The sequence below is a fragment of the Nocardia vinacea NBRC 16497 genome (genome assembly GCF_000308835.1).
Classification (GTDB): domain Bacteria; phylum Actinomycetota; class Actinomycetes; order Mycobacteriales; family Mycobacteriaceae; genus Nocardia; species Nocardia vinacea.
Genome location: NZ_BAGN01000006.1, coordinates 115,344 through 160,932 on the forward strand (window position 1 = coordinate 115,344; position 45,589 = coordinate 160,932).

General features: G+C 65.4%; 38 protein-coding genes (1 of these 38 running past the window's edge). 11 read left to right on the forward strand and 27 right to left on the reverse strand.

Going from position 1 to position 45,589, the window contains the following annotated elements; translation table 11 throughout:
* Positions 1-407: the final stretch of a polyketide synthase Pks13 gene (gene pks13 / locus ON44_RS01080; RefSeq protein WP_063721497.1), read on the forward strand. 4,957 nt of this gene lie to the left of the window's left edge; 407 of the gene's 5,364 nt are visible here — the last part of the coding sequence; the start codon falls outside the window, past its left edge; the stop codon is at positions 405-407.
* Between the two features lie 28 nt (positions 408-435).
* Positions 436-1,980 (forward strand): acyl-CoA carboxylase subunit beta, encoded by a 1,545-nt coding sequence (locus tag ON44_RS01085; RefSeq protein ID WP_040685833.1) that lies wholly within the window; start codon positions 436-438, stop codon positions 1,978-1,980.
* Between the two features lie 59 nt (positions 1,981-2,039).
* Here ON44_RS01085 and ON44_RS01090 read toward each other — a convergent pair whose 3' ends face one another.
* Complete coding sequence (locus ON44_RS01090; RefSeq protein ID WP_040685834.1) at positions 2,040-2,537, reverse strand: peptidylprolyl isomerase; 498 nt, start codon at positions 2,535-2,537, stop codon at positions 2,040-2,042.
* 339 nt (positions 2,538-2,876) lie between these two features.
* Between ON44_RS01090 and ON44_RS01095 the strand changes: the two genes are divergently transcribed.
* On the forward strand, positions 2,877-6,245 hold the full coding sequence (locus tag ON44_RS01095) for an arabinosyltransferase domain-containing protein (protein ID WP_040685835.1): 3,369 nt from the start codon (positions 2,877-2,879) through the stop codon (positions 6,243-6,245).
* Between the two features lie 276 nt (positions 6,246-6,521).
* On the opposite strand, the gene ON44_RS49825 is transcribed toward ON44_RS01095, so the two are convergent.
* On the reverse strand, positions 6,522-6,761 hold the full coding sequence (locus ON44_RS49825) for a hypothetical protein (protein ID WP_157187015.1): 240 nt from the start codon (positions 6,759-6,761) through the stop codon (positions 6,522-6,524).
* Positions 6,748-7,149 carry a winged helix-turn-helix transcriptional regulator gene (locus ON44_RS01100; RefSeq protein ID WP_040685836.1) on the reverse strand — a complete coding sequence of 134 codons (402 nt, stop codon included), beginning with the start codon at positions 7,147-7,149 and terminating at the stop codon, positions 6,748-6,750. The genes ON44_RS49825 and ON44_RS01100 overlap by 14 nt, the downstream gene beginning before the upstream one ends.
* Before the next feature lie 111 nt (positions 7,150-7,260).
* Here ON44_RS01100 and ON44_RS01105 point away from each other — a divergent pair, with 111 nt between their 5' ends.
* A complete protein-coding gene (locus ON44_RS01105; protein WP_040685837.1) occupies positions 7,261-8,196 on the forward strand; it encodes an NADP-dependent oxidoreductase in 936 nt (311 codons plus the stop codon).
* Between the two features lie 47 nt (positions 8,197-8,243).
* Here the strand turns inward: ON44_RS01105 and ON44_RS01110 are convergent, their stop codons facing one another.
* The 5 genes from ON44_RS01110 to dprE1 form a co-directional block, all read right to left on the reverse strand.
* The gene (locus tag ON44_RS01110) at positions 8,244-11,528 is read right to left on the reverse strand and encodes an arabinosyltransferase domain-containing protein (RefSeq protein ID WP_040685894.1); all 3,285 of its coding nucleotides are present in this window, start codon (positions 11,526-11,528) and stop codon (positions 8,244-8,246) included.
* Between the two features lie 59 nt (positions 11,529-11,587).
* Positions 11,588-13,429 (reverse strand): glycosyltransferase family protein, encoded by a 1,842-nt coding sequence (locus ON44_RS01115; protein ID WP_040685838.1) that lies wholly within the window; start codon positions 13,427-13,429, stop codon positions 11,588-11,590.
* 236 nt (positions 13,430-13,665) lie between these two features.
* Entirely contained in the window at positions 13,666-15,798 is a 2,133-nt protein-coding gene (locus tag ON44_RS01120; protein WP_063721498.1) for a galactan 5-O-arabinofuranosyltransferase, read from the reverse strand.
* Positions 15,799-16,257: 459 nt separating this feature from the next.
* Positions 16,258-17,019, reverse strand: a complete 762-nt coding sequence (gene dprE2, locus ON44_RS01135) for a decaprenylphospho-beta-D-erythro-pentofuranosid-2-ulose 2-reductase (protein WP_040685841.1) — start codon at positions 17,017-17,019, stop codon at positions 16,258-16,260.
* Complete coding sequence (gene dprE1 / locus ON44_RS01140) at positions 17,016-18,470, reverse strand: decaprenylphosphoryl-beta-D-ribose oxidase (RefSeq protein ID WP_040685896.1); 1,455 nt, start codon at positions 18,468-18,470, stop codon at positions 17,016-17,018. The genes dprE2 and dprE1 overlap by 4 nt, the downstream gene beginning before the upstream one ends.
* Before the next feature lie 286 nt (positions 18,471-18,756).
* Here dprE1 and ON44_RS01145 point away from each other — a divergent pair, with 286 nt between their 5' ends.
* Positions 18,757-19,203 carry a GtrA family protein gene (locus tag ON44_RS01145; protein WP_245566964.1) on the forward strand — a complete coding sequence of 149 codons (447 nt, stop codon included), beginning with the start codon at positions 18,757-18,759 and terminating at the stop codon, positions 19,201-19,203.
* 98 nt (positions 19,204-19,301) lie between these two features.
* On the opposite strand, the gene ON44_RS01150 is transcribed toward ON44_RS01145, so the two are convergent.
* The 3 genes from ON44_RS01150 to ON44_RS01160 form a co-directional block, all read right to left on the reverse strand.
* Positions 19,302-19,919 carry a pyridoxamine 5'-phosphate oxidase family protein gene (locus ON44_RS01150; protein ID WP_040685842.1) on the reverse strand — a complete coding sequence of 206 codons (618 nt, stop codon included), beginning with the start codon at positions 19,917-19,919 and terminating at the stop codon, positions 19,302-19,304.
* Between the two features lie 214 nt (positions 19,920-20,133).
* A complete protein-coding gene (locus tag ON44_RS01155; RefSeq protein WP_040685843.1) occupies positions 20,134-22,371 on the reverse strand; it encodes a molybdopterin-dependent oxidoreductase in 2,238 nt (745 codons plus the stop codon).
* 128 nt (positions 22,372-22,499) lie between these two features.
* Complete coding sequence (locus tag ON44_RS01160; protein ID WP_040685844.1) at positions 22,500-22,979, reverse strand: hypothetical protein; 480 nt, start codon at positions 22,977-22,979, stop codon at positions 22,500-22,502.
* A gap of 265 nt (positions 22,980-23,244) precedes the next feature.
* On the opposite strand from ON44_RS01160, the gene ON44_RS01165 reads away from it, so the two are divergent.
* Both ON44_RS01165 and ON44_RS01170 read left to right on the forward strand, forming a co-directional pair.
* Positions 23,245-23,874 (forward strand): DUF4282 domain-containing protein, encoded by a 630-nt coding sequence (locus ON44_RS01165; protein ID WP_040685845.1) that lies wholly within the window; start codon positions 23,245-23,247, stop codon positions 23,872-23,874.
* Between the two features lie 139 nt (positions 23,875-24,013).
* Positions 24,014-24,889, forward strand: a complete 876-nt coding sequence (locus tag ON44_RS01170; RefSeq protein ID WP_040685846.1) for a helix-turn-helix domain-containing protein — start codon at positions 24,014-24,016, stop codon at positions 24,887-24,889.
* A 317-nt stretch (positions 24,890-25,206) separates the two neighbouring features.
* Here the strand turns inward: ON44_RS01170 and ON44_RS01175 are convergent, their stop codons facing one another.
* From ON44_RS01175 to rfbA, 4 genes are all read right to left on the reverse strand, one after another.
* Positions 25,207-25,629: a MarR family winged helix-turn-helix transcriptional regulator gene (locus tag ON44_RS01175; RefSeq protein ID WP_040685847.1), complete on the reverse strand. Its 423-nt coding sequence runs from the start codon at positions 25,627-25,629 to the stop codon at positions 25,207-25,209.
* Between the two features lie 150 nt (positions 25,630-25,779).
* Positions 25,780-27,153 (reverse strand): IS607 family element RNA-guided endonuclease TnpB, encoded by a 1,374-nt coding sequence (gene tnpB, locus ON44_RS01180; RefSeq protein ID WP_157187016.1) that lies wholly within the window; start codon positions 27,151-27,153, stop codon positions 25,780-25,782.
* A gap of 108 nt (positions 27,154-27,261) precedes the next feature.
* Positions 27,262-27,810, reverse strand: coding sequence for a dTDP-4-dehydrorhamnose 3,5-epimerase family protein (locus ON44_RS01185; RefSeq protein WP_040685848.1), 549 nt, complete (start codon positions 27,808-27,810; stop codon positions 27,262-27,264).
* Between the two features lie 3 nt (positions 27,811-27,813).
* Positions 27,814-28,686: a glucose-1-phosphate thymidylyltransferase RfbA gene (gene rfbA / locus ON44_RS01190; protein ID WP_040685899.1), complete on the reverse strand. Its 873-nt coding sequence runs from the start codon at positions 28,684-28,686 to the stop codon at positions 27,814-27,816.
* A 221-nt stretch (positions 28,687-28,907) separates the two neighbouring features.
* Here rfbA and ON44_RS01195 point away from each other — a divergent pair, with 221 nt between their 5' ends.
* Positions 28,908-29,915 carry an alpha/beta hydrolase gene (locus ON44_RS01195; RefSeq protein WP_083897572.1) on the forward strand — a complete coding sequence of 336 codons (1,008 nt, stop codon included), beginning with the start codon at positions 28,908-28,910 and terminating at the stop codon, positions 29,913-29,915.
* Positions 29,916-30,266: 351 nt separating this feature from the next.
* Here ON44_RS01195 and ON44_RS01200 read toward each other — a convergent pair whose 3' ends face one another.
* Positions 30,267-30,983 carry a DUF8020 domain-containing protein gene (locus tag ON44_RS01200; protein WP_040685849.1) on the reverse strand — a complete coding sequence of 239 codons (717 nt, stop codon included), beginning with the start codon at positions 30,981-30,983 and terminating at the stop codon, positions 30,267-30,269.
* Positions 30,984-31,289: 306 nt separating this feature from the next.
* Here ON44_RS01200 and rfbB point away from each other — a divergent pair, with 306 nt between their 5' ends.
* Positions 31,290-32,297, forward strand: coding sequence for a dTDP-glucose 4,6-dehydratase (gene rfbB / locus ON44_RS01205; RefSeq protein WP_040685850.1), 1,008 nt, complete (start codon positions 31,290-31,292; stop codon positions 32,295-32,297).
* A gap of 19 nt (positions 32,298-32,316) precedes the next feature.
* Here the strand turns inward: rfbB and ON44_RS53360 are convergent, their stop codons facing one another.
* From ON44_RS53360 to ON44_RS01215, 3 genes are all read right to left on the reverse strand, one after another.
* Positions 32,317-33,030 carry a DUF2142 domain-containing protein gene (locus ON44_RS53360; RefSeq protein WP_281004997.1) on the reverse strand — a complete coding sequence of 238 codons (714 nt, stop codon included), beginning with the start codon at positions 33,028-33,030 and terminating at the stop codon, positions 32,317-32,319.
* Positions 32,972-33,760 (reverse strand): DUF2142 domain-containing protein, encoded by a 789-nt coding sequence (locus tag ON44_RS53365; protein ID WP_281004998.1) that lies wholly within the window; start codon positions 33,758-33,760, stop codon positions 32,972-32,974. The genes ON44_RS53360 and ON44_RS53365 overlap by 59 nt, the downstream gene beginning before the upstream one ends.
* 140 nt (positions 33,761-33,900) lie before the next feature.
* Complete coding sequence (locus ON44_RS01215; protein WP_040685851.1) at positions 33,901-34,881, reverse strand: glycosyltransferase; 981 nt, start codon at positions 34,879-34,881, stop codon at positions 33,901-33,903.
* A 95-nt stretch (positions 34,882-34,976) separates the two neighbouring features.
* Here ON44_RS01215 and ON44_RS01220 point away from each other — a divergent pair, with 95 nt between their 5' ends.
* Both ON44_RS01220 and ON44_RS01225 read left to right on the forward strand, forming a co-directional pair.
* Positions 34,977-35,513, forward strand: coding sequence for a GtrA family protein (locus tag ON44_RS01220; protein WP_245566958.1), 537 nt, complete (start codon positions 34,977-34,979; stop codon positions 35,511-35,513).
* Positions 35,514-35,636: 123 nt separating this feature from the next.
* The gene (locus ON44_RS01225) at positions 35,637-37,532 is read left to right on the forward strand and encodes a glycosyltransferase (protein WP_040685853.1); all 1,896 of its coding nucleotides are present in this window, start codon (positions 35,637-35,639) and stop codon (positions 37,530-37,532) included.
* Between the two features lie 73 nt (positions 37,533-37,605).
* Here the strand turns inward: ON44_RS01225 and ON44_RS01230 are convergent, their stop codons facing one another.
* The 8 genes from ON44_RS01230 to ON44_RS01265 form a co-directional block, all read right to left on the reverse strand.
* Entirely contained in the window at positions 37,606-38,166 is a 561-nt protein-coding gene (locus tag ON44_RS01230) for an O-acetyl-ADP-ribose deacetylase (RefSeq protein ID WP_051181287.1), read from the reverse strand.
* Positions 38,167-38,512: 346 nt separating this feature from the next.
* Positions 38,513-39,364, reverse strand: coding sequence for an SDR family oxidoreductase (locus ON44_RS01235; protein ID WP_040685854.1), 852 nt, complete (start codon positions 39,362-39,364; stop codon positions 38,513-38,515).
* A gap of 184 nt (positions 39,365-39,548) precedes the next feature.
* A complete protein-coding gene (locus ON44_RS53370; RefSeq protein ID WP_174414949.1) occupies positions 39,549-40,253 on the reverse strand; it encodes a hypothetical protein in 705 nt (234 codons plus the stop codon).
* A 65-nt stretch (positions 40,254-40,318) separates the two neighbouring features.
* Positions 40,319-41,437 (reverse strand): ribosome small subunit-dependent GTPase A, encoded by a 1,119-nt coding sequence (rsgA, locus tag ON44_RS01245; protein ID WP_040685855.1) that lies wholly within the window; start codon positions 41,435-41,437, stop codon positions 40,319-40,321.
* 202 nt (positions 41,438-41,639) lie between these two features.
* The gene (gene glfT1 / locus ON44_RS01250) at positions 41,640-42,701 is read right to left on the reverse strand and encodes a galactofuranosyltransferase GlfT1 (RefSeq protein WP_245566959.1); all 1,062 of its coding nucleotides are present in this window, start codon (positions 42,699-42,701) and stop codon (positions 41,640-41,642) included.
* Positions 42,698-43,537: a galactan export ABC transporter ATP-binding subunit Wzt/RfbE gene (gene wzt / locus ON44_RS01255; protein ID WP_040685856.1), complete on the reverse strand. Its 840-nt coding sequence runs from the start codon at positions 43,535-43,537 to the stop codon at positions 42,698-42,700. The genes glfT1 and wzt overlap by 4 nt, the downstream gene beginning before the upstream one ends.
* Before the next feature lie 13 nt (positions 43,538-43,550).
* Positions 43,551-44,435 (reverse strand): galactan export ABC transporter permease subunit Wzm/RfbD, encoded by an 885-nt coding sequence (gene wzm, locus ON44_RS01260; protein ID WP_040685904.1) that lies wholly within the window; start codon positions 44,433-44,435, stop codon positions 43,551-43,553.
* A gap of 320 nt (positions 44,436-44,755) precedes the next feature.
* Entirely contained in the window at positions 44,756-45,364 is a 609-nt protein-coding gene (locus ON44_RS01265) for a bacterial proteasome activator family protein (protein WP_040685905.1), read from the reverse strand.
* Positions 45,365-45,589 lie beyond the last annotated feature (225 nt).

Here is a 45,589-nt window from a genome sequence, read left to right on the forward strand (position 1 = left end):
TCGAGGGTGAACTCCCGCAGGAGCAGTTGGAAGAGCTCGCCGCGGCCTCCGATGAGGAGCAGTTCAAGATGGTGTCGGATCTGATCAAGATCAGCGGCACCAAGATTCCCGGCGGTGTGCTCGAGCATCAGCGCACCTCGTGGATCGAGGGACGCCACCTGGCCAAGACCACGCCGAGCCATTACGAGGGCGATGTGGTGCTCTATCTCGCGGATCGCTACCACGACGGCATGATCGAGCTCGAGCCGCGGTACGCGGATCGTCGACCCAATGGTGGTTGGGATGAATACATTCCGAACCTCGAGGTTATACATATCCCGGGTGACCACCTCCAGATCGTCGACGAGCCGCGGATCGGAAAGATCGGAGCCGACCTCACCGCGAAACTTGCTGTGATTGCCCCATAGGGGTGCACCACCTGATGAGAGGGTTTAAGTGAGCACTACTGCCGAGAAACTCGCCGACCTGCGCAAGAGACTGGAATTAGCGCAGGAACCGGCGGGCGAAGCGGGGGTGGCAAAGCGGGCGAAGAAGGGAATTCCAAGTGCCCGCGACCGGATCAATATGCTGTTGGATCCGGGAACCTTCGTGGAAATCGGTGCGCTGGTGCGGAAGCCGGGTGATCCGTCCGCGCTGTACGGCGACGGCGTGATCACCGGGCACGGCCTGGTCGAGGGGCGCCCGGTCGCGGTGTTCTCACACGACCAGACCGTTTACGGCGGTTCAGTCGGTGAGATGTTCGGCCGCAAGGTCGCCAAAATCATGGAGTACGCCGCGAAGGTCGGCTGCCCCGTGGTGGGCATCAACGATTCCGGCGGCGCGCGCGTGCAGGAGGCCGTGACCTCGTTGGCTTGGTACGCCGAGCTGGGCAATCGCGCCGAGCCGCTATCGGGGATGGTGCCGCAGGTATCGCTGATTCTCGGCAAGTGCGCGGGTGGCGCGGTCTACGCGCCCATCAATACCGATGTGGTGGTGGCGACCGAAGAGGCGTACATGTTCGTCACCGGGCCCGGCGTGATCCGTGAGGTTACCGGCGAGGACGTGAGCCTCGAGGAACTCGGCGGCGCGAACAGTCAAGCGCAGTACGGCAATATCCACCACGTCGCCAAGGATGAGCAGGCCGCGTTCGAATGGGTGCGCACGTATTTGGGCTTCCTGCCGACGAGCTGCCAGGAGCAGCCGCCGATCGTGAATCCGGGTCTGGAACCGGAGATCACCGAATCGGATCTGGCACTGAATTCGATTGTCCCGGACTCGGATAATTCCGGGTACGACATGCACGACATCCTGTTGCGCATATTCGACGACGGTGATTTCCACGAGATCGGCGCCGCGGCGGGGCGCAATGTCATCACCGGATTCGCGCGGGTGGACGGCCGCAGCGTCGGTGTGGTCGCGAATCAGCCGATGGTGTACGCGGGTGCGCTCGACGCCAGGGCCTCGGATAAGGCCGCGCACTTCGTGCGGATGTGCGACGCGTTCGAGATTCCGCTCGTATTCGTCGTGGACACACCGGGATTCCTACCCGGTGTGGAACAGGAGAAGATCGGCGTCATCAAGCGCGGCGGCCGCTTCCTGTTCTCCTATGTCGAGGCGACCGTGCCGAAGGTGACCGTGGTTATCCGCAAGTCCTATGGCGGCGGCTATGCGGTGATGGGTTCGAAACAGCTCGGTGCGGACGTGAATCTGGCCTGGCCGACCGCGCGGATCGCGGTCATGGGCGCGGAGAGCGCGGTCAGCCTGATCGGCCGCAGGCAGATCGACGCGGCGCCGGAGGATCAGCGTGCCGCGGTGCGTCAGCAGATGATCGACTTCTACAACGCGACCGTGGCGACCCCGTGGGTCGCCGCGGAGCGCGGCTATATCGACGCCGTCATCGAACCGTCGACCACCCGCCTGGAACTCCGTCGCGCTCTCCACCTCCTGCGCGATAAAGCCCTCACCCGCAACCCCCGCAAACACCACCTCCTGCCGCTCTGACGGCATCGGGCCGCATCCCCGGCGGGGATGCGGCCCGATGCTCTTCGCGGCAGCGGAAGTCAGGCGATGGTCGCCGACTCGATGACGACGTCGTCCTGCGGCACGTCCTGGTGCATGCCCGCCGAACCGGTGGATACCGCGGCGATCTTGTCGACCACCTCGGAGCCCTCGGCGACCTTGCCGAAGACCGCGTAGCCCCAGCCCTGCGGGGTCGGCGCGGAGTGGTTCAGGAAGCCGTTGTCGGAGATGTTGATGAAGAACTGCGCGGTGGCCGAATGCGGGTCGTTCGTGCGGGCCATCGCGACGGTGTACTTGTCGTTCTTCAGGCCGTTGTTCGCTTCGTTCTGAATCGGGGCCTGCGTGCCCTTCTGCTGCATCTCGGGGGTGAAGCCACCGCCCTGGATCATGAAACCCGGAATGACGCGGTGGAAGATTGTGCCGTTGTAGTGGCCGGCGTTCACGTAATTCACGAAGTTCGCGACGGTGTTCGGGGCCTTCGCGTCGTCGAGCTCCAGCACGATCTGTCCGTAGTTGGTTTCGAGATTCACCTTTGTCATACCCCACACCTTTCCATCGTGTCCGTTACCGGGCTCCCCCGCCTCCCCGGATATTTTGCCGGTCGTGAGTGCCGGGCGACCAGCGTCGCGGGCCGTCGGTATCGTGATCGGCCCGGTTATGGGCGTGCCCGGCGAGTTACCCATGTGCTAACGAAATCAGTGGTCACCTCCTGGAAGTTTGTCGGATACCCGACACCTGATTTCGTAAGAACATGGGTAACTCGCCGGGCACGCCCAGAACCTGCGCTGATGCTCAACCGCCGGACGCCGACGCAACGCGGGGCGCACCCGAGTCTGGCCTGAAGACGCGGGGAGGCGGGGGAGCTACCATTGCCAACCGTGCCCGACGTCGCTACCGCTGTCTTGACAAAACCGCCTGCCGCGCCCGAAATCGCACCGAGCGATTTCCGAACCGCGCGCCTCGTCGCGCTGGTCGCCGGCTTGCTCGGCGCACTGTTCGCGCTGGCAGCTCCGTTCTTACCGGTCAGCCAGACCACCGCGACGCTGAATTGGCCGCAGGACGGCGCGCTCAACAGTGTGCAGGCGCCGCTGATGTCGCAGGTGCCGATCGATCTCGACGCCCGCATTCCGTGTTCGGCAATTGATCAGCTGCCGAGTTACGGCGGGATGCTGCTGGCCACCGCGCCGCCGCAGGGCGACCGGGCCTCGCTCGAGGCGATGTTCGTGCGGGTCTCGGACACCACGGTGGATGTGGTCGACCGCAATGCCGTGGTCGCCTCGGCCGAGCGTGCGCAGCTGGGCGCGTGCACGTCGATCACCATCAGCTCCGACATCAATCGGACCAGGGCGTCGTTCGACGGTGTGACCACGACCATCGAGCGGCCGGTCGAGGGCGCGGCGCCCGGGACGACGCAGAAGGTCGAGGTGCCGGTCGAGGGGCAGCTGAACGGCGATCTGCGGCCGCAGGTGGTCGGCGTCTTCACCGATCTGAAGGGCGCGGTGCCCACCGGCCTTTCGTTCCACATGACGGTGGACACCCGCTTCTCCTCCAGCCCGACCCCGGTCAAGTTGGTCGCGATGATCGCGGCGGTGCTGTGCACGCTGATCGCGCTCGGCGCACTGGCTCGGCTCGACGGCAGTGACGGGCGCGGGCACCGCCGGTTCCTGCCCGCCAACTGGCTGAAGCCGAACTGGGCGGACGGCGCGGTCGTCGGCACGCTGCTGCTGTGGCATTTCGTCGGCGCCAATACTTCCGACGACGGCTACATCCTGAGCATGGTGCGGGTGGCGCCGCACGCGGGCTATATGGCCAACTACTTCCGCTGGTACGGCGTGCCGGAGGCGCCGTTCGGCTGGTATTACTACGTCATCCAGGCCTTCTCGGAGATCTCTACGGCGAGCCCGTGGGTCCGGCTGCCCGCGCTGTTCTGCGCAATTCTCTGTTGGATGGTGATCAGCCGCGAGGTGGTGCCCCGGCTCGGGCGTGGGGTGCGCAACAGCAAGGTGGCGTTGTGGACCGGTGGGCTGGTCTTCCTGGCGTTCTGGCTGCCGTTCGACAACGGTCTGCGCTCGGAGCCGATCGTCGCGCTCGGCGCGCTGCTGACCTGGGTGTCGATCGAGCGGGCCATTGCCACGGGTCGACTGCTTCCGGCCGCGGTGGCGATTCTGGTGGCCGCGTTCACCTTGGCGGCGGCACCGACCGGTCTGATGTGTGTGGCGGCGCTGCTCGCCGGTATCCGGCCGCTGGTGCGGATCGTGGTGCGGCGGCATCGGCAGTTCGCGGCGCAGGGCGTTGGCAAGTGGGGTTCGACGCTGCCGCTGCTCGCGCCGATCGCGGCGGCGGGTCTGCTGGTGCTGATCGTGGTCTACAGCGACCAGACCTTCGCCGGAATCCAGGAGGCCAACCGGGTGCGGCAGGTGACCGGCCCGAATCTGGCCTGGTACGAGGACTACCTGCGTTACTACTACCTGTTCGTGGAGACCGTCGACGGATCGCTGTCGCGCCGCTTCGCCTTCCTGATCATGCTGCTGTGCCTGTTCACCACCATGCTGGTGCTGTTGCGGCGCAGGCAGGTTCCCGGCATCGCCAGCGGTCCGACCTGGCGGCTGATGGGCGTGGTCTTCGGAACCATCTTCTTCATGATGTTCAACCCGACGAAGTGGACCCACCACTTCGGCGCGTACGCGGGCATCGCCGGATCACTGGCCGCGGTCACCGCGGTGGCGGTTTCGGCAAGTGCGTTGCGGGCCAGGAAGAATCGGGCGATCTTCCTCGCCGGATTGCTGTTCGTGCTGGCGATCGCGTTCTCGGGCATCAACGGCTACTGGTACGTGTCCAGCTTCGGCGTGCCTTGGTTCGACAAGCGGATCTCGCTGCACGGCTACCAATCGAACACGTTCATGCTGGTGCTGTTCGGGCTGGCGCTGGCGCTGGTCGCCTGGTCGGCGCTGCGCGAGGATTACACCAGGCCGCAGCCGTCGGCGAAGTCGGTGCGCGGCAAGCGGATTCGCAAGTTCGCCGCGATCCCGCTGACCGTCGTCGCCGCGCTGATGGTGCTGCTCGAGGTGTTCTCGCTGGTCAAGGGTGCGGTGGCGCAGTACCCGGCCTATTCGCTCGCGCGCTCGAATTTCGATGCGGTGCAGGGTAATTCGTGCGGTCTCGCCAATGATGTGCTGGTGGAACCGGATGTGAACAAAGGCAACGGCATGCTCACGCCGATCATCGATCCGGCGAATCCGCCGAAGAACGGTGATCCGCTGGCCGGCGCCGATCCGGTCGGCTTCGATCCGAACGGTGTGCCCGAGAAGCTCAGCGCCGACACCATCGAGGTGAAGCCGGGCACCGGCAACACCTCCACGCAGTCGGTCGGTCCGGTCGGCGCGGACGGGCAGAACGCGGGCACCGACGGCGGTTACGGCGCGACCGGTGTCAACGGCAGCCGGGCCACCCTGCCCTTCGGCCTCGACCCGGCCACCACACCGGTGATGGGCAGCTACCAGGGCGGCGTGCAGCAGCCCGCGCATCTGGTCTCCAGCTGGTACCAGCTGGCGCCGCGCTCGGATGATCATCCGCTGGTGGTCATTTCGGCTGCGGGCCGCATCCTGTCCGTCGACGACACCGGCGACACCAGGTACGGCCAGTCGCTGACCGTCGACTACGGCAAGCACCTGCCCGACGGCAGTGTGCAGATGCTCGGCACCTACCTGCCGCGTGATATCGGTCCGTTCCCGTCGTGGCGCAATCTGCGCATCCCGCTCGACGAGATCGCGCCCGATGCCGATGCGGTGCGCATTGTCGCCAACGACCCGATTCTGATCGGCGATCAGTGGCTGGCGTTCACCCCGCCGCGGATGCCGAAGTTGGCCACGCTCAACAGCTTTATCGGCTCCGAGCAGCCGGTGCTGCTGGACTGGGCGGTCGGGCTGCAGTTCCCGTGCCAGCGGCCGCTGGACCACAAGAACGGGGTGGCCGAGGTGCCCGGGTACCGGATCCTGCCGGACCGGCCACTGGCCATCAGCTCGACGAATACCTGGCAGGCCGAGGAATTCGGTGGGCTCTTGGGCTTCAGCCAGATGCTGGCGAAGTCGAGCACCATTCCGACGTATATGAAGAACGACTGGGCGCGGGACTGGGGTTCGCTGGAGCGCTACGACCAGTACTACCCGAATGCGGTTCCGGCCAAGTTGAATACGGGTACGGCCAGCCGTTCCGGACTCTGGTCGCCCGGACAACTGCGCGTGTTCTAACTCGTAGCTATACCGGCCCGTCGAATCGGAACTCCACCGATTCGGCGGGCCTGTCCTATATCTAAATGCGACCGCGCGGAATGTTTGTCATAGTGCGGCGCTGTTCGCCCCGCGGAACTCGACTGCCTATTCGTGAGCCCACACAGACGAAAGCGTGGTGTGGTGCCCAACCGCGTGTGGCCTGTGCTTACGTGTCCTGGACAGCGAAAGGCCGCCGCGTTGGCGATTCGCGCCATTGCGACGGCCGGGTGGTCGGGTGGTCGATGAACGGCGGGCTCAGACTTTTGCCATACGCAGGCCGAGTTCACGACGGAGTAGCTCTTGTGGGGTTTGGCGGGATAACACACGCAGCACTGCCGGTCGAAGCTCCCGTAGTTCATCTTCGGTAAGCAGTCCGACGAGGTCGCGCAGATCCATATCATCGAAGGCCGCGGTCATGAATAAAAGGTTAAGGCCAGCTTCACCGCTGGGAAGGCATTCGTGGCCAACTTTTACGACATGGTCACGCTGGTTCACCGTCGTAACGTGCGCGTGCCGCGAACACTTCGTCCATGCGATCTTCGGCCCAGGTTTTTATGGCGTGCATCACAGGCTGCAGGCTGTGACCGAGCGCGGTGAGTTCGTAGTCGACGCGGACCGGCACCTCGGCGGTGATCCGGCGTTCGAGTAGGCCGTCGCGTTCCAGAGTGCGCAGGGTTTGGGTGAGCATTTTGGGGCTGACGCCGGAGATGATGCGGTTGATCTCGGCGTAGCGCAGCGGGCCGTCCGCGAGGGCGTTGAGTATCAGGCTGACCCATTTGTCGCTGATCCGGTCCAGCAGTTGGCGGGTGGGGCATTCGGCAATGTAGGCATCGTATTGCTGCTTTGCCAGGTCACGGCGTTGCGCCGCAGTTGTTGTCGCCATCTGCTTCCTCGGACGATCGTTACGTACTTCTGGGTAACTACTACCCAATGGATAGTAGCTGACCTTAGGTTTGTCGACGAATTCGTATCTCGACAAGCGATAGGAAGCGCCATGCGTGCGGTAGTAGTCCGCCACCCCGGTCCGAAGGCCGTCGTGGAAATCATCGAGGTGCCGACGCCCGAGCCCGGGCCCGGCGCGGTTCGGGTGAAAGTCGCTGCGGCAACGGTCAATCCGGTGGACCTCATGGTCCGTAACGGCGTCGGCGGGACCCCGTTCGCCGCCCCGCGCGACCAGTGGGGGATCGGCTGGGATGTCGCCGGCGTCATCGACGCCGTCGGTGCCGGTGCCGGTGCCGATTTCGCGGTGGGGCAGGCGGTGATCGGTATCAGCGACCGTCTCGATGTCGCGTTGGCCGCGCAATCCGACTATGTCGTGCTCGAAGCCCAAAATGTGGCCCCCGCACCGACTTCCGTACCGGCGACAGCGGCGGCCACCATTCCGCTCAACGGTCTCACCGCCCTCCAGGCCCTGGCCGCCCTCGAGCTGACCGCCGCCGATTCCCTCCTCATCACCGGCGCGGCAGGCGCGGTAGGCGGCTTCGCCGTCGAACTCGCCGCGGCCCAGGGCATCCGAGTAATCGCCTCCGCTTCCGCTGCCGACGAACCCACCGTCCGCTCCCTTGGCGCCACCGACTTCATCCCCCGTGGAGCGAACCTCCCGGATGCCGTCCGCGCTCTCGTCCCCGGCGGCGTAACCGCGGCCCTCGACGCCGCGGCGCTCGGCCCCGAAACACTCGCCGCCGTCCGCGCCCGCGGCCGCTTCGTCTCCATCAGTGTCCCCGCCACTCCGATCCCCTTGCGCGGCACCGAGGTAACCACCGTGCTGGTCCACGCCGACCGCCCCCAACTCGACGAACTCGTCGCTCTGGTGGACAAAGGCCACCTCACCCTCCGGGTAGCCGAAACCTACCCCTTGGCTGCGGTAACCGCCGCCCACCAGCGTCTCGCGTCCGGTGGTCTCCGCGGTCGTCTCGTACTCATCCCCTAATTCCTCGAATTGTGTTCAGGCCGAAAGCACGCAGGCCGTGGAATGGGCTAGCGCGCGCGGATCGGGTCGGCTTTCTTCCAGCCGTTGACCGATTGCACGGTAGTGGCGATGGTCGCGGGCTGGGCGGTGGGGTCGTAGGGGGTGAATTGTTCCAGGGAGCCCCAGTCTCGGGTCCAGTTGTGGGCGAGATAGGTGGGGATGGTCTGGGATTTCAGGAGTAGACCGGTCCAGCCGAGGGGGCCGCCGCCGATATCGTCCTGCCAGGCGTTGGAGGCGTCGGAGCCGACGCGGTCGGGCAGGATGCGCCAGTTGGGCACCTCGGCGACGCCGTCGTGGTGGTCGAAGGGGCGCTGGCAGGGGAAGGCCAGGCCGACGTGCCAGTCCAGCAGGACCGGAGCGGTTTCGCCGACAACGGAATTCAGCGTGGCCAAACGCGGCAGCCGGGGCGGGGTGACGGCCAGCCACTGCTTCTGGGTGATGTCGTTGTCGACCGCGACCAATCGCACCGCGTTCACTCCGGCGGGCAACTTGTCCAGTGGCACACGGAGATTGCGCCAGGACGGTGCGGGCCCGATATCGAGCGGATCCACCGAACCCAGCGTCTGCACCTCGCCGTCCGCCCCGCGCACGCCGTACTCCAGGTGCAGCTCCTGCCCGTAGGTGAGTACACCGTCGGCGTCGATCGAGCGGATCCGGCCTGCCGCGGTAATGGAGAGCACCTGGTAGGCCGGGTCATTGCGCATGCTGTCGGTCAGATCGAGCCGGTACCACTGCGAGGTGAGCTTGGCCTGCTGCTGGTCGGCCCCCTCCTGGTAGCTGCCCATGATCGGGGTCCGCGACGGATCCAGACCGAACGGCAATGCCACTGTGCTGCCATTGATTCCGGCCTGCTGACTGGTACCGCCGCCGGTGCCCGCACCGGTTGTGTTGGTGGTCTTGTTCTTCGAATCTTTATTGACCGAATTCGCGCCGCCGGTCACCGTTTCCTCGGCATCGGCGGTGAGGTCGGTGGCCACCCCGCTTGGCGTGAATCCCTTGGATTCCGCGGACAGTCCGTCGGCGGGGGAGCCGGTGTAGGGGAGCAGCAGCGAATTCGCGGTATCGGTCTCCACCAGCACCTCGTTGGCGAGCGCGCAGGTATTGCCGCTCAGCGATTCGAGATTCGACTTGGCGATCGAGTACGCCGGGTACTGCGTGACCGCCGCCTTGGCCAGCGACGCCACCTCGAACAGTACGAGCAGCGCGGCCGCGATCGTCAACGGCGCGGAGGCGTAACGCTCGAACCGGCGTGGCGCATCGGTCTGCTCGCGGTACGGCTCGCGATAGTGCAGCCACACCGCGACGATCAGTGCCACCCCGCTGAGGCCGAGGAACAGCGTGGACAGGCCCTTACCCGCGACCAGCGGCGCCTTGTCCCACCACGGCACACCGTAACTGGATACGTACCACCAGCCATTCGATCCGGTGAAGGTGATCGCCAGCAGGAACAGCACCGCCGCCGCGAACAGCGCCCGGTTGCGCGGCGAACGAATCCCATTGGTGCCAACGGCGACCGCCGCCAGCGCCGCAAGCGACCCGGCCAGCCCGGCGTAAACGCCGAAGTGGTGGGTCCATTTGGTCGGCGTGAACATCATCAGCAGCAGCGAGGCGAAGACGATGCCGAGAATCCGCACCGACGGCCCACGCGACGTTCCCGGAATACGCCCCTTGCGCAGCACCTGCAGCACACAGACCAGCAGGCACAGCAGCATGATCAGCACACCGAACCGTCGCGCCAGCGATCCGTCCGGCGAGAGCATCAGCAGCGAATCCCACCGCGTCCGCTCGTCGAACCAGGCCACATTCGGTCCGACGAGGGTGCGCACCCGGGTCGCTTCCATGACCGTCGCCAGCGTTTGATCGGCGAAAACGATCACCAGCACGAGCGTTCCGGCGGCGAGCCCCGGTGCCAGCAATGCGGCATACCGGAAGAACGCCGCCGACCGCGAGGTGCTGCGGTCGGTCCCATCCGCCAGTGTGCCCGCGGCATCGCGCGCCCGCCGAATAATGATCTGCAGCACCGGTCGCGAACCCGCGATCAGCGCGGCCACACAGATCAGCCCCGTCGGACCGGCCGCCAGCGAGAACGCGGCGATCAGCACACCGACCGCGGCGGGCAGCAGCCGTCCGGTCGCAATGGCCCGCTCGATCGAGCACCAGGTCAGCAGCGCACCCGCCGCGATCAGCGGTTCGGGCCGCAGACCGTTGTCATAGGGCAGCCAGAACGCGAGGAAGACCAGACCGGCGGTCCACAGCGCCACCTTGTGCCTGCGCACCCGAGCGCCCAAGCGCGGCAGCACCTCTCGGCTGATCACCATCCAGCACACGATTCCGGCGGCCAGCGTCGGCAGCCGCATCCACGGGCTGGCATCGGAGACTTTTGTCATCCAGGCCAGTACTTCGTAGGACCAGCCGAACGGCGCCTCGGGCACCGCGAACCAACGGTAGTAGTTGGCCATGTATCCGGAATGCTCCGAGACGCGGGCCATATTCAGGATGTAGCCGTCGTCGGAGGTATTCGCGCCGATGAAATGCCACAGCACCAGGAGCCCGAGCATCGCCACATCGGCCAGGGTGAACCGCCACCAGTGCGCGGGCAGGAACCGGCGCGCCCGCCGACCATCGGCATTGTCGAGCAGGTGCAATGCGATCAGCGCGATGATCGTGCAGATCGCCGCCGCGATCATGGCGCCGAGCTTCAGCGCGGACGGCGTCGAGGAGAAGCGGGAATCGATATCGGCGTGCAGCTTTGCGCCATCGAGCTTCGCGGCATCCAAGTCGGTGAAGACGCCGACCACCTGCGGGCGGATATCGCGGGTGATGGTGTTGCGGAAGGGCGTACCGTCCTGGCGCTTCGCACCGACGAATTCGACCGAGGTCGCGGCCGCCGTCGCGGTGATGGTGACGGACTCGCACCCGGCGATCTCCGCGACCGGCGCGGACAGCAGCGGCACATCACGCTGCAGCACCGCGAGCGTGCCATCGGTGACCGAGACGATCAGTCCTTTGGCACTGGCCTGACCCGACGCGTGCGGAATGGTCGACAGCACCGTGCCCGACCCGGCCGCGGCCACCACTGAACACGGCAGCGTGGCATCCAGTCGCAGCGGCACATACGAAACCAGCGGCGCTTCGACACTGGTACGGCCCGCCTGGGGCCAGTCGAGCGCGGCCTGATCCTGTTTCACCGGAAGCAACGGCGTCAACAGTGCCAGCACGAATCCGAGCAACCCGGAGACGAGGGCGATCAGGCGGTTGCGGGTGAACGCTGCAGAAGTTCGGTCCGGTCGCACGAGGCACCATGCTAGCCACCCGCATTGGTGATGCTCGCCACCGAGATCATCGCCGCTGCCTATCGCAGCGACCGGACGTCCCAGAGCCACACGTCGTCGACCTGTCGCGGCGCGACGCCGAGCAGTTGCGTCATGGTCGTGCGCAGCACCTCGGAGTTCTTGGTGGCGGGCAGAACCACCACGTCGGCCTCCCAGAAGCGCAGGTCGTCGAGTGCCTGTGCGCGGGTGTCGGCGTCGATGGGCGGGACCACGCCGGTGTCCTGAGCGCCGACGAGCAGGGCGGTGGTCGGGCGGAAGTCCGGTCCGTAGATGCCCTTCTTGTTCGCACCGGTCGGGCCGACGAAATAGCCGCCGGCGAGCGCGAAGTCGAAATTCGCGTCGGCCTGCCAGCGCAGGGCCTGCGCCTCGGCGGGTCGCGGCGGCGGCACCAGCACCACCGAACCGCCGCTCACGTACTGCTTTACCGTCCCTTCGGCGAAGAACTCCGGCGTCGGTGCGCGCTCGATCACCGGAAGGACGGTCGGGACAAGCGGTACCAAGGCCAGGGCGAGCGCCGGGAACCAGGCCAGCGGCCGCCAATCGACCGGCGACTGCCGCCACCAGGTGACCGCGCTCTGCGTCGCCAAGGCCAGCACCGCCGCGATGGCCGGAATCGCGGCCATGGTCAGCCGGGTCTCCAGTACCGTATTGAGCAACGGGGCCAATTCGGCCCAGCGCCAAGGCAATTCGATCCCGGTCGACTCCTTGCCGAACATGGCCGTCGCACCGAGTGACAGCACCCCGAAGACCACCATCACCGCGGTCGCCGCACGGACCACCCGGTCGCGCCACAGCAGTGCCACCGTCACGAGCAGTAACAGCAGCAGTGGCCAGCCGAAATAAGCGTTCTGCTCGGTGTCGTTCATGGACACGTACTGGCCGGGTGCGAACATCCCGCCGAGCGATTCGGCGGGGAACTGCACGATGGCCTTCAGATCGTTGCCCATCGGCCCGTGGTCGATCGAGCGATAACTCTGCGGCCCGAAGAACTGCCACCACAGCGGAATTTCGGTGAGCATCAAGGTGATCCCCGCAGCCAACGCGATGGTCGGCGCGAGCGCACGCACTACTTGCCAGCCCGTGCGCGGTGTGTGCAGGTAGTACACGAGGCCGAAGAGTCCGAAGGCGAGTGCGAAGATCAGCAGCGGTTCCTCGCCGAGTGCGATCTGCAGCGCTACCAGGAAGCCGAGCGCGACGGCATCACGAACTCGCCTGCGTGGCTTGGTTGTCTCCGCACCCGACACACGTCGTGCGATGCGGATCAACAGCAGCGCGATGACCGGAAGCAGCGCCAGCAGCACGAAATTCGGGTGCGCATTCGCATGCGAGATCATCGCGGGCGCGAAACCGCAGAACAGTCCGCCGATCGCGGCGGCCAGCCGGGACTCCACCAATTCCCGGGAGAACAGCAAGTACCAGGCGAAGGCGGTGGAGGCGAGGCCGAGTGTGAGGACGAGCACAAAGGTGACGGTCGGTCCGAACAGCAGCGTGACCGGCGTCAACGGCACCCCGACCCCGAACATGGCCGTATTGGCCATCATGTTCACCCCGGCCGGGAAGTTCTGCAGATTCGTGCCGAGCGGATTCTCCAGATGCGCCACCGAATGTGCGGTGACCGCGAAGAACCACTCCCACATGGTCTGGTCCTGACCGCTCTTGATCAGGTACCCGCTTTGTGTATTGCGCCACTGTCCGGACAGCACGGTGACAGCCAATGCGAGATAGCTCACCGAGGCGACCAGATCACTCCGATCGACCCGGATCCGTCTCCGCTTCGCGGTGCGCTGCTCGGGTCTGGCCCCGCCAGCCGGTGTCGATCCCTTGGTGACGACGCCTACTGCTGGTGGTGCTTCGACCCGCAAAACAAACTTCTCCCCGTAAATGGTCAGATCAGCGATCCACCGTAACCGAATTCCCTGTGAGCTGTCCCGCCATCCCCGCGCCTTCAGGCCAGACTCGAGTGCCGCGACGTGGCCATTCGCGGCCGCCCGTCAGTGGCCGGCTGGGTTAGCCGGTACCCGACGAGTTACCCACGTCCTCGCGAAATCATGCGTCGAGCGAGTACACCGGCCGCGCCGATCGGTCGGGTTGGGCGGCGTCAGCGATTGACGACGACCAAGGTGAAAGGGCCGATATTGGTCGTGGTGAAGTGTGGGTCCGCGAAGAGCTCCTTGGGGAAGCTCACGGTGTAGCGCTTCACATTGGGGTCGTTGGGGTAGACGTCCTTGGCCAGGCGCAGGGTGTAGGTATCGCCGCTGCTGCGGAAGAGGAAGGCGTCCGGTGCGCGCCACGGGGTCTTGCCGAGTGCGTCGACCAGGGCGGCGGACGAATTCAGCTTGCTCCACGACTCGATGGTGGCGGCGCGGCCCGCGAAATCGGCCAACGGATTCGCATAGTGCGAGGTGAGCGCCTGGAAGCCGTAGTACGGGTAGAAGGACAGGAAGCTGGTGTCGGCGGTGAGGACCACCGAATCCGAGCGCGGACGGCCGGTCTGCGCGATCAGTGCCGCATCGATTTCGCGGTAGTACGACGCCGCACCCGGTGCGCGCTTATCGGCGCGTTCGCCGTTGCCGTCGGTGTCTGTGTACGCGGTGGTGATCTCCGGCTTCAGCACCTGCGGAATGTCCTGCGTGAACGCGAGCGCACCGACGATGGCGACGACGACAACGGCCAACTTGAACCGCCCCGGCTCATCGAGTGTCCGGTATGCCTCCCGCGCGCCCTCGACGAAGCCGAATGCACCGGCCGCCGCCAGCAGCACTTCGAGCACGGGCGTCAAGCGGAACGAGAGCAAAGTCGTACCCGCTGCGGTCGCTGTCATCGACAGCAGACACCACAGATAGATCGCCACTACGCCGATCCCGAGCGCCTGCGCCCGCCGCGACGACGCCGCCCGCAACACCAACCACGCCGTCCCGAGCAGGAAGAACACCCCGGAAAGCGAGAACTCCGCCATCGGCAGCGGCAATTGTGAACCGCCCTCGGGCAGATAGTGGAATGCCGTCCCTGAACTCGGCATCGTCCCACCGAGCATCTTCAACACGAACGGCAGCCACACGACCAGCGCGACCACACCCGCGATCGCCGCGATGACAACCAGCCGGACCAGCGGCGGCACTGCCGCCCGCCAAATCGAACCCGTTCCGCTCTCGCCTGTAACGTGCCGCGCTCGGTTCGTCGCCCGCTGTGCTCGGACTGCAAGCCCCGCCGAAACCAGCCCCATCAGCCCGACCGCAAAGGCCGCCACCGCGAAATACAACGTGTAGAACGACGCCGCCATACCGAGGAACAGCCCGGCACCGATAACCGCCCCCCAACCCCCGGCCGTTCCGAGACCGCTGGCCGTCGGGGCACTGCCGGCCGCCGCACCACCACTGCCCGCTGCATCTTCGCCACCCGCCGTGCCTTTGTCACCAGAGGCGGCAGCCTCCCCTGGCGCGTCGGCAGCACTCGATGTCACCGCACCTGCGGCACTGCTCGGCAGCTCGAGCGGCCGATACAACGCACCCCACGCGAGAATCAACGCGGGCGGCAGCAGCAGCACGATGACCGCGCTGTAGGCCTCCGGCGAGGCATAAGCCACCGTCACCGCGGTCGTCGCCGCACTGACCCCGATCGCCCAGTCGGCGCGAATCAGCTTGGACCACAACACGAGTGCGATCACGGCGACCACCGCGAGCGATCCGATGGCGTACGGCTTGAACGCCTCCCAGCCGTCCATCCCGAGCACATTCGCCACTCGCCCGCCGATCCAGAACCAGCCGGCCGGATAGAACGGCGGCAGGTCGGCGTAGGTCATATCGTGCAGTGCCGCACTATCGGTCAGCCGCGTCAGATATTCGGTACGGAACTCTTGGTCCACGGAGACACCGAACAGGTACAGCTTGGTCGCCGCCAGCGGCATCCCCAATGTCACCGTGACGAATGTCGAAATTCCGACCCACGAAAGCACTTTGGCCACCCACGGCCACCGCCGCGCCCGCACCAACCAGATCGCCACCCCCAACAGCACCGCCGCGCCGACCTGTCCGACCGTGGTCAACGACCTGGTCACATTGGACGAGTTGAATGCCGGCCACTGCACCATCGAAAACGCCACCAGCCCAACGGCGGCCACCAGGGCCGCAACCGCTGCGGCCAGCACCGCTTCGCCCACCCCGGAGCCGATATGCCGGATCAACACAGCCCCCGGACCGCGCGTCGGCACCGACTCCCCGGAGCGCTCTGCCATTACGGTGCTCAACGGAGTCCTCCATCTGCGATGCGATGCGCCGAGCCCGCGGCCGGTTCGGCGATGCCGGAGCCCGGCGATTTGCGGTCCGCGAGACTCGTGGTGCCGACGATGCCCGGCCGTCGGCAAAGCCGCGCACGGCGCTGATCGCCGGGTATCCGGCGGCGAGTTTTCCGCAGGTAGTCGCTCACTCGCACCAAGCCTCCGTATCAGGTCGACCATGATCAGATCGGCTCCGCACCTGCCACGTCGTCCGCCTGTGCGCCGGCGCAGGGGTAGCGGATGGGCCGCACCAGCCCGACGTCATGCCGTCGAGCCGGGTCGATGGTATCGACCGGATCGCATCGCGGCCGTCCGGCCGGCTCGTCGGATTCCGACTGCCTCGAGCATCGCGGATACGAACGAGCCGCACCCGTGCCGCGCAATGGGGCGCGGTCGACAGGGTGCGGCTCCGGAAAATCAGATGGGCAGCTTGCGGAAGATCGGGCGCGGGATGTGGCGCAGGATCATCATCACGAAGCGGAAGGTGCCGGGCGCCCAGACGAGCTCCTTGCCCCGCTGCGACGCCGAAACCGCCAGTGCCGCAATATCTTCCTTGTTGACGGTGAGCGGAGCCTCTTTGACGTGCGCCGAGAACCTGGTCCGCACCATGCCCGGCCGGATCACCAGCACGCGCGGTCCGTACGGGCGCAGCGCCTCGCCGAGTCCCAGGTAGAAGCCGTCCAGCCCGGCCTTGGTGGAGCCGTAGACGAAGTTCGAGCGACGTACCCGCTCACCAGCCACCGAGGACATGGCGATGATCCGCCCGAAGCCCTGCTTCTTCATCTTCTCGCCGACCAGCACACCGACGGAAACCGCTGCGGTGTAATTGATTCCGGCGACCTGCACGGCCTTGCGCTGGTTCTGCCACAGCTCTTCCGGATCGCTGTCCAGGGCGAATGCGACGATGGCGACATCCACATCGCCGCCTTCCCATGCCGCGTCGATCACCTTCGGGTGACTCTCGGTGTCGAGCGCGTCGAAGTCGATGACGTCGACCTGGGTCGCACCGGCCGACTTCAGCTCGGACACGGCGTCCTCGCGCAGCGGATCACCGGGCAGTGCGGCCAGGATGATGCGCGCGGGACTCTTGCGCAGGTACTCGGCGCAGATCGCCAAGCCGATCTCCGAGGTACCGCCCAGCAGCAGGATGGTCTGCGGGTTGCCTACGGCATTAATCACTGGAGCTCCAGCCTTCTCGCCATATCGGACATGAAAACGCCTGTGGGATCGACACTTCGGCGGATCTTGATCCACTCGTCGATCCGCGGGTACATCTGATGGAAGGTCTCCGCGGTGGTGCGCGAATCCTTCGCGGTGTACAGCCGCCCGCCGAACTCCATGACGCGGCGGTCCAGCTCGCTCACCAACTCGTTCAGCCCCGGCTTGATCGGGAAGTCGACGCAGATGTTCCAGCCCGGCATCGGGAAGCTCAGCGGTGCGGGATTACCCGGTCCGAACAGCTTGAAAACGTTCAGTGCCGAGTAGTGCCCGGAGGCCTGGATGTCGATGATGATCCGCTTGAACTCCTCGACCGCCTCGGTCGGCACCACGAACTGGTACTGCAGGAAGCCGTTGGAACCGTAGCCGCGGTTCCACTCCGCGATCATGTCGAGCGGGTGGTAGAACTGCGTCAGATTCTGCACCTTGCCGGTGTAGTTGCCGCCCATGGCGTAGTACGCCTCGCCGATGGCCTGGAGGGTGAACTTGTTCATGGTCCAGTTCGGGAAGATATCGGGCACCGTCATCAGTTGCGGTGCATCGAACTTCAGCGGCTTCTTGCGCAGGCGCTTGGGTAGTTCGTCGACCTTGGCGAGGCGGCCGCGCGTGATGGTGGCCCGGCCGAGCTTCGGCAGCGGGCTGATCACGTCGAACCACGCGCTCGAGTAGGTGTAGTTCGCCTCGCTACCGTCGCTGTGCGCGGCGATGGTCTCGTCGAGCGTCGTGGTCTTCACGCCGTCGTTGAGGAAGTAGGCCGTCTCGGTGGGGGCCATCTCGATGGTCGCGCGCAGGATGATGCCGGTGAGTCCGTTGCCGCCGACGGTCGCCCAGAACAGCTTGGCATTGCGCTTCGGCGTGATGTGCTGCACCTGCCCGTCGGCGGTGAGCAGATCAATCGAGCGCACGTGGTTGCCGAAGCTGCCCTCGCTGTGATGGTTCTTACCGTGGATATCGGAGGCGATGGCGCCGCCGATCGTCACCTGACGGGTGCCGGGCAGCACCGGAACCCACAGCCCGAACGGCAGCGCGGCCTTCATGAGCTGGTCCAGGCTGACGCCGCCGTCCACATCGACGATCCGGGTGTCCCGGTCGATCCGGTGGATATTGTTCAGCGCCGTCATATCGACGACGAGGCCGCCCGCGTTCTGCGCGTGATCGCCATAGGAGCGGCCGAGCCCGCGCGCGATGATGCCGCGACGCAGGTGGGCCGGCTTGGAGTCGTTGTCCTCGGCGACCATGGCGACGGCCTTGGCGATCAGTTCGGGATCGCTCGTCGAGAGCACTTCGGAAGATGTTGGTGCGGTGCGACCCCACCCGGTCAATGCCTTGGTCCGCGTCGGCAGCGCGAAGGTGCCGTCGGTGACATTGCCGGAGTTACCGGTTGTGGTGGCGGTCGGAGCTTTCGTGGACATCGGCATAGAGGCTACATGCATGAGCGGATATGCGGTCGGCGTCGCCGTACTCCCCAGTATGTGAGGTCGGACATCGGTTCCATCTCGCCGGACAAACGTCCAATGGTGCTGGAGTGCGCGTGTCCCGCGTCACCCCGTTACGCTCGTCGACGTGCAAGCCGAACCCCACCTGCCGCTCCCGGCCGAACTGCCGCTGGTCGACGAGCCGGCCGGCGTGACCGACGGGCCCGAAGGCGGTAGCCCTGGACAAGCGCAGTCGGCCGAAGGCCGCCCGTTGAGGGTGGCGGTGGGCGACGGGCGGGCCCACGAAGGGACCCGGGAGCGCCGAATCGAATCCAGCACCGATGTCGACCTGAAGACCCAGATCGTCCGCTTCACCCTCACCGGCGGCCTGTCAGCAATCGTCGACTACGGGATCTACAGCTTTCTGCTGAACCTCATCGGCCTGCCGGTCAGCGTCGCCAAATCGATCAGCTTCATCGCGGGCACCACCACCGCCTACCTGATCAATCGCCGCTGGACCTTCCAGGCGCCTCCGAGCCGCGCGCGCTTCATCGCCGTCGTGGTCCTCTATGCCGTCACCTTCGCCGTCCAGGTCGGCATCAATGCCGTGCTCTACGCCACGCTTCCCGGTGACTGGTGGCGCCAGCCGCTGGCCTTCGTCATCGCCCAGGGCACCGCCACAGTCATCAACTTCGTCGTGCAACGCCTGGTCATCTTCAAACTCCGCTAGCCCCTGCCACCCCATCGAGCTGGCTCGGGCTTATCGAGCGGAGTCGAATGGTTGCGCCGAGCCGCACCATCCTCGACCGCAGACGAACCGTCGGCAAATTACCGCGGCACCAAGTCGACTCGCGCCGCCTTGGCGCCGAAGTAATCGCCGCCCTTGGCGCGGACGTTGTCGGTGCCCCACTCCCGCTGCTCGCGCGCCGCGGGGACCAGATGTGGGATGTGTTTGCGGCAGTGGATGTAGGCCTCTTCCACATCGACCACCACCCAGTGCTGTGCGGCTCGCCCCTTGACGTTCTCGGGTAGTTCCGGGACGTTGTGGCGCAGCGCGGTGTCGTCCACGATCCGTGCCGAACCGTTGATGTGCAATCCGATCAAATCCTGGACGAAATCGATTAGCAGGATGCCTACATGCGGGTTCTCCAGGATGTTGCCGAGGCTGGCCTGCACGCCGTTGCCGCGGTATTCCGGATAGGCAAGAGTGCGTTCGTCGATCACATGCAGAAAGCCGGGCAGGCCCGCACGAAAGCTTGCGTCACATTCGCCGTGTTTGTCCGCGGTGGCGATGAACGCCATATCCATCCTGGCGATGAATTCGATCATCGTCGGGTTCAGCTGATCGAGTACTTGATCTTGGTAGAAGCGTTCGGCGCGGTCCCGCGTACCGTACCTGTCCTGTAGTTCGTGCTCACCGTCACTGCCACAACGTGTACCGGGCATTGCGCCCCCTCTGGTAGCTGGAATCCGGCACACCGCAACGGGTTCGACGCTGAGCCCGCGACTAAACCGAAATCCTGTCCATTTTAGTCTGGCAACACAGCAAAATCCATGTTGAGAATGCACTGAATCTTTAGTTAGCACAAGGGTTTCCAGAAAATAGCTACAATCCGACCGGCCGGAATTTTTCTGCGCGGCTGGTCGGATCGAGCACAACTCAGGCGGGCGTCAAAGTCACCGGAACGCCATTGAAGACCGCATTTCCGGACGGCACATCCACCACCGAATCATCGGTCAGCACATTGGCATTCACCCCGGCATGCGCCCGGGCCACCGTCTGTGTGCTGTCGGTATGTCCCCAGCCGTGCGGCAAGCTGACCACCCCGGGCATGATCGCCTCGGTCGGCTCCAGCGGTACCGTCAGCGTCCCCGCGGCGGACTTCACCACGGCGGTATCGCCGAGCCCCAACCGCGCCACATCCGCCGGATTGATATGCAGCGTGCAGGTATTCGACCCGCTGACCAGCATCGGGATATTGTGCATCCAACTGTTGTTGGATCGCAGTTGACGCCGCCCGATCAACACCACATCCGGCGCGGCATCGGCGAGCCGGGCCCGCATCCGCGCGACATCGTCGAGCAGCGGCTGCGGCGCCAACTCCACCTGCCTGGATGCCGTCCGAAGCACGCCGGGCAGGCGCGGCTGCAAAGGTCCGAGATCGACACCGTGTGGATTGTCCAGCAGCACCTGCAGATTCAGCGTGCCGTATTGCTCTCGGCGCTCTTCGTGGTCACGCATACCGCCTGCGGGTCCGTCGCTCGCGGCGGCATTCCACTCGCCATAGGGTCCGAGCCGCAGCATCAGGTCGATGCGCTGCTCGGTGCTGTTGGACCCGATGAGTTCGGGCCGCCGCTCCGGTATGCCCGCCTTGTGCAGCATGCCCGCGATGATCAGCTCATCGACGCCGTTCAGCGCCTCCGGCCCGGCGGGCTGCCCGGTCAGTGCGGCCCCGAGCCTGGCCAGGATCTCCGATTCCGAAGGCCGATCGCCGAGCGGGACCAGCGGCCGCGAGTACCGCGCGTAATTGCGAACCGCGAACTGCAGCAATGCGAAGTCGTAGTGCGGCGACTGTGTAGAGCGCGGCGGCGGCAGGATCACATCCGCATGCCGGGTGGTCTCGTTCAGATACCGGTCCACGCTGACCATGAAGTCCAATTGCGCGAACGCCGTATCCAACCGGACCCCGCTCGGCGCGGACAGCACCGGATTACCCGCGACGGTTACCAGCACGCGCACCTGTCCCACGCCCGGTGTGGTGATCTCATCGGCCAGGGTCGCCACCGGCAGTTCACCCATCGCCTCGGGCAGGCCGCGCACCCGGCTGGCCCAGCGCCCGGTGCGGAACGGCTTGGTGCGCGGGATACCGCCCGCCGCCGCATTGGCGAACATGGCGCCGCCGGGTGAGTCGAGGTTGCCGGTCAGCACGTTGATCACCTCGACCAACCACTGTGTCAGCGTGCCGAATTCGGCTGTGCAGGTGCCGATTCGCGCATATACCGCCGCGGTCGGCGCGGCCGCCAACTCCTGTGCGATCCGGATAATCGTCTCGGCGGGAATTCCGGTCCGTTCCGAAACGACCTCGGGCGGGAAATCCGCCGCGGCCGTACGCACTTCGTCCAGGCCCGCGACATCCAGGCAGATATCGGTCAAACCTTGTTCGAACAACGTGTGCACGATCCCGAACAACAGATAAGCATCGCTACCCGGCCGGATGAACAGATGCTCATCGGCAAGCTTCGCGGTCCGCGTTTCCCGCGGATCGACCACGACGAATTTCCCGCCGCGCTTGCGCAGTGCCTTCAACCGGCCCGGGAAATCCGGTGCGGTGCACAGCGATCCGTTCGACTCCAGCGGATTCGCGCCGAGCATCAGCAGATAATCGGTGCGATCCAGATCCGGCACCGGCACGGTGAGTGGATCACCGAACATCAACCCGCTCGCCACCTGCTTGGGCATTTGATCGGCGGTACTCGCCGAAAACAGATTCTTGGTGCCGAGTGCCCGGATCAGCACCGGCAGATACAGCGCCCCCGCCACGGTATGTGCGTTCGGATTGCCGAGATACAGCGCCGCCGCCTGATTTCCGTGCTCGGCCACGATCGCCGGGAACCGTGCGGCGATGAGCTCGAATGCCTCGGTCCAGGACGCGGTGCGCCAGGTATCGGTGGCCCGGTCCCGGATCATCGGTTCGGTCAGCCGGTCCGGATCTTCGTCGAGATGTCCGAAGCTGGCCCCCTTGGGGCAGATGAACCCCTTGCTGAACGGATCCTGTCGATCCCCGCGAACCGAGGTCACATGGTCGTTCGAGTCGAGTGTGATCTCGAGTCCGCAGACCGCCTCGCACAGTGGGCAGGTCCGCAACAGCGTCCGGGAGTCATCAGTGAGCTGGGCCATAACCCCCATCATCGCGCGCGATGGATCTCCGCGCATGAGGAACAAGAATGACCGGTATCCAGGGATAGCGGATACCGGTCATCGTTGGGTCAGGGCAGTGCGGACCCCGCCCGGTCGAATACTTCTGGTCAGCAGGCGACGGTGCTGACGGTCGCGCGACGCGAAAGCGCCGAGCGAACCGCCGCGCCGATCGCGACTACCGGCGGGATCCAGCGGGCCTCGCCGGGAGCCACGCCCCAGCAAGCCTCGCCGGTGGTGAGCTGGGTGGGGGGCAGCGGGATGCCGTCGCCGTCGGTGTAGACGGTGGCGCCCGCCTCACGCAGTGCCTCCAGCGCCATCGCGGCCTTGCGCAGGCCGGTGACCAAGTGGATCTCGCGACGCTCGACGCCCGGAATCTCGATAACCGGACCGGTCAGGTTGTTCGCGCGCAGGAACCGGCGAACCTCGCCGGCCAGCTCACCGCTGATCTCGATACCCGACAGATCCTCGTCCGTGATCAGGCAGATTCCGTTGGTCGTTTCAGCGATCGTCCACCCGCGCTGGATGTAGTCCTGCGCCGCGGCAGTCATCTCTGCCGCCGATGCGGAAGTCGGAAACGTGGTGCGCACTGTCTTTCTCCATTCCCCGATAGATCTGGGTCCTGCATACGTGGGTGGTATCGGGGCGGGGTGGGGTGGGCGTTACGGGTTGTACAAAAGATCTTGGTGACTGTCGGGTTCGTCTCACCCGGTAGTGATCGGCTATCACCGAGACACCCCATTTGATGGGCCGTGCCGATGTCTCCGGGATCGGCCGCCGGGGTCATGGCGGGCGCACCTGTTGTGTGAACCCACTCCTATTGGCCGGGCGTCGAATTGGGGGAAGGATCGCAATATGAGTGAGCATCGCGGTGGCGATTCGACGGGGAGCGGTCGAGTGACGGGTGGGCGCGCGGCATCACGAAGCGATTCGACCGGCGGGGCCGACGACGCCAATAGTGTCGGCGCACCGGATTCGGCGGAGTTCGAAACCGAATCACGCTGGATCGCCTGGAAAGAGACCGCGTCCAAACGGTTCTCGCGCACCACTGAGCCCGAACCGGCCGAACCCTTCGAAAGTCCCCGTGCCTGGACCGCCGATGCCGCCCGCGGTCTGCTGGATGTGCAGTTCCACCGTCCGGCGACCAGGACGCTACTGCCCCTTGCCTACATGCTCGGCCTGGCCTTCGCGATCGGCATCCCGATCGCACTGACGGTGCTGATGTGGCAGGTCTCCGCAGTGCTCGGCGTGCTGGCGGCCTTGATCGCGATACCGCTCGGCCTGACCATCGCGGCCGTCGTACGCCTGCTGCTCGAATTCCTGGAGAACGCGTCCAAGCTGGCCACCAAGGTCGAGCACATCGCCGATCTCGCCGACGATCTGTTCCAGGCGCTCTCCGATGTCGCCGAGCCGGTCAACCAGCTCTCCGAAGACGTTCGCGCTGTGCAGTTCTGGCGTTTCCGCAAGCGCGGAGCACGCAAGTAGAACCGGGCTGAATTGCCGGATCATCGCCTGCGGGAACCTGTTCGTCGCTGTTGCGCCCTTGGCCTGCGTGCGACACCGATCGTGACCTGTGTCGGATTTACTGTGAAACAATGCTGTTCGGATATCGCGAGGGGGAAGCATGGCTTTACCGCAGGGCACAACCGGATCGACCATGCCGCGCAGGCAGCTCGGCCGACATCTGCGTGATCTGCGCAATCGGGCCAGGATGACCACACGGATGGCGGCCCAGCAGCTCGAATGGTCCGAAGCCAAGATCTGGCGGATCGAAACCGGGCAGACCTCCTTGCGCAGCCTGGACGTCGAGGCCATGTGCAAGATCTACGGTGCGCCGACCGATCTCGTCGAACCGCTGACCGCGCTGGCCAAGGAGACCAAGGCCAGGGGATGGTGGACCGGCTACAGCGATGTGATCGCCGAGGGTTTCGAGGTGTACATCGGTCTCGAGGAGGCCGCGCGTGCCATGGCCACCTATGAGAACGAGCTGATCCCCGGACTGCTGCAGACCGAGGCATATACCCGCGCGCTGCTGAAGTCCGCGCGTCCGGATGCGTCGGATACCGAAATCGAACGTCGGGTGCAGCTGCGCATCGCCAGGCAGGCGTTGCTCACGCGCAAGGATTCGCCGCTGCATCTGGATGTGGTGATCAGCGAATCGGTGCTGTGGCGGCGGGTCGGCGGTGCCGAGGTGACCATCGAACAGCTCGCGCACCTGCGGCGCATGTGCGACCTGCCGAATGTGCGAATCCAGTTGGTGCCCACGGATTCCGGCTATCACGACGGCATGGATTCGGGCCCGTTCGTCCTACTCGAATTCGCCGATACAGCGCAGATGGAGCTGCGGGAGCCACCGGTGGTCTATGTCGAGGCGTTCACCGGTCCGGTGTACCTGGACAAGGATCACGAAATCGAGCGCTACCGAAAGGCTTTCGCGAACATCAAGTCGGTCGCCGCGGATGCGCGCACCGGTATCGCGGAAGCGCGCGACGGTATTTGATGGCCGCGCCTTCGGCGCGGCGTGTTCGCGGCCCCCTGTGTCTCGCGTCCGAGCCGTCGAGACTCGCGCCTGCGGCGCATGCGCTTCGACGGCTCGGACGCGAGACGGGCCGCGAACGGTCGCTCGTAAGACTCGCTTCGTTGTGGCTGGGAAGGGCTTGGATCCTTGCTGCTTCAGCACTGTCTGGTGGTTACCCGGGGCCGCTCGAGTACCTCGCGATGCGTTGGGAGCGCTGACTCGGGCGCGAGATGGGCCGCGAACGGTCGCTCGTAAGACTCGCTTCGTTGTGGCTGGGGAGGGCTTGGATCTTTACTGCTTCAGCACTTCTGCTGACTACCCCAGGTTCGCTCGAGGACCTCGCGATGCGTCGGGAGCGCCGACTCGTGAACCTCGCGACCCTTCTCGGTCAGGCAGACGAAGATCGCGCGCCGATCCTCGGCGCACATACTGCGCGAAACCAGTCCGTCGCGCTCCAGCCGCGCCACCGCGCGCGAGAGTGCGCTCTGGCTCAGGTAGATGTCGTTGGCCAGATCGCTCATCCGATAGTCGCCGCAGGCGGCGTCGACCAGCCGGTCCAGCGTCTCGAATTCGCTCAGGCCGATATCGTGCTTGCCCTGCAGCTCCTTCTCGAGCGCACAGCTCACGGCGGCGTGCCGGTCGAGCAGCTCACGCCACTCGGCGACCAACCCGGTGGGCGCCACATCGCGCTCCATGGATTCCGTTGTCGATGGCTTCGACATGACCGTATCCTAGTGCCCCACGCCAGTAAATGCAAGTGCATTAAATGTTTTAGCATTTAATGCACTTGCGTGTAGCCCTCATGACTTCTGCAGCAACCGTTACCGATGGGCGTGCGTAGGCTGCACGTTCGTCGGCAGTCGTGTGATTGCTCATGCGACGTTCACCTCGGGGGTGTTCCCGTGGCGGTGGCCGTTGCCAGCGGGGCTGGTCTTACTTGGCCTTCCATCGGGCTCGTTTTTCGTCGCCCCGCGACTCGGGGAGGACGCGCCATGGTCGATCCGGGTCGCGAATGCGGCCAAGTTCCGGGCTGCATTCAGGTCGCGATCGGTGTGATGACCGCACGCATAGCAGTAGAACAGTCGATTACTCAGGCGCAGTTTGGCTTTCACTGCGCCACAGGCACTACAAGTTTTCGAGCTGGGATACCAACGGTCGGCGACGGTCAGGTGTCCCCCGCGCCGGGTCGTCTTGTAGTCGAGTTGGCGGCGTAACTCTGACCATCCGGCATCGGCGATACGGCGCGCCAGGCGATGGTTGCGCAGCATTCCGGCCACGTGCAGGTCTTCGACCACGACGGTGCCGAACCGGTCGGTGAGTGCGGTGGTGAGCTTGTGCAGGCCGTCACTGCGGGCGTTGGCCACGCGCGTGTGCAGCCGTGCGATCTGCGCGGTGGTGTGTTGCCAGCGTTTTGACGGTGTGGTGTCGGTGCGTTTGTCCGGGCTACTCCGTCGCGCGGCGCGGCGCTGTAACCGCCGCAGTTTCCGTTGGGCGCGCTCGAGACGGCGCGGGTTGGCGACCATGCCGCAGGCGTCGGAGAAGCCGGGTACCGGTTGCGACAGCACGGCTAGGTGCGTGATGCCGAGGTCGACACCGACGACCGCGTCCGGCTGGGTCGGGGCACGTTGGGTGCGCTCGACTTCGACGGAAAACGACGCGAACCACCGGCCACGGGTAAACGACACGGTTGCCGACCGGATCCGGGCGGTACCACGCTCGATATGGCGAGCCAGCTTGCGAGTCGACTCGTGTGTGCGGATCTGCCCGATACGGGGCAGCTGCACATGCCGTCGGTCAGTATCGGCCAGGCCGAACGCGCCTGTCGTGAAGCGGCACGACATCGCCGAGCGCTTGGATTTGAACCGTGGGAAACGCACTCGCTCTCCGCTGCGGTTCCCCGCTCGAGACTTCGTCCAATTCGACAGCCCCGCAGCTAGATTCGCCAGGCCGGATGAGTATGCCTCTTTCGAGTTCTCCCGCCACCACGGTGCAACGATGTCTTTGGTCTGATTCCACCTCTTGCGCAGACCGTATGCGGACCAGCCCACCAGTGGCGTCAGCTCTTCCTCGGCCAGACCATAAGAGCGCTCCGCATCCCGCTGATCGAGATTCGCCTTCACCAGCCCCAAACCCCAGTTGAACGCTTTACGCTGCGCCCCACAGTGCGATCGCAGCATCGCCTCCTGGTCAGGGGTCGGATCCAGCGCGAACCGATACCCCTGCAACACGGTCACCTGTTCGGTCACGACACCACCATCGCAGACGCCACCGACATTGCCCACCAGAACGCGCCCACGCAGCGCATCTCACCTCACCAGGGGCGGTGACGCTCGTTCTGTTCCGGGTGGTTCAGCTTATGAGAAGGGCGGAGCGGCAGCGTCTTTCGGGGATCGGATATACGTCAGCGGTCGACCGTCCAGACCGACCTTCGGCCATTCGATACCCAGCCGCGGATCGAAGGCATCCATATCCCTGTCGAATTCCGGCGTGTACTCGATCGAACAGAGATAGGTGACGGTGGAGTGATCCGCCAGCGACAGAATCGCATGGCCGAGCCCCTCGGACAGGAACATCGAGCGCCGATCGACATCGTCGAGCACCACGCTGTCCCAGCGTCCGTAGGTGGGCGACCCGGGCCGCAGATCGACGACGACATCGAGGAACGCGCCGCGCACGCAGGTCACGTATTTGGCTTGCCCCGGCGGATCCTCGGTGTAGTGGATGCCGCGCAGCACCCCGGCCGCCGAGACCGAGCAGTTGACCTGGCGCAGATCGAACGGCTGACCGGTCACCTTCTCGAATTCCGAGGCCTTGAACGATTCGCAGAACATGCCGCGCTCGTCGCCGAATTGGCGCGGGGTGATCACCCATGCCCCCGGCACGGCGAGTTCACGGAACTCCATCGCTCACCAATCCCGTCCGCGCTCGAGCAGATCGAGCAGATACGTCCCGTAGCCGGAGCGAACCAGCGGTTCGGCCAGCGCGCAGAGCTGTTCGTCGTCGATGAAGCCCTGCCGCCACGCGACCTCTTCCGGCACAGCGATTTTCAGGCCCTGCCGCTGTTCGATGGTGCGCACGTAGTTGGCGGCGTCCAGCAGCGAGTCGAAGGTGCCGGTGTCCAACCAGGCGGTGCCGCGGGCGAGGACATCGACGCGCAGCCGATCCTGTTCCAGATAGGCGCGATTGATATCGGTGATCTCGTATTCGCCGCGCGCCGACGGCCGCAGCCCGCGCGCGATCTCCACGACGTCGTTGTCATAGAAATACAGCCCGGGGATGGCGTAGTTGGACCGGGGCACCTTGGGCTTCTCCTCGATCGAAACCGCTCGGCCCTCGGTGAATTCGACGACGCCGTAGGCGGTCGGATCCGAGACCCAGTACGCGAAGACCGCGCCGCCGTCGATCGCGGCGAAGCGCTCGAGGCTGGTGCCCAGGCCCGGTCCGTGGAAGATATTGTCGCCGAGCACCAGTGCGGCGCTCTCGCCGCCGATATGGTCGGCGCCGAGGATGAACGCCTTGGCGAGTCCGTCCGGTTCCGGTTGCACCACATAGGTGATCGAGATGCCGAACTGCGAGCCGTCGCCGAGTAGGCGGGCGAACGCGTCGGCGTCCTCCGGTGTGGTGATCACCAGGATGTCCCTGATGCCCGCCAGCATGAGCGTGGACAGCGGGTAGTAGACCATCGGTTTGTCGTAGACCGGGACCAGCTGTTTGCTCACCCCGCGCGTGATCGGGTGCAACCGGGATCCGGTGCCACCGGCCAAGATGATTCCGCGCATGGTCATCGAGTCTGCCAGGCGCATCCAGCTCGGCTTCGGCGAGGTTCCGACTCGCCTACAAATTGATCACGAACGTTTGGTGACCCGGCGCGGCGGGCGATATATGTTACGTAGATCACGCTATGGTTTTGTGAAACATCAGCGTGTGAGATGTCAGCGTCGACTCTCGCCTGGAGAACCGTTCGGTCGGGTTCGGCGCGCCAGTGTGAGGTAGGTGCGCGATGGTCGCGATCAGCGGGAGTGAATTCGACGCAGTTGATCCGGGTCTGTTGATGAACCCGGACGGTCCGAGCGCATCGGCCCGATTGCTGCTGGCGACCTGCCTCGGCGCGGTGCGGCCGGTGCTGCGCATGTTTCCGGTCAGCCGGGTGACCATCCCGATCGGTGCCCTCGCGATCGACGGTCTGGCACGGCTGCGGCCGCAGCCGGGCGGTGTCGATCGAGAACAGGTGACGCTGAACGGTTTTCGGATGGAGATCCTGCGTCCCTCGGGTGGTTCGCGCGCCCTGCGGCACGGCGCGGTGCTGTATATGCACGGCGGCGGCTTCGCAGTCTGCGGTCTCGGCACCCATCGCCCGATCGCGGCCAGCCTGGCCCGGCGCACCGGACTGCCGGTCGTCAATGTCGACTATCGCCAGCTGCCCGCGAGCAATGTCTCCGCTGCGATCGAGGACTGCGTGACCGCCTACCGCTGGCTGCTGCGGCACGGCGCGGACCCGGCCAGGATCATGTTCGCGGGCGATTCGGCGGGCGGCTTCCTCGCCTTCGCCACCGCACTGCGCGCGATCGAGTCCGGGCTGCCTTCGCCTGGCGGGCTGATCGGGCTGAGCCCACTGCTCGATCTGGACTACGCCGCCAAGCGCGACTATATGAATGTCGCGCGCGATCCCTATCTGCCGCTGTCCGCGCTGGAGGCGGTGGTGCGGATCGGCGCCGAGGTGGACGGGGTGCTGGATCCGCTGGCGTCGCCGGTCAACGGCGCCTTGGCGAGTCTGCCGCCGGTGCTGCTGATCACCGCCGAAGACGAGGTGCTGCGCTACGACTGTGAGCTCATGGCCCGCAGGCTGACTGCGGCCGGTGTCCCGAATGCGCTGGAGATCTGGCGCGGTCAGGTGCACGCCTTCATGGCGATAGCCCCGAATCTGCCCGAGAGCAGGATGGCATTGGCCCGGGTCTCCCGGTTCGTGCGCGCCCGCCTCGAGCAGCCCCAACAGGCTCGGACGGCTTGACCTGGATCGGCCGGACGAGTCGCGAACCCCGCATCCGGACCTCGCCTTTCGGTGGCGGTCCGGGGCGGGGTTCTTTCGTAGGAAGACCGCGCAGAGAATTTCACTCTGACATTTGGAGAATTCCCTTCCGGGAACCCTTGGATCGCTGTTCAGTTCAATTCGGTTTACTTTTTGTTCACCTGGCGGAGGGTTGGAATTACGCCGCGTAGGGCGTATTACGGTCCTATCTCATGCGAAAATGCCGCCCGGCCATTTCGGCCGAGCGACGACCAGCAGCGGAAACCCCGCCCGAGCGATGCGCGGGCGGGGTTTCCTGGGCTCGTTTTCAGTTGTGTGGAGCCGTTGTGCGACTTACTTCGCCGGTGCCGGCGCGTTGAACGGCGCGCTGGTGGTGGCGAAGTACTGGATCGCCGCACCGATCGCGACCGGAGCCGTGATGAAGATCTGACCGAGCAGGGTGCCCAGCGCACCGACGGCGAGGATGCCGGCGACGCAGCCGACGGCCGCGGCCGGGATGAAGGCGCCGAACAGGCCGACGATGGTGGCCGAGGCGACGGTCGCACCGGCGATGCCGCCGAGGACGCAGCCGAGGGCGCCGCCGCCGAGGCCGCCGACCAGGGTGCCGATGGTGGCGCCCATGGCGATGGTGTCCTTCATGCGGTTGAAGGCGGCCAGCTCACGGTCGTATTGGGTCTTGAACGGGGCCTGGTCCTCGTAGGGCAGCGCGACCGGCTTGTAGGTGGCCTTCGCCATGTCGAGCTGCGGGGTGAGGGTGGCGGTGTGGTCGGCGATGTCCGCGGCGATCGGGAACTCGAATTCGTCGATCCGGAAGGTCAGCGGGGTGCCCGCGACGGTGGTGCCGTTGGCGGCCTTGATCTTGAGCGCGTTGTCCTCGACGACCAGCGAGCCGGAATCGATCGAGATGATCGACTGGGTGTCGGTGGCATTCGCGGTGAAGTTGATCGGGGCGTCGGCGGATTCCGCCGGTGCCGCGTTGACGGTGCCCGCGGTGATACCCATGGCGGCGATCAGCAGAGCCGAAGTCGCGGCGAATTTCCTCATCAGCATTTTGTTTTGGACCTCGATGTTAAGCGTTCGGAGGGGACTAGACGATCGAAATCTAGACCAGCTAACGAGTGGTGAACCCGTTGTGACCGTTAATTCAAATTTTGTTCACCATCGCGACCCTAGGCTTGGTGGGTTCTTCGAAATGTGTGCGCTGACCGGGGTTTTTCACAAAGAACTGAACCATGCATCTTTCTTTACGCTCGACCAGAGTGACGAACGTCACAGATTGAAACTCTGGTCGTGCAGGTGAATGCGGCCGAACGGATCCGGCGGCAGCGGGCTGTGTTGGCGACGTAAGGTCATGGGGTGCGACTGCTCGTAACCGGCGGAGCCGGATTCATCGGTGCGAATTTCGTCCAACAGACCGTGGCCGAGCGCCCCGACGCCACCGTAACCGTCCTTGACGCTTTGACCTACGCGGGAAACCGGGCCTCGCTCGAGCCGGTGGCCGACCGCATCGACTTCGTGCACGGTGACATCGCCGATCTGGATCTGGTCGACGAGCTCGTCAGCGGTGTCGACGCCGTGGTCCACTTCGCCGCCGAATCGCATAACGACAATTCCCTCGCCGAACCCTGGCCGTTCGTGCAGACCAATATCGTCGGCACCTACTCCCTGCTGCAAGCGGTGCGCCGCCACGACGTGCGCTACCACCATGTCTCCACCGACGAGGTCTACGGCGATCTCACCCCGGACGGACCCGCATTCGACGAGGACACTCCCTACAATCCGTCCAGCCCCTACTCGGCCACCAAGGCCTCGAGCGATCTGCTGGTGCGCGCCTGGACCCGCTCGTTCGGCGTTCGCTCGACGATCTCCAACTGCAGCAACAACTATGGGCCGTATCAGCATGTGGAGAAGTTCATCCCGCGCCAGATCACCAACCTGATCGACGGGGTGCGGCCGCGGCTCTACGGCGCCGGCCATCAGGTGCGCGACTGGATCCACGTCGACGATCACAACCGCGCGGTGTGGGACATCCTGGAGCGCGGGCGAATCGGGCAGACCTATCTGATCGGCGCGGACGGTGAACTCGACAACAAGTCCGTGGTGCGGATGATCCTGCAGGCCTTCGATCGCGATCCGGACGATTTCGATCACGTCACCGACCGGGCGGGTCACGATCAGCGCTACGCCATCGATGCGACGCTGCTGTGCACCGAACTCGGTTGGACGCCGAGGTATTCGGATTTTCGTGCCGGGCTGGCCGCCACCATCCAGTGGTACCGCGACAACGAGAGCTGGTGGCGTCCGGCCAAAGCCGGCACCGAACGCGCGTACGCCGATGCGGGCGAGCGGACCATCAACGCCTGAGCCGAGAGCGCGGGGTTTGTCAGCCCCAGACGATCGAGTAGTACTTCCAGAGTGCGGCGATCAGGGCCACCAGCGTGGCCGCGATGATCGTTATGGCCGGACCCTTGGCCGGGGTCCGGCCGCGGACATCGGTGAGTCGCAACGGCATCCAGCGCAGCAGCACCACCAGCGCGAGGATCGCCAGCGGCACGAAGTACCGGCCCTGTACACCGTCGATGATGTAGTAGTCGACCGGGGTGAACGACATGTACAGCGTCACGTAGATCATCGCGACACTCGCGAGCATCGTCAGTGCGACGATCAGCGTGCGCCGGAAGGTGGCGGTCGCGGTGTTCATCCGATCCGCGATGCCGACGCTGACCGCGAAGGCGAGCAGGCAGGCCAGCACCGTCAGGGCGGGGACGTCGATGTAGGCGAAGCCGAGTTCGCCGAAGAACTGGGTGAACCACCGCTGGTCGCGCAGTGCGATGCTCTCGCCGAAGACGTTCACGAAATTCACCGGATCGCTGAGGATCCCGTGCAGCTGATCGTTCGGACGCACCGAATTCCATTGGTGCTGTGGGCGCATCAGGCCCATACCGTCGGTGGTCGGTGCCGCGATCTTCATCCAGACCGCGAATGCCGCCGCGCCCAGGAAAGCGAAACCCCATGGGAGCGAACGCTTCCAGCGGGACTCACCGCCGAAGGCGAACCGGTTCGTCGGCACCAGCACGACGAGCATGGCCATCAGCACGTAGGTCGGCTTGCTGACCGGCAGCGCGAGGGTCGCGGCAAGTAGCGCCGCCGTCTCGACACGACCGAGACCATCCACCCAGGAACAGTGCCTTGACCAGCAACGCGGACATCAGAATGGCCAGTGCGTTGGTCATCGTGTCGGCGGTGACAGTGCCCGCCTGGAAGACCGCGATCGGCAGCACGGCGACGGTGAACGCCAGCCACTGCACCCGGTGCGTGCGCAGGGCCCATAGACCGAATCCGACCAGCGCGAGGTAGGTGGCCAGGCCCGCGAGGCGGGTCAGCAGCATCATCGCGCCGACATTCAGTCCGAACAGCTCGGCGACCCGAATGCCGATAGCCGCAGGGATATACGGCACCGGCGAGTAAGCGGCGGTATTGGTGAACCAGACCGGCTCCTCGGCCTTCGAAATCGCGGCGCCCTCCATCCGGGCGTAAGTGCCGGGATCGGCCACCATCTGATCCGGCTCTTCCGGATTTGTGCTGTAGTCGTGCAGCGCATAGCCCATCAGCTGGGTGATGCTGATCGGCACATCGCCGCCATAGGAGATGCCGCGATCGTCGTGGATCCGCTGCGGCAGGAGGCCACCGTGCGCGACCTGGTAGGCGCGTCCGAACTGGGTGATTTCGTCGTGGCCCCAGAACGGCGGGGTGATCCAGGCGAACAGCGCGCCGAAGACCGTGACGATGATGGTGAAGGCGACCGTCGCGGCGCCGAAGCGGGCCACGATTCGGCGCCCGAATTCACGCGCCGGATTCGGTCTGCCCGAATCAGGTTCGGCGGCAGCGGATTCGGCTGTCGCCACATCGTTGTCAGTGGTCGCCGGTTCCGGATTCGCGGGGGTTGCGGTTCGATCCGCCGAGGTGGTCAACGCTCGGCTCCACCGGTGTGGGCGTCACCGCCATGCGCGTCGTCCGCGCCGACGGCGCAGTAGCGCAGGTAGACCAGCCGGGCGGCCTCGTGCCGGGAGCGCCGGATGCCGTCCAGGATCAGGCCGGCCGTCCAGGCCAGGCTGCCGAGCAGCAGCAGGGTGAATCCGAGGAACAGCGTCGGGAACCGGGGCACCTCATGGGTGTTGTAGAACTCGACCACGATCGGAATGGTCAGGATGATCGAGACCAGCCAGCTCAGCGTGCCGAACAGCCCGTAGAACGCGACCGGCCGCTCATGTCTGGCCAGGCCGATGATCAGCGCCAGGATCTTGAATCCGTCGTGGTAGGTGCGCAGCTTGCTCTCACTGCCCGCGGGCCGATCACGGAAGCCGACCGGAACCGCGGTCTGCGGCACCCGCAGATGCAGGGAATGCACGGTCAGCTCGGTTTCGATCTCGAATTCGCGCGAGACGGCCGGGAAGCTCTTGACGAATCGGCGCGAGAACACCCGGAAGCCGCTGAGCATATCGTCGACGTTCTCGCCGAACACCTTTCCGACCACGCCGTTGAGCACCTTGTTACCGGTCTCGTGGCCGGAGCGGTACGCCGACGCGCCCTGGTCCTGTTTGCGGACGCCGAGCACATGGTCGTACGGACCGTCGAGCAGTGTCTTGATCATCAGCGGCGCGGCCGACGCTTCGTAGGTGTCGTCGCCGTCGATCATCAGATAGATATCGGCCTCGATATCGGCGAAGGCACGGCGCACCACATTGCCCTTGCCCTTGGTGTGTTCGTGGCGCACGATCGCACCGGCCGCGCGGGCCCGCTCGGCGGTCGCGTCGGTGCTGCGGTTGTCGTAGACGTAGACGACGATTCCCGGCACGGCAGCCTGCAGGTCGGCGACGACCTTGGCGACCGAAGCCTCCTCGTTGTGGCATGGCACCACTGCGGCAATTCGGAGCTCGGTGGAGTCCACCCGGTCAATCCTCGATGTCGGCGGTGAATGGGGAACACCGGGAGGGTACAGGGCGGTACCTATTGGTGCGCACTCGGTTCAGGTACCGTCGCCGGGTGTCTTACCCAGAGCAGCCCGTGTCATTCTCCGAACGGTCCGGCTCACCGCAATCGATGCCCGCTGACGAGCCGCTGACCGCGAAGGTGATCGCCGCACTGCGGCGCGGCGGCGCTTTCCTGGTGGTCGGCGCGATCGGTTTCCTCGTGGACGCGGGCACCTACAACCTGCTGGTGTTCTGGGGTGGCGAGGGCGTGCTGTACCACGCACCGCTGCCCGCCAAGATCATCGCGATCGCGGTGGCCACGGTGGTGACCTACTTCGGCAACAAGTGGTGGACCTTCGGGCACAAGAAATCCGATAATCCCGGCCGCGAGTACCTCTTGTATGCCATATTCAACGTTGTCGCTATCGGCCTGCAACTAGGTTGTCTCGGGTTCTCCCGCTATGTGCTCGACCTGTCCTCACCGCTGTCGGACAACATTTCCGGCACGCTCATCGGCCAGATCGTCGCGGTGGTATTCCGCTACTGGGCCTACGACAAATTCGTATTCGTCGGTTCTTCGGACAGTTCGGCTAATAACAAGCAACCATAAATGGCAGGACCGCTTCGGTTCCTGGACAGGCAGTCGCCGAGCCTGATTGATATCCTCGGCCCGCCGCGAAGGCATCCAGGGGCGTGTCTGTCCCGTCGGCACCAAAACGATTTCGAGGACTTCATGGATCAGTCGGCTACCCAGGCCGTTACCGAGACAAATGACCGACCTTCGACCGCGCCCGCCTCGCTGCGCGTCGATCACCAGGCGCCCGATCGGCTGGTGCTGCAGCGCGGCATCTTCACCGGTCCGTCGGCGAAGGTGAGTGACGAGCTCTACGCCGTCGTCAAGGGTCGCGCCCATCGGGAACGCCTGGAGCTGAGACTGGAGAAGGGTGCGTCCGCGCATACCAACACCTACTTCGGACGCTTCGCGGCCAGCTACTGGCAGCGCTGGACCACGGTCACCGAGGTGTGGGCGAGCATGGTGCTCGATGTGACCAGGAAGGCCCGCGTCCGGGTGGTCGCCTCCGATATCGCCGGGCACCGCCGGATCATCGAGACCGCCGAGATCACCACCAGTGGCCCGCTGACCCTGACCGCACCGCTGGACCAGTACGTCGACGGTGGCGCGCTGTGGCTCGAATTCGAGGCCATCGGCGGCGAACTCGGCATTTCCGCGCAGACCTGGTCCGCCACCGCGCCCGACCATATGCGCCCGGTCGCCATCGCGATCTGCACCTTCAACCGGGCCGCGGACTGCGCAGAGACGGTGGCTGCGCTGGCCTCCGACGCCCCGATTCTCGAGGCCATCGACGCGGTCTATGTGGTCGATCAGGGCACCGATCTGGTGGAGAACCAGGCGCGCTTCCAGGAGACGCTGCCGATCTTCGGTGACAAGCTGCGGTACATCCGGCAGCCGAATCTCGGTGGTGCGGGTGGCTTTACCCGTGGCCTCTACGAGGTGTCCGCGGTCAACGAGCACGCCGACGTCATCTTGATGGACGACGACATCCTCTGCGAACCGGAAACGGTGTTGCGGCTCAACGCCTTCGCCAATATGACCGTGGAACCAACGCTGGTCGGTGCGCAGATGTTGTTCCTGCTCAACCCGGATTACCTGAATGTCGGCGCCGAGGAAGTGCATCTGCACGAACTCAAGCACGGCCAGAAGGTGCCGAAGGCATTGCGCAACACCAGCATGCTGAAGAAGAACCAGGAGCGCCGTGTCGATGCCGGCTACAACGCCTGGTGGACCTGCCTGATCCCAGCCGAGGTGGTCGCCGAGATCGGGCTGCCGGTGCCGATCTTCTTCCAGTGGGACGATGTCGAATACGGCATCCGAGCCCGCGAGCACGGGTTCGTCACGGTGACGCTGCCGAACGCCGCGGTGTGGCACGCGGACTTCTACTGGAAGGACTACGACGACTGGGCGCGCTACTTCAGCACGCGCAACTCGTTGATCGTCGGTTCGCTGCACACCGATCTCGACGGCAAAGCCATTACCCGCCAGCTGTTCCGGAGTCTGGCCGAACATCTGGTCGCCATGCAGTACGGCTTGGTGCACACCACCCTGCAAGGCATCGAGGACTTCCTGCAGGGGCCGAAGGTCCTGCGCGACGGTGGAATCGCCGCGCTGGCCGCCGCCCGCACCAGTCGCGCCGACTACACCGAGACCATCAAGCATCCAGCCGCGACCCCGCCGGTGCGTTCGGCCGATATCCAATTGCGCCGGGCCGGTGGCGAACCGAGTCGGGTTACGGCGGTGCTGATCAAGCGGGCCATCTCGCAGTGGACCGGGCGTACCCAGCATGGGCTGATCGGCGTCACCCGCGAGGACGCGCACTGGTGGCACGTTTCGCTGTTCGACCATGTCGTGGTCACCGACGCCTCGCAGTCCGGTGTGCGGGTCCGTCAGCGCGATAAGGCGCGCGCTCGCGCCCTGCTCATCCGCACCATCCGCGTCCTGCGCCGCCTGCGTCGTGAACTGCCGAACCTCACCCGGCAGTACCGCGCGGCAATGCCCGAGCTGACCAGCCGCGAGAACTGGGAGCGCCTCTACGGCATCGAGCCGAACTGAGCCGGTGGCCGCCGCGCACGAAATGATCGGGCGTGCGCGGCGCGCCGAATAGTGCCCTTGACGACGACCGTGCTCAGCGGAGTGCGGTTTCGAATGCGGCGTACGCGCGCTCGTCGAAGAGGACGAAGCGAACTTCCGTTACGTTCGTTGTCGCTTCGCGCACCGTCTCGATGGCGATCCGTGCGCCGTCGTCGATCGGCCAGCGGTAGATGCCGGTGGAGATGGCCGGGAATGCGACGGTGCGTGCGCCCAATTCGTCTGCCACCCGCAGTGATTCGCGGTAGCACGAGGCCAGTTGGGCGGAGCGGTCCTCGCTCGCCGACCAGACCGGACCGACGGTGTGGATGACCCATCGGGCCCACAGGTCGCCCCCGGTGGTGGCGACCGCTTGACCGGTGGGCAGCCCTTTGCCGTAGTGCGATGCGCGCAAATCGCGGCAGGCGTCGAGAATTGCGGGGCCACCAGCGCGATGGATTGCGCCATCGACGCCGCCACCGCCGAGCAGAGAAGAGTTGGCCGCATTGACGATCGCATCGACCCGCTGCTCAGTGATATCACCCCGGCGAAGGATGATCGTGGCGGTACCAGGCGCGCCCGAGATCAGGTGCCTGGCGCGCCCTTCCAGTAGCGGCATCAACGCCTGTCGCCAGGCAGTGAGACTGACCATCCCACTCGACATGCCACCGTGCGCGAACTCCGGTCGATGCACGCTGTCGGGTGCGCCTTTCGCTTCGAGACGCAACCCGACCACCTGCTCGAAGGTGTCGTGCAGCAGTGCGATCAACTCGGTCGAAGTCGAGGGCGGGTCGAGACCTTCGAGCCGACTCCGCATTTCCTGCCAGACGTAGGGATCGCCGCGCAGCCCCCATCCTTCGGGCTCTGGTTCGAAGATCGCGGCCAAGGTTGATTTACCGGTCACGATGGCGACGGTAGCGGGCTGACTGCCCGAAGGTGGCCGGGGGCCACCTTCGGGATCGGCGTCAGAGGAACAGGTCGGTGGTCAGTTCGGCGTCGCCGGGGACGACGCGGTACTTGTCCAGGTCGGTGATGCCGTGTGCGCCGAGGACTTCGTCATCGAGGAAGAAGTTGCCGCTGGTCTCCTTCGACGGTGAGGTGAGGACCAGGTAGGCGGCGTCGGCGTAGATATCGGGGGTGCGGGAGGTGGCGATCATTTCCTCGCCGCCGAGCAGATTCTTGACCGCGGCGGTGGCGATGGTTGTGCGCGGCCACAGCGAGTTGACGGCGATGCCGTCGCCCTTGAGCTCCTCGGCCAAACCCAGTGTGGTGAGCGACATTCCGTACTTGGCGATGGTGTAGCCGAGCGCCATGCCGGCCCACTTCGGGTCCAGGTTGAGCGGCGGCGACAGGGTCAGGATGTGCGGATTGCGGCCCGCCGCGGCCGATTCGCGCAGCGCGGGAATGCTGAGCTTGGAGAGCAGGAAGCTGCCGCGGCAGTTGATGTCCTGCATCAGGTCGTACTTCTTCATGGAGATGGCGTCGGTGGGGGACAGGTCGATCGCCGAGGCATTGTTGACGACGATGTCGATGCCGCCGAACCGCTCGACAGTCTGGCGCACGGCCTCGGCGACCGACTCATCGATGCGCACATCGCCGACGAACGGCAGTACGGTTCCGCCCGCGGCCTCGAGCTCCGCGGCCGCGGTATGGATGGTGCCGGGCAGCTTCGGATGCGGCTGGTCGGTCTTCGCGATCAGGGTGATATTGGCGCCGTCTGCGGCGGCTCGCTTGGCGATCTCCAGACCTATGCCACGGCTGCCGCCCGACATGATCATCGTTCTGCCTGCGAGCGGCTTCGATCCCGGTTCCGTCATGACCTGCTCCTGTCGTCCAGGCCGCGGGTGGGTGCGCCCGCGGCCGTGCCGACCCGTTCGAGCGACCGGCGAGCAGTCGCCGACGGGTGTTGTGCACGTCAAGGGTAACGCAGGCCCCTATGCAACCAGTTGCATAGGATGGTCGAAGAAGGGGCGCCGGAGCCCCGACGCCCTTTCGACGCGGTCAGATGCTGGATGCGCCGGCGATCAACACGATGTTCAACAGGATCATCAACGCCACAATGCCCCAGCTGATGTAGATGAAGATGGCACCGGGCGTCTTCTGCGGAACCGGGCCGATCGCACCGTTGAGGAAGATGACTGCGGGCGGTTTGTAGTAGAACCGTGCGCCCTGACCTTCCTGAATCGCGGCCGTCGCATTCGCCGGGCCCATATCGAACAGCCAGGGCGTGGTCACCTTCACGTGGTACTGCCCCGGGCCGACCGGAATATGGTTCTGACCCCACCGCGTATTCGGCACCCGCTGACCATTGATCAAGATCTTCGGCTTGGTGATCGCCAACAGGAAGGCGAACCACTCATATGAGGCCTCGACGGTGATGCCCGGCGGGGCCGGTGCCTGCTGCGGAACCGGCTGCCCGTAGGGCGCTTGGCCGTACGGCTGCTGCCCATAGGGCTGAGCAGGCTGCCCGTACGGCTGCGGCGGTACGGGCTGGCCGTACTGCGGCTGCGGAATATGCGGCTGACTGCCGTACGGCGGTTGCGGCACCTGTGGTTGGCTGATCGGTGGCTGCCCCGCGGGCGGCGCGTATTGCGGTGGCGCACCGTAGGGATTCGGCGCGCCCTGCGGCACCGGCTGACCATATGCGGGCTGTCCGGGCCATTGCCCGGGCTGGCCCTGAGGCGGATACCCGCCGGGGAAACTCATCGGAACCCTCCCGTGTAGCGATTTGTGCGTGCCGACCCTACCGCGTAAACGCGGCGTGCGCGGAATCAGCGGCGCGAGCTTCTCTCCTGGTAGAACTGCCGCTGCTGCTTGCGGATATCGCGCCACACCTTGGCGCGTTCGGCCTGCAGCCGCTTATCCGATCGCGCTGCCATCCAGGCGTTTTCCCGTTCGAGTTTGCGGTAGCTGTCGAAGCGCCGCTGGGTGAGCGCGCCGCTGTCGATAGCTTTCTGTACGGCACAGCCGGGTTCGCCGCTGTGCGCACAGTCGTCGAATCGGCATTGCGCCGCGAGGGATTCGATATCGCTGAAGGTTTTCTCGATGCCTTCCGCGGCATCCCAGAGGCCGATGCCGCGCAGTCCGGGCGTATCGATCAGCGTGCCGCCGCCGGGCAGCGGCCGCAGCTCCCGATGCACGGTGGTGTGCCTGCCCTTCTTGTCCACCGCGCGAACGGTGTTGGTGGCGAAGACTTCCTGGCCGAGCAGGGCATTGGCGAGCGTCGATTTCCCGACGCCGGACGGACCGATCAGCGCGACGGTGCCGTCGAGCATCGCGGTGAGCACATCGAGTCCGGATCCGGTATCCGCACTGACCGCGAGGGCAACCGCGCCGGGCGCGACGGCCTGCACTTCGTCGAGCGGAATATCCAGCGCCGCATCCGCTTTGGTGAGCACCACGATCGGCTGTGCGCTGCTCTCCCAGGCCAGCGCGAGCATGCGCTCGATGCGCCCGAGGTCGATATCGCCGTCGGCCGCACTGCAGATCAGTACGGTATCGACATTCGCGGCCAGCACCTGGCCCTGTGCGCGCCGATCGGCGGCCGAGCGCATGATCGCGCCGCGCCGCGGCAGCAGTTGTCGCACATTCAGTTCGGCATCGATGCTCACCCAGTCGCCGGTGCAGAGTCCGCTGATCTCGGAGTCGGCACCCCGCCTGAGCGGGTCAGGCCGGGAGGCAGCTCGCGTAACCACGGACGGCCCCCGCTCAGGCCAGATCAAACGCTGGCAACGGGCACGCGCGAGTCCGGTCGGTGTCGCGACATCGCATTCGCTGCGATCCATGCGGATCACCCGCGCAGGGACACACCCATCGTCGATGAGCGAGTCGTATTCATTGGCAACGGCTTCGGTCCAGCCGTAAGGGACGAGGAGGTCGTGGTCGACCATGATGGAAGGAATCCTTCGTCGGGCGCCGAGCCCGAACCGGACTCAGCGAGAGGTATCTGAGGCGGAAATTCGTGCGACAGCGTGCATTTGCACAGCTGATCCGGGCACGACAATCCGAACGGTCCGTGTCACGATCTCCACCTCCTCACTCTCGTCTCGACGTTGCTCGCCCACTTTGGCATGGCGCGCAGACCCGCGCAATCTATTTTTCGTCGGTGGGCTTCTGGTCCGGGGTCGGCTTGCCGAACTGCTCGTTGCGGCCCAGGCTACGCAGGTGGAACCATTCGCGCAGGCCGGCCGGATCGCGGCGGGTGACGAGGAAGAACCAGGAGAAGCGGATCCATTCCTGGGGCAGCAGTTTGCGCATACCGGGCTGGGACATCAGGTAGCCGCGGTTGCGGTAGGTGAAGTAGCGCTTGACCGGGTCGTCCGGGTACTGGGTGTGCATGCGGCCGCCGAGGATCGGCTTGAATTCGGCGGCGCCGTTGGGATGCAGGTAGGCCGTCTGTAGACAGGTGCCGAACGGCAGACCGGAGCGAACCAGCCTGCGATGCACCTCGACCTCGTCGCCGCGCACGAATAGCCGCAGGTCCGGAACGCCGATCAGATCCACCGCCTTGGCCGAGATCAGCGCGCCGTTGAAGAGCGAGGCGATGCCGGGCAGGAAGTCTTCATCGCCTAGCTCGGAACGTAGCCGCCGCCAGACCACACCGCGGCGCAGCGGGAAGGCGAGACGGTCCGGTTCATCGATATCGCAGACCACCGGCGACACCTCGACCAGACCGTGTCGGCCCGCGCAATCGAGCAGGGTGGCAAGGACTTCCGAGCCGTCGGGGCGGCCGTCGTCGTCGGCCAGCCACACCCAGTCCGCGCCGAGGGTCAGCGCGTGCAGCATGCCGAGCGCGAAACCGCCCGCGCCGCCGAGATTGTGTGCCGAGCCGAGGTAGGTGGCCTCGACCGGCTGCTGGGCGACCAGCTCCGCGACCTCGGGTTCATTGGCGTTGTCGACCACGATCAGGTGGTCCACCGGGCGGGTCTGGGAGACAAGGACTTTCAGTGATTCGGCGAGCAGTTCGCGGCGTTTATGGGTGACGACCACGGCGACGATCTTGGCGCCGGGGCCGGTTCCCGCCGGGGTGCGGGCGGCTTCGATCTGTGCGGGGGAGGGGTCGTCGGAGTCGTCGTCCAGGGAATCTGGCACGGAGTCGATCAGGGCCTCGCGCCCTGCGTCGATCGGGGCGTTCTGCCCGGTCGGCTCACTCATGCCTGATTCCGCTCCAATTCTCGCTCGGTTCCCATTTTCCGTTCCGCTTCCATTTCGCGCAGCACGGTGGCGACGTGATTGCCCGCGTCCGGGCCCTCGTAGGCACGCACCACTTCTTCGATACCGCCGCGCAAACGGATCTGCCCGTGGTCGACCCACATGGCGGTATCGCAGAGCTGGGCGAGAAATTCGTTGGAATGGCTGGCGAACACCAGGATGCCCGAACGGGCCACCAGTGATTGCAACCGGATCCGAGCCTTCTTCATGAATTCGGCGTCCACCGCGCCGATGCCCTCGTCGAGCAGCAGGATCTCCGGATCGATGGAGGTCACCACGCCCATCGCCAGGCGCACCCGCATGCCGGTGGAATAGGTGCGCAGTGGCATCGACAGATATTCGCCGAGTTCGGTGAATTCGGCGATCTCATCGATCTTCGACATCATCTGCTTGCGCGTCTGTCCGAGGAAAAGCCCACGGATGATGATGTTCTCGAAGCCGGAGATCTCCGGATCCATACCGACGCCGAGGTCGAATACCGGCGCCACCCGGCCGCGGATGCGGGCACTGCCGCGCGAGGGTTCGTAGATTCCCGAAAGCAGTCGCAGCAGTGTCGATTTGCCCGCGCCGTTGTGTCCGACCAGGCCGACCCGGTCGCCCTCTTTCAGCGAAAGGGTGATGTCGCGCAGCGCCTCGACCACCACCACATCGGACTGATTGCGGCCGATCGCGCCGCCTGCCTTACCGAGGAATGCCTTTTTCAGCGACCGCGATTTGGCGTCGAAGATCGGGAACTCGACCCACGCCTGGCGGGTTTCGATACTCACATGGTCGGTCATCGGGCCCGATCTCCTATACCCAGTACGGCACGCGCGAACGGTACTGCTTCATGGCGAAGATCGCCACGATCCAGCCGACGACGGTGATGGCGCCGACGATCACCCAGTGATACAAATGCTGATCATCGCCGAGCAGCGGCGCGCGGACGATTTCCAGGTAATGGAAGGTCGGTACGATTTCGGCCAGCTTCGCGCGCTCGCTCACCTGACCACCCTGTTCTTCCAGGCTTTTCGTATTCCACATGACCGGCGTGAGCACGAACAGCATCAGCGTGAGGCTGCCGAGGATCGGCGCGATATCGCGGTAGCGGGTGCTGAAGATGCCGAAGACGATCGACACCCACATCGAGTTGAGGAACAACAGCCCGAGCGCGGGGATCGCGAAAATGGCGGTCCAGTGCAGTTTTTCCCAGACGCCGAATGCGACCAGCACCACCAGATAAATCAGCATGTTGTGCGCGAAGAACAGCAACTGCCGCCACACCAAGCGATAGACGTGCACACTCAGCGCCGATGGGAGCTGTTTGATCAGCCCCTCATTGGCGATGAAGACATCCGAACCCTCGAGGATGCTGGCCTGGATCACATTCCAGACGATGATGCCGATGGCCACATACGGCAGATACGACTTGATCGACTGGCCGAGCAGCGCCGAGTACAGAATGCCGATCGCGGCGGCCTGCACGCCGGTCGCGATGGTGATCCAGAACGGGCCGAGCACCGAGCGTCGATAGCGCTGTTTGATGTCCTGCCAGCCGAGCGACAGCCAGAGCTCGCGCTGCGCGAAGCCGCCGCGGAAGTCTTTGAACGCGCGCCCGAAGGTCTGCGAGTCCGAGACGATCGCGCTCGCCGGCGCGACGGCCTCGTCCGACGCGGGCGTTTCCGCGTCTGAGCTCACCGGATGCTCCGGCGCGGTGTTCTCTTCAGGAGGTACGGAGGTCTCATCGGAACTCTCGTCGGTACGCGCTTGGCTGGTATCTGAACGCACTGAACCCTCTTCAGGACGATCCGAGCTCTCATCGGGACGCGCCGTATTCACATCGGAGACCGAGTCGGGGCGGGCGGCAGCGGACGGCACGGTGCTCGACACTACCCTCGCAATTTCCCGAGGCGTGAGCGGCAGGGCCCGGAGGAGGTAGCGAGGCGCAACCACATAGGGCCCCGCGATCGCCGCAAATCAGACACCGCCGACCCGGCCGACACTCGACTCGGATCTATTCAGAGATATTGTCCGGAGCCGCCGATCGGCGAGTTCGACTGGCCCCCGCGCGGGTCGGTCGCGTGGATGCCGGGCGGCAGCGCACCCTGACGCATCTGTTCCAGCTGCGCGCGCGCCGCCATCTGCTGGGCGAACAGCGCCGTCTGGATGCCGTGGAAAAGACCTTCCAACCAGCCGACGAGCTGGGCCTGAGCGATGCGGAGTTCGGCATCGGTTGGCACTGCGTCATCGGTGAACGGAAGCGTCAGCCGCTCCAGTTCCTCGCGCAATTCCGGTGCCAGACCCTGTTCGAGTTCGCGCACCGAGGATTTGTGGATCTCGCGCAGCCGGGTCCGGCTGGCATCGTCCAGCGGAGCCGCGCGGACCTCCTCCAGCAATTGTTTGATCATGGTCCCGATGCGCATGACCTTCGCGGGCTGCTCGACCATATCGGCGAGCGATTCCTCGGCGTCGTCCCTATTGTCCGCATTGTCGGATTTCTCATCGCCGTCGGTAACGACCTGCGCGGTGAAGGGCGTGTCCGAACCGGACTCCACGGGAATAGCCAGCGGCCTGCCGTCGGGTCCGATCACGACAATGGATTCGGGTGCTCCATCCGATTGCGTCATGGTCCCCATCATGTCGCGTCCGCCGCGAACGCGCTAAGTCGGTCGCCTTCGATCAGGTCACCGGGTCGGTGCAGCGGCGCGGAGGTGGCGTCTATTCTGTTCGGGTCGTGTGGTTCGGATTTGTTGAAAGTCGGTTGCCATGCTGAGTCCCAGTTCGCTGCACCCCCGCCCGCCGGTGAGAGGGAACGCGGTTACCCAGGCTCGCCCGCTGCCCTTAGAGTGGCC

What these genes read in the sequence shown, in the direction of transcription:
- rsgA (WP_040685855.1), bottom strand. Translation starts at nt 41,437, where the DNA reads ATGGTCGACCACGACCTCCTCGTCCCTTACGGCTGGACCGAAGCCGTT.
- ON44_RS01230 (WP_051181287.1), bottom strand. Translation starts at nt 38,166, where the DNA reads ATGCCGCTACTGGAAGGGCGCGCCAGGCACCTGATCTCGGGCGCGCCT.
- ON44_RS01105 (WP_040685837.1), top strand. Translation starts at nt 7,261, where the DNA reads ATGCGTGCGGTAGTAGTCCGCCACCCCGGTCCGAAGGCCGTCGTGGAA.
- glfT1 (WP_245566959.1), bottom strand. Translation starts at nt 42,701, where the DNA reads ATGAGTGAGCCGACCGGGCAGAACGCCCCGATCGACGCAGGGCGCGAG.
- ON44_RS01195 (WP_083897572.1), top strand. Translation starts at nt 28,908, where the DNA reads ATGGTCGCGATCAGCGGGAGTGAATTCGACGCAGTTGATCCGGGTCTG.
- ON44_RS01170 (WP_040685846.1), top strand. Translation starts at nt 24,014, where the DNA reads ATGGCTTTACCGCAGGGCACAACCGGATCGACCATGCCGCGCAGGCAG.
- ON44_RS01200 (WP_040685849.1), bottom strand. Translation starts at nt 30,983, where the DNA reads ATGCTGATGAGGAAATTCGCCGCGACTTCGGCTCTGCTGATCGCCGCC.
- ON44_RS01175 (WP_040685847.1), bottom strand. Translation starts at nt 25,629, where the DNA reads ATGTCGAAGCCATCGACAACGGAATCCATGGAGCGCGATGTGGCGCCC.
- ON44_RS01165 (WP_040685845.1), top strand. Translation starts at nt 23,245, where the DNA reads ATGAGTGAGCATCGCGGTGGCGATTCGACGGGGAGCGGTCGAGTGACG.
- dprE1 (WP_040685896.1), bottom strand. Translation starts at nt 18,470, where the DNA reads ATGTCCACGAAAGCTCCGACCGCCACCACAACCGGTAACTCCGGCAAT.
- ON44_RS01150 (WP_040685842.1), bottom strand. Translation starts at nt 19,919, where the DNA reads ATGCCCGGTACACGTTGTGGCAGTGACGGTGAGCACGAACTACAGGAC.
- ON44_RS01265 (WP_040685905.1), bottom strand. Translation starts at nt 45,364, where the DNA reads ATGACGCAATCGGATGGAGCACCCGAATCCATTGTCGTGATCGGACCC.
- ON44_RS01225 (WP_040685853.1), top strand. Translation starts at nt 35,637, where the DNA reads ATGGATCAGTCGGCTACCCAGGCCGTTACCGAGACAAATGACCGACCT.
- ON44_RS01100 (WP_040685836.1), bottom strand. Translation starts at nt 7,149, where the DNA reads ATGGCGACAACAACTGCGGCGCAACGCCGTGACCTGGCAAAGCAGCAA.
- ON44_RS53370 (WP_174414949.1), bottom strand. Translation starts at nt 40,253, where the DNA reads ATGAGTTTCCCCGGCGGGTATCCGCCTCAGGGCCAGCCCGGGCAATGG.
- wzt (WP_040685856.1), bottom strand. Translation starts at nt 43,537, where the DNA reads ATGACCGACCATGTGAGTATCGAAACCCGCCAGGCGTGGGTCGAGTTC.
- rfbA (WP_040685899.1), bottom strand. Translation starts at nt 28,686, where the DNA reads ATGCGCGGAATCATCTTGGCCGGTGGCACCGGATCCCGGTTGCACCCG.
- ON44_RS01235 (WP_040685854.1), bottom strand. Translation starts at nt 39,364, where the DNA reads ATGACGGAACCGGGATCGAAGCCGCTCGCAGGCAGAACGATGATCATG.
- ON44_RS01185 (WP_040685848.1), bottom strand. Translation starts at nt 27,810, where the DNA reads ATGGAGTTCCGTGAACTCGCCGTGCCGGGGGCATGGGTGATCACCCCG.
- ON44_RS01155 (WP_040685843.1), bottom strand. Translation starts at nt 22,371, where the DNA reads ATGGCCCAGCTCACTGATGACTCCCGGACGCTGTTGCGGACCTGCCCA.
- ON44_RS01120 (WP_063721498.1), bottom strand. Translation starts at nt 15,798, where the DNA reads ATGGCAGAGCGCTCCGGGGAGTCGGTGCCGACGCGCGGTCCGGGGGCT.
- ON44_RS01090 (WP_040685834.1), bottom strand. Translation starts at nt 2,537, where the DNA reads ATGACAAAGGTGAATCTCGAAACCAACTACGGACAGATCGTGCTGGAG.